Annotated in this window: 42 protein-coding genes (2 of these 42 cut by a window edge); 3 read left to right on the top strand and 39 right to left on the bottom strand. The window is 41.6% G+C overall.

Translation table 11 applies throughout. The features are described 5' to 3' along the window. From B5771_RS05430 to B5771_RS05400, 7 genes are all read right to left on the bottom strand, one after another. Positions 1-428, bottom strand: partial view of an FRG domain-containing protein gene (locus tag B5771_RS05430; protein WP_088186628.1) — the 5' portion only. 499 nt of this gene lie to the left of the window's left edge; 428 of the gene's 927 nt are visible here — the first part of the coding sequence; the start codon lies at positions 426-428; the stop codon falls past the left edge of the window. A gap of 206 nt (positions 429-634) precedes the next feature. Further along, positions 635-2,161, bottom strand: a complete 1,527-nt coding sequence (gene yjeM / locus B5771_RS05425; protein ID WP_088186627.1) for a glutamate/gamma-aminobutyrate family transporter YjeM — start codon at positions 2,159-2,161, stop codon at positions 635-637. Positions 2,162-2,470: 309 nt separating this feature from the next. Then, the gene (locus B5771_RS24700; protein ID WP_348982933.1) at positions 2,471-2,611 is read right to left on the bottom strand and encodes a PEP/pyruvate-binding domain-containing protein; all 141 of its coding nucleotides are present in this window, start codon (positions 2,609-2,611) and stop codon (positions 2,471-2,473) included. Between the two features lie 263 nt (positions 2,612-2,874). After that, positions 2,875-3,885: a type I glyceraldehyde-3-phosphate dehydrogenase gene (gene gap, locus B5771_RS05415; protein ID WP_088186626.1), complete on the bottom strand. Its 1,011-nt coding sequence runs from the start codon at positions 3,883-3,885 to the stop codon at positions 2,875-2,877. 324 nt (positions 3,886-4,209) lie between these two features. After that, positions 4,210-5,247, bottom strand: a complete 1,038-nt coding sequence (locus B5771_RS05410; RefSeq protein WP_088186625.1) for an acyltransferase family protein — start codon at positions 5,245-5,247, stop codon at positions 4,210-4,212. 271 nt (positions 5,248-5,518) lie between these two features. Next, positions 5,519-6,445 carry a class II fructose-1,6-bisphosphate aldolase gene (gene fba / locus B5771_RS05405; RefSeq protein ID WP_088186624.1) on the bottom strand — a complete coding sequence of 309 codons (927 nt, stop codon included), beginning with the start codon at positions 6,443-6,445 and terminating at the stop codon, positions 5,519-5,521. A 206-nt stretch (positions 6,446-6,651) separates the two neighbouring features. Beyond that, the gene (locus B5771_RS05400; protein WP_088186623.1) at positions 6,652-7,308 is read right to left on the bottom strand and encodes a DUF6483 family protein; all 657 of its coding nucleotides are present in this window, start codon (positions 7,306-7,308) and stop codon (positions 6,652-6,654) included. Between the two features lie 215 nt (positions 7,309-7,523). Between B5771_RS05400 and B5771_RS05395 the strand changes: the two genes are divergently transcribed. Then, positions 7,524-7,724 (top strand): hypothetical protein, encoded by a 201-nt coding sequence (locus tag B5771_RS05395; RefSeq protein WP_088186622.1) that lies wholly within the window; start codon positions 7,524-7,526, stop codon positions 7,722-7,724. Between the two features lie 259 nt (positions 7,725-7,983). Here B5771_RS05395 and B5771_RS05390 read toward each other — a convergent pair whose 3' ends face one another. Continuing rightward, positions 7,984-8,952, bottom strand: a complete 969-nt coding sequence (locus tag B5771_RS05390) for an EamA family transporter (RefSeq protein ID WP_088186621.1) — start codon at positions 8,950-8,952, stop codon at positions 7,984-7,986. Between the two features lie 274 nt (positions 8,953-9,226). Between B5771_RS05390 and B5771_RS05385 the strand changes: the two genes are divergently transcribed. Further along, positions 9,227-10,375: a glycosyl hydrolase family 18 protein gene (locus tag B5771_RS05385; RefSeq protein WP_088186620.1), complete on the top strand. Its 1,149-nt coding sequence runs from the start codon at positions 9,227-9,229 to the stop codon at positions 10,373-10,375. A gap of 188 nt (positions 10,376-10,563) precedes the next feature. On the opposite strand, the gene B5771_RS05380 is transcribed toward B5771_RS05385, so the two are convergent. The 15 genes from B5771_RS05380 to B5771_RS05310 all read right to left on the bottom strand — a co-directional run bounded on the left by B5771_RS05380 (position 10,564) and on the right by B5771_RS05310 (position 34,780). Next, positions 10,564-11,376, bottom strand: a complete 813-nt coding sequence (locus B5771_RS05380; protein WP_088186619.1) for an EFR1 family ferrodoxin — start codon at positions 11,374-11,376, stop codon at positions 10,564-10,566. A 116-nt stretch (positions 11,377-11,492) separates the two neighbouring features. Continuing rightward, positions 11,493-13,925 (bottom strand): hypothetical protein, encoded by a 2,433-nt coding sequence (locus B5771_RS05375; protein WP_088186618.1) that lies wholly within the window; start codon positions 13,923-13,925, stop codon positions 11,493-11,495. Next, positions 13,915-15,090 (bottom strand): hypothetical protein, encoded by a 1,176-nt coding sequence (locus tag B5771_RS05370; protein ID WP_088186617.1) that lies wholly within the window; start codon positions 15,088-15,090, stop codon positions 13,915-13,917. Before B5771_RS05370 ends, B5771_RS05375 begins: the two co-directional genes overlap by 11 nt. 362 nt (positions 15,091-15,452) lie before the next feature. Beyond that, positions 15,453-15,656, bottom strand: a complete 204-nt coding sequence (locus tag B5771_RS05365) for a hypothetical protein (protein ID WP_088186616.1) — start codon at positions 15,654-15,656, stop codon at positions 15,453-15,455. A 323-nt stretch (positions 15,657-15,979) separates the two neighbouring features. Then, positions 15,980-16,798, bottom strand: coding sequence for a methyltransferase domain-containing protein (locus B5771_RS05360; protein ID WP_242966747.1), 819 nt, complete (start codon positions 16,796-16,798; stop codon positions 15,980-15,982). A 244-nt stretch (positions 16,799-17,042) separates the two neighbouring features. Then, positions 17,043-18,206, bottom strand: a complete 1,164-nt coding sequence (locus B5771_RS05355; protein ID WP_088186614.1) for an alanine--glyoxylate aminotransferase family protein — start codon at positions 18,204-18,206, stop codon at positions 17,043-17,045. A 247-nt stretch (positions 18,207-18,453) separates the two neighbouring features. Continuing rightward, the gene (locus B5771_RS05350; protein ID WP_047811618.1) at positions 18,454-19,692 is read right to left on the bottom strand and encodes a (Fe-S)-binding protein; all 1,239 of its coding nucleotides are present in this window, start codon (positions 19,690-19,692) and stop codon (positions 18,454-18,456) included. 24 nt (positions 19,693-19,716) lie between these two features. Further along, on the bottom strand, positions 19,717-20,559 hold the full coding sequence (locus B5771_RS05345; protein ID WP_047811619.1) for an FAD/NAD(P)-binding protein: 843 nt from the start codon (positions 20,557-20,559) through the stop codon (positions 19,717-19,719). Next, on the bottom strand, positions 20,559-21,572 hold the full coding sequence (locus B5771_RS05340; RefSeq protein WP_047811620.1) for a 4Fe-4S dicluster domain-containing protein: 1,014 nt from the start codon (positions 21,570-21,572) through the stop codon (positions 20,559-20,561). Before B5771_RS05340 ends, B5771_RS05345 begins: the two co-directional genes overlap by 1 nt. 9 nt (positions 21,573-21,581) lie before the next feature. Continuing rightward, a complete protein-coding gene (locus B5771_RS05335; protein WP_047811621.1) occupies positions 21,582-22,532 on the bottom strand; it encodes a 4Fe-4S ferredoxin in 951 nt (316 codons plus the stop codon). Then, positions 22,525-23,001, bottom strand: coding sequence for a hydrogenase iron-sulfur subunit (locus B5771_RS05330; protein WP_047811675.1), 477 nt, complete (start codon positions 22,999-23,001; stop codon positions 22,525-22,527). The genes B5771_RS05335 and B5771_RS05330 overlap by 8 nt, the downstream gene beginning before the upstream one ends. Positions 23,002-23,042: 41 nt before the next feature. Then, positions 23,043-26,075: an FAD-dependent oxidoreductase gene (locus B5771_RS05325; protein ID WP_088186613.1), complete on the bottom strand. Its 3,033-nt coding sequence runs from the start codon at positions 26,073-26,075 to the stop codon at positions 23,043-23,045. A 154-nt stretch (positions 26,076-26,229) separates the two neighbouring features. Then, positions 26,230-30,231 (bottom strand): helicase-exonuclease AddAB subunit AddA, encoded by a 4,002-nt coding sequence (gene addA / locus B5771_RS05320; protein ID WP_088186612.1) that lies wholly within the window; start codon positions 30,229-30,231, stop codon positions 26,230-26,232. Further along, on the bottom strand, positions 30,224-33,781 hold the full coding sequence (gene addB, locus B5771_RS05315) for a helicase-exonuclease AddAB subunit AddB (RefSeq protein ID WP_088186611.1): 3,558 nt from the start codon (positions 33,779-33,781) through the stop codon (positions 30,224-30,226). Before addB ends, addA begins: the two co-directional genes overlap by 8 nt. Positions 33,782-33,838: 57 nt before the next feature. Continuing rightward, positions 33,839-34,780: a BadF/BadG/BcrA/BcrD ATPase family protein gene (locus tag B5771_RS05310; RefSeq protein WP_172408165.1), complete on the bottom strand. Its 942-nt coding sequence runs from the start codon at positions 34,778-34,780 to the stop codon at positions 33,839-33,841. A 348-nt stretch (positions 34,781-35,128) separates the two neighbouring features. Between B5771_RS05310 and B5771_RS05305 the strand changes: the two genes are divergently transcribed. Continuing rightward, entirely contained in the window at positions 35,129-35,842 is a 714-nt protein-coding gene (locus B5771_RS05305; protein WP_088186643.1) for a polysaccharide deacetylase family protein, read from the top strand. A 4-nt stretch (positions 35,843-35,846) separates the two neighbouring features. Here B5771_RS05305 and B5771_RS05300 read toward each other — a convergent pair whose 3' ends face one another. From B5771_RS05300 to B5771_RS05225, 16 genes are all read right to left on the bottom strand, one after another. After that, entirely contained in the window at positions 35,847-37,220 is a 1,374-nt protein-coding gene (locus B5771_RS05300; protein ID WP_242966744.1) for a sensor domain-containing diguanylate cyclase, read from the bottom strand. Between the two features lie 114 nt (positions 37,221-37,334). Then, positions 37,335-38,183: a YitT family protein gene (locus B5771_RS05295; protein ID WP_047811627.1), complete on the bottom strand. Its 849-nt coding sequence runs from the start codon at positions 38,181-38,183 to the stop codon at positions 37,335-37,337. 108 nt (positions 38,184-38,291) lie between these two features. Then, complete coding sequence (cls, locus tag B5771_RS05290; protein ID WP_088186609.1) at positions 38,292-39,716, bottom strand: cardiolipin synthase; 1,425 nt, start codon at positions 39,714-39,716, stop codon at positions 38,292-38,294. 150 nt (positions 39,717-39,866) lie between these two features. Next, on the bottom strand, positions 39,867-42,518 hold the full coding sequence (locus tag B5771_RS05285) for a TetM/TetW/TetO/TetS family tetracycline resistance ribosomal protection protein (RefSeq protein ID WP_088186608.1): 2,652 nt from the start codon (positions 42,516-42,518) through the stop codon (positions 39,867-39,869). 291 nt (positions 42,519-42,809) lie between these two features. Further along, complete coding sequence (locus B5771_RS05280; RefSeq protein WP_088186607.1) at positions 42,810-43,439, bottom strand: GPR1/FUN34/YaaH family transporter; 630 nt, start codon at positions 43,437-43,439, stop codon at positions 42,810-42,812. A gap of 468 nt (positions 43,440-43,907) precedes the next feature. Continuing rightward, positions 43,908-45,071: an iron-containing alcohol dehydrogenase gene (locus B5771_RS05275; protein ID WP_088186606.1), complete on the bottom strand. Its 1,164-nt coding sequence runs from the start codon at positions 45,069-45,071 to the stop codon at positions 43,908-43,910. Between the two features lie 403 nt (positions 45,072-45,474). After that, positions 45,475-46,104 (bottom strand): alpha-ribazole phosphatase, encoded by a 630-nt coding sequence (gene cobC, locus B5771_RS05270; protein ID WP_088186605.1) that lies wholly within the window; start codon positions 46,102-46,104, stop codon positions 45,475-45,477. A gap of 16 nt (positions 46,105-46,120) precedes the next feature. Further along, a complete protein-coding gene (locus B5771_RS05265; RefSeq protein WP_088186604.1) occupies positions 46,121-47,230 on the bottom strand; it encodes an XdhC/CoxI family protein in 1,110 nt (369 codons plus the stop codon). Between the two features lie 19 nt (positions 47,231-47,249). After that, on the bottom strand, positions 47,250-48,380 hold the full coding sequence (locus B5771_RS05260) for a DVU_1551 family NTP transferase (protein ID WP_282433320.1): 1,131 nt from the start codon (positions 48,378-48,380) through the stop codon (positions 47,250-47,252). After that, entirely contained in the window at positions 48,377-49,720 is a 1,344-nt protein-coding gene (locus B5771_RS05255; RefSeq protein ID WP_088186603.1) for a DVU_1553 family AMP-dependent CoA ligase, read from the bottom strand. The genes B5771_RS05260 and B5771_RS05255 overlap by 4 nt, the downstream gene beginning before the upstream one ends. Before the next feature lie 3 nt (positions 49,721-49,723). Continuing rightward, the gene (trsS, locus tag B5771_RS05250; RefSeq protein ID WP_088186602.1) at positions 49,724-51,067 is read right to left on the bottom strand and encodes a radical SAM (seleno)protein TrsS; all 1,344 of its coding nucleotides are present in this window, start codon (positions 51,065-51,067) and stop codon (positions 49,724-49,726) included. Between the two features lie 17 nt (positions 51,068-51,084). Further along, positions 51,085-51,828 (bottom strand): DVU_1556 family methyltransferase, encoded by a 744-nt coding sequence (gene trsM / locus B5771_RS05245; RefSeq protein ID WP_088186601.1) that lies wholly within the window; start codon positions 51,826-51,828, stop codon positions 51,085-51,087. Between the two features lie 45 nt (positions 51,829-51,873). Next, positions 51,874-52,320, bottom strand: a complete 447-nt coding sequence (locus tag B5771_RS05240; RefSeq protein WP_088186600.1) for a DVU_1555 family C-GCAxxG-C-C protein — start codon at positions 52,318-52,320, stop codon at positions 51,874-51,876. 13 nt (positions 52,321-52,333) lie between these two features. Further along, positions 52,334-52,546, bottom strand: a complete 213-nt coding sequence (locus B5771_RS05235) for a DVU_1557 family redox protein (protein ID WP_047811639.1) — start codon at positions 52,544-52,546, stop codon at positions 52,334-52,336. Next, positions 52,539-54,842 carry a pyridine nucleotide-disulfide oxidoreductase/dicluster-binding protein gene (locus B5771_RS05230; protein ID WP_088186640.1) on the bottom strand — a complete coding sequence of 768 codons (2,304 nt, stop codon included), beginning with the start codon at positions 54,840-54,842 and terminating at the stop codon, positions 52,539-52,541. The genes B5771_RS05235 and B5771_RS05230 overlap by 8 nt, the downstream gene beginning before the upstream one ends. Before the next feature lie 143 nt (positions 54,843-54,985). Continuing rightward, positions 54,986-57,671, bottom strand: the 3' portion of a protein-coding gene (locus tag B5771_RS05225; protein ID WP_088186599.1) for a molybdopterin-dependent aldehyde oxidoreductase. Its footprint extends 41 nt past the window's final position; 2,686 of the gene's 2,727 nt are visible here — the last part of the coding sequence; the start codon falls outside the window, past its right edge; its stop codon occupies positions 54,986-54,988.

The following is a 57,671-nucleotide window of genomic DNA, read 5'->3' as shown; positions in this document are numbered from 1 at the left end:
GAACTCCGCCCATCCAAAGCAAAGAAAAGACCAGTCAGGGCATCGCGACTCCAATCCATAATTCGGGTTGGAACTCCATAATGCTGCATCATAAAGAGCCAGTGCCAATAAGCAGCCTGACCATTCGGAATTGGAAAAGAGGGTAATTCTTGTACAAAAGGAATAGCATAGGATTTAAACTTCGACAGATAGATAATCTCCATAAGGGGATTGCGCGGACTTCGAGCGATGCTGGGAATTAGGTCCCATCGAACTGGTTTTGTTGGTTGATTTAATTCGTTTTGACCACGGTACCATAGTTCACATCTCCCAGTCATGGGACAGATTTTAGCAAATGCCTTATCTACGGCATTTAAATACTCTTCGACACTTGTAACACGTGTAAAGCAACTAGTAACTGGACCTGTTGGCTGTAGTTCAACTGTCATTTATCCCACCTCCCCTATAAAATATGATGGGAAGTGTATGTTCGGAAACAAGGAATCCTTTCATTCAGTTCGCGATTTTTTCAGTTCGCGATTTTTTCGCATTCCCCGAAATATGCTGCCAATTCAAAACTGCCGAAGTGTTTGCGTAACGCTTCGGCAGTTTATATTTGTCTATTTATTCTTATTTTGCATTTAGCAAAATAGATTTACTTAGCGGCATATTTCGTAAGCGGTTGATGAATCTTTTTCTTCTTTTCGTATCTGTGATACATCCAAAATGCTACGACTGTGAAGAATACTGGCCCTGAAATCATCCAAATCGTTGATTGCAGATCCCCTTGAGTAGCCGGTTGAATAATCGTAAAGAAATTAGCAAAACCGACTGTAAAAGTCACAATAATTGTTACTAACAATGCAGATTTGTAGCTTTTAAAAACTACAAAGGGTTTCGCAATATCAGTCTTTTTCTTAAAGGCTGCATAGGCTCCCGAAATGAACATGCAGGGGATTGTCATGGCTACATTTGTCATCAATACCAATTTATTAAAGAAAGCTGATGCTGCCTGTCCGCCAAACGATACAATAAAGATCATGACAATGACAACGAGGCACTGAATCCACATTGCGTTTAAAGGCATACCATTCTTTACTTCACTCATTTTCCCAGGCCATAATTCGGCAGGTGTCCCTTCAATCATTTGCTTTAAGGGAGCATAAATCAATGTGAAAAACGCTCCGGTCAAGGCCAGAAACATGGATAACCCTACAAGACGAGCGACCCAGGCACCAAGTGTTAGAGCAGATACCTCATTTAGGCCTAAACCATGACCGACCTGATAGCCTAGATTTTGCATTACAATATAGGCAACATTGGCCATATTAACATTATTCGAAGCTAGTACATGATTCCAATTAATAAAAATACCTATTAAGAAGATGCCTAATGAATATGCAACGGCAATAATTATGGCAGAGATGGTAACCGCTTTAGGAAATACTACTTCAGCTTTTTCCGTCCGGTCTACTAATCCTCCTACAGCTTCAATTCCTCCATAGGCAAATAATGCAAAAACAATAAAGGAGAGCATTGCTATTGGAGTTCCGTATGAGTGGTTCGGTGATTTTATAAAGGACTGAGCAGAAAGAATAGGTTGTGCAAAATGACCGTGATTTGCTGCAAGAACAAATAACGCACCCACTAAAAGAACAATATTTAGCAAGGCGACAGCTGTACCGCCGATAGATGTTACCTTAGTAATTTTGTCCAACCCTCTGGACGCAATAAAAGTAACAAGAATAATCCAGACCATTCCTAATAAACCTAAAGTTTGTGTAGAACTTAAACCGAATAGAGTCCACGTTGAAGTTGTATCTTTACCGAAGATAGAGTTAGATAAGGGGATCCAGATCGCAGATGCTACATTAACCATCCAAACTACATAAGAAGCGTACCACATAAAAGTGCCTATAAAGGCGTACTTGGGTCCAATTGATTCCTCCATCCACGAATAGATTCCGCCCTTTTTGTTTTTAAATGCGGCGCCATATTCCGCTAACATAAAGGCATACGGAAGAAAGAAAGTAATTCCAGACAGTAGATACCAGGGAATAGCACCGTACCCCATTAAGTAAAAGGATCTCGGCATATTCGTGAAACCAAAGACGGACGTGAAAATCATTAAAACTAATGGTAACAAAGTTAACTTACTTGTGGTTTTTTCTTTTGCTGCCATCCTGATATCCCCCTTTGGAATAAATTAATGTAAACTTAATTATAATTATTTCGACAAATAATACAATACCTTTGCGTTAATTTTAAATAATAATATTATTGTATGTTTATTACAAGGACAGATGTTTTCAATTCAGAGATGCGTAATATGATTAATTTATAAATCAATTAACTGTGTTATAAAACCGCAATATAAATATGCTAAATTCAAACAAAGTAATTTTATTGTTTATACCAAACAGATAATTATAATAAAAATAGTATGTAGATCGGTACTTTTACATGATGATAGTAATACGTATCTATCAAACTAAAAAGCGACCCAATATGGGCCGCTTTCGGATGCAGTCGGAAGATCCTCCGCAGTAGCGCTGGAACGTACGGCATAGGCGTCTTTTTCACCAAGCTTTGTGAGATAATATGTGATCTCCCCTTCTATATCTTGAGAAATGGGAATTCTTTCAATGATCGTGCGGATCTTTGCGCTGATTTCGCTTATTTTTTCCTAGCTTCTCCCTTAAGAAAAGTCAATGTATCCAATAAGGTGTTAAGCTCTCCATTTTGTCTTAAAAAACGGATAAAAAAACGCTGCCTTTTCATAAAGACAACGTCTTCTATATAAAAAATTTATAAATTTGTTGATTATAGGATATATTCACGATTTTTGAAGTTGATAAACAGGATCATGGTTTCATAGGCTATCTAATTTATACGCTAAATTCCTTTTTCGACAAGATGTTTTACTAAGTCAACAACTCGGCATGAATATCCCCATTCATTATCATACCAAGCCAACACTTTAACCATATGATCACCAAGCATCGTCGTTGAAAGTCCGTCTACTATGGCACTGGCCGAATTACCGTTAAAGTCATGAGAAACAAGGGGTAATTCTGTATAGGCTAGATATCCTTTCATGTGGCCCTCTGCGGCTTCCCGCAAGCAAGCATTTACTTCTTTTTTGGTCGTGGGTTTAGTTAGTACAGCAACAAAATCGACCAAGGATACATTCGGTGTAGGTACCCGAACAGCTATTCCACTCATCTTACCAGCTAATTCAGGGATAACAAGAGTTACGGCTTTAGCTGCACCTGTTGTTGTGGGGATCATAGATTGATAAGCGGCGCGAGATCTCCGCCAGTCTTTATGTTTAACATCAACTGTTCGTTGATCGTTAGTAACTGAGTGGGTCGTAGTCATCATTCCTTGTTCAATCCCAAAATTGTCGAGCAAAACTTTCGCAACAGGTGCAAGGCAGTTTGTTGTACAAGAAGCATTAGAAATAATATGATGATTTAATGGATCATAGTTATCTTCGTTAACTCCCATAACAATTGTAATATCTTCGTTTTTTGCTGGAGCAGTAATAACAACCTTTTTAGCCCCGGCAGTTAGGTGTTGGGCAGCTTTGTCACGTTGTTTGAATTTACCTGTACACTCTATAACAATATCTACTCCAAGGTCTCTCCATGGTAAATTTAGAGGGTTTCTATCGGCTACAATTTGAATGCGTTTTCCATCAATAATTAAGGAGTTACCATCTGCTTCAACCGTTTGTGAAAGAGTACCATGAAATGTGTCATACTTAAGTAAATGAGCTAACATATCGGGACTGCCCATATCATTAATGGCTACAATCTCAAAAGGAAGGGCTTGACTAAGGGCAGCACGCAGTGTTAGGCGACCAATTCTACCAAAACCAGTGATTGCTACGCGGAAACTCACTTTTTAACCTCCTCAAATCAGATCGATCTATGTTAATTTCACAGAACATAATTCTGCGTATGTGATCAAAATTCCTTCTTTGAGGATAATTATTTTCTTATTCTTTTGTATTAAAGCCCTAATAATAGGATTTAAAATTTATATTGATCAACATAAATATACTAATGTGATGAATTTTTTCCTAAAAATGTTTTTGGAGTACATATCAAAATCATAAGTTGCTCAGAAGTGGGGCCTTATAATTGGATAAACCTTAAGAATTTACGAGCTCGTGGGCCTGGAGTTATAAAAATGATTTGATCGTTATCGTTGATGAGGATGGAATTATAATTTTATATTTCTGTTTATATTATTAGAACTAGGTTTTATCAAGCCTGGTTTTAACAAGTCATTGACTTGAGTGACGATTTTATCAAGAATCGCCGAAGCTAATATTAATGTTATAATTACTGCAAAGCCCAAAAGAATAAGAATCCCCCCTATTCCCTTTGCTTGATGCAACAACGTTGATTTAAAAACAACATATTTGATAATAAAACCATGTAACAAATAAACTGACATTGTACGTGATCCCATTTTTGTAAAAGGCATTTTGAATTGTGGAATTAAGGCCAATATTCCCAGAGAATTCAGAAACGAAATTAAATAAACGACAAATCGATATGTCCATGTCCATTGATTAACAATCGTTAAGCTTGAATAGGCATAACTCCCGTAAAACCATCCGGGGTTATTCAGGTTGGTCTTATGAATTAACAAGGGAGTTAAACTTAACAATAAAATACTGATAAATTTTATTGCTGGATGATGAAGTTTGTTAAACCATTCTCGTTTTGCATAAAAACCAATCAAAAAGAATGGAAAAAAAGTAATTGTTCTAGATAAACTCATAAAATAGCCAATGTGAAAGGTATATCCACTAACTAATGCTAGAACAATTGTCAGTAAAATCGGATGCTTAAGCCTTATAATATAAGGAGTTAACATTTGCCACAAAATTGAACTCATTAGAAACCACATAAGCCAAATTGGAATTGAAAAGTCGATCCTTAAATCTTGCCTTAATGTTACAACGTAAAAAACCCAGAACAATACGTCAAAAATCAGATAAGGAATTATAAGTTGTTTGAAAACTTTTAGAAGGCGCTGATGAAATGAGAGTTTGACCGTTTTTTTATAGAAATATCCTGAAATAATTATAAAAGATGGCATGTGAAAGCTATAAATTGTTAGATAAATATTCATTAGCATTGAGTTCTGGTTAATAAGGGGCTCTATTAAATGTCCAAAAACCACAAAAACAATTAAGATAAATTTTGCATTATCAAAATAAAAATCTCTTTCCAGCATATGTTTGCACAATGTAATTTCATCCTTTAATAATTTATACCCATTACTATGATCGACATTTCTGAATTAAATCTGTATGCCTGCTGAATTTGAGTTGAAATTAATCCAACTCGAAAAGAAAAAAGTCCAGTAGTACTGAACTTTTATACTGAACTTACTATATATTTAATATGGAATTGTATAAGTTTTCCTTTTATGGAGGAATTTAAAATAAAAATTGACATTTGAGAATGAGTCTAATGAGTCTAATGAGTCTAATGAGTCTTTGGTAATGATATGTTATTTAGAGTTGATTGCTGCAATTTAAGACATCTTTAATTTTATGCTTAACCATGTTTTTAATGGCTTCTCTTGCGGGTTTAAGATATTGACGTGGGTCAAAGTCAGCCGGATTGACCGCTAAATGTTCACGGACAGAAGCAGTCATGGCAAGGCGAAGATCAGTATCAATGTTAATTTTACATACCCCCATTGTTCCTGCCTTGTGGAGTAATTCCTCAGGTACACCTTGAGCTCCTTTGAGTTCTCCCCCATACTCATTACATTTGGCTACGAACTCTGGCAAGACGGTCGATGCTCCATGCAATACCAATGGAAAACCGGGAAGCAGAGCAGTAATCTCTTGGAGGCGTGGAAAATCGAGTTTTGGTTCTCCCTTGAATTTATAGGCTCCGTGACTGGTTCCTATGGCGACAGCCAGGGAATCACAGCCTGTTTGATGGACAAATTCAGCGGCTTGCTGGGGATCGGTGTAACTACTATCCTTAGCACTGACATTTATTGCATCTTCAACTCCGGCAAGTCTTCCCAATTCGGCCTCGACGACAACACCTTTAGCATGGGCATATTCTACAACTTTTTTTGTCAAAGCAATATTTTCGGCAAAAGGCAGCTTGGAGCCATCGATCATGACGGAAGTAAAACCACCATCAACACAAGCCTTGCAAATCTCAAAATCTTCCCCATGGTCTAGGTGCAAGGCGATAGGTAAACCAGTGTCCGCTACAGCGGCTTCTACTAATTTCATTAAGTAAACGTGCTTAGCATATTTTCGAGCTCCTGCCGAAACTTGGAGAATAAGCGGGGCATTTTCTTCCTTAGCTGCATCCACGATTCCTTGAATAATTTCCATATTGTTAACATTAAAAGCTCCGACAGCACATTTTCCATAAACTTTCTTAAACATTTCTGTTGTCGTTACAAGTGGCATTTAATTCCCTCCTAAGACGATAATTTTTGGTCGAGGTAGTATCTTCTCTTTTTTGAGTTCACGGTTGTATACTTTTTTTCCTTAACATCTTCGGCACAAACTAACGATTTCCTGCGTCTCCTTAAGTACAAAACAAAAAACTATGCTCTTTTAGCGGAAAAGTATTTACATAAAATCACTTTCCCCATTTACCAGATCTTCTATTCCTATTTCTTATACTGCTTTAAAGTTTCTAAGCCTTCAAATACTTCATCCATCGGCAAATTTCCTTTTTGAAGTTCAGCTGGATCTTTCTGGGATAATCGTTTATAAAAGGCCATTCCCTGCCTTAAAACAGCATCATTTTGCTCATCCGTTTTTAGCAGATTAAAAAGAACATCCTCTGCCTTCCCATAGTTTTGAATGAGTTCGTAATATTGAAACAACGATACTTTGCTTTCCTTAGGTGAATTATGCCATTCAATTTTTTCGAGGAGTTCATCAACCTTGTTATTGGGTTCTGATATGGGATCGTTTTGCTCCATTAAAACATTTAGCATCATATTTAGACTCTTTATGTATAAGTTTTTTGCTCTCAAAGTCTCTCCTTTAAGTTCATATATATCTGCTTGCTGTTTTAATAATTCACTGAGCATGAGATGTTTTTCGGAATTAATGGTATTTCCGCTTATCTTATGGATCAAGATATCATAAGGAAGCGCTTCGATTACTTTTATATCCAAGTCAGTAAAATACTTTAATGTATCATTAAGAACTTCTTGACTTTCTTCAGTGTTCTTCTCTGCCTTTAATCCGGCAAGCTTACTGATTGCTGCAGTGAACTCTTTAACCATTTTCATTAAATAATCTTTTTCTTCAAACATTTCTTTACTCCAATTCCCAGAATTTATTTATAGCTACAATTAGTATATCCTTATTTCTTTAAAATTTCTTTAAAGATTTCTGCAGTTTTCCAGGTATAACATATACAAATAAATGAACGAATGATGAATAAGAAAGTGTTAAAAATAAGACGATAATCGATACAAATTCATTTCGTTTCATTCAATGTAAAGATTACAAAGGAGGAAATAATTTAATGAACCTCAAGACAGTTGAGCTTACTAGGGGCATACTTGAAGTTGATCCAACGAATATCTCCAGTGAAGAAATCGCAACAATTAACGCCAACTTGCACCGGGGTGCCAGTTTGGTTGACCTAGAATCTAAAGGGGGAAAATTAATATTTACCATTGAAAAAGAACATAAAACTTCAGCAGCCAAAAAGTCTCCTGAATGAACACAAAGAAAAATAAACCAGGTTTTCAGACCCGGTTTATTTTTAGATGGTATAAGAATTTTAAAACAAATCATTTTATAGCTTACCACCAAAAGCCGCCCCAGAAAGGTCGCCAAAATGGTCTAAAGCCAAATCCGAAACCCCATCCCCATGGTCCAAAAAACATTTGTATCACCTCCAACATTATTTCACTCCAATATATGGAAAATGAACATATATGTTCCATATATTGCTGTTCAATTAAATTGGAAGTATACGCTTATAAAGTTAAATCGTTACGCAATTTTTGGGCAGATTGCTCCGGTTTTGCAAGAGATAATATGATCCCGAAAATTACGAGAACAAAACCCGCCCAGTGATAAAAGGATAAGGATTCACCAAGAATAAAGATACTTAAAACAATGGTCAGTACTGGTTGCAGGTTGCTTAAAATTGTAGCCTGCCCACTGCCAATAAGATTAATTCCCACGAGATTTAGGAAAAAAGCAAAGCCTGTCACAAAACATCCCATATAAATGATCATTAGAAAATCGAATAATGTAAGATGCCAAGGCTTTGTGGTAAGCTGCCAAACTCCAGGAGGAATAAGCAAGAAGGTGCCAAAGGCAAGAGCGTAGATGGAGGTTACGACTGAGGAGAGTTTTTCCATGATTTTTTGGCCAAGAACATAGAATATTGCCATTGACGAGACATTGATAAAAAGAATTATATCTCCAAGACCTAATTTTAAGGAGAGCAGATGATGTAAGGAACCTTCAGTAAATACAATTAAAAGACCTAAAAATGAAGTTATAATACCTAAAATCTGTAGTTTATTCAACTTTGCTTTAAATCCAATGACTAAAAGGGTATTGGTTAAGGCGGGAGACGTCGCCGAGATGATTGAAGCATTAGTACCTGATGAGTATTTCATACCGACAATGAACGTTAGATATGCGAGGGTAATGCCGAAAAAACCCAGAACAAAAAGCTGGAACAAATCCTTTCTGCCAGGTCTTGTTGCTGTTTTAACACGTGACCACGTCAGAGGTACGATGATCAGAAGTCCAAGAACTCCCCGCAACGCGGATAAACCTGCGGAAGGGACATGACCGGCAATTAACTTCCCCGCAATGACATTCCCGGCATATAAGATTGAAGAAATAATCAGAACGGAATAAGCCTTAATCCGTATATGGGGAGCATTTCGCTTTGTGCCTTGTATAGTGGATGTAGTAGATGCTTCCATTGTTATTTGCCTCGATTAATTTAATTAAGATAAGTTAGACTCATATATAGTTTTCTCATTACAAGTTGTTTAGATGTTTTGCTTCTGGCATGCTGATCAGTTCATATATTACCATATTTCTTTTCGTTTTCGGAGAGTAAATCATAAAGATTTAAGGTATTTATATTAAAACAATCACTCTCCATAAACTTCAACCATAAATTCCCTCTCGTCGTTCAAGCTTCTAACACATACATTAGATTAAATATTATTGTTTGTGCTGAGGAGAATCAAGATGGGAATTCACGTAATTAAGTCCGGTGAAACCTTAAGTAAAATTGCCAAACACTATCGGGTTTCATTGGATACTATCGTTTCTGCCAATCAAGTTCCGGATAAAGATCGTTTAGTAGTCGGCCAAACTTTAGTTATTCCTACTACTAGTCATCAAATTTTTAGTGCCAAACCTACCATTGATGTCAGCGCGTATTTAGATCCTAGAATCACGGGGAGTCTCTCAGGTCAGACGATAGACCGGGTAGGACGTGATCTGACGTATTTAGCAATCTTTAGCCATGCGGTAAATCTGGACGGAAGTCTTAGTCCTCTCGATGACCAAGGCCCTATTGCAGCAGCCAAAAGAAACCGGGTTGCTCCTTTATTAGTGCTCACTAATTATGTTGGCGGGCAATTTAGCAGGGATTTGGCAACAGCTATCTTTAATGATGTGAATTTACAAGATTATATCTTAGATCAGGCTCTCTATTTAATGGAAGAAAAAGGCTATCAAGGTTTAGATTTTGACTTTGAGTATCTGGGCGGAGACAACAGATTAGGATATCTTCATTTTTTGCAGAGAGCGGCTGCCAAAGTAAAACCCCATGGCTATTTTTTGTCGGCCGCTGTGGCACCTAAAGTGAGTGGAGAACAACGAGGAATCTTGTATGAAGGGCATGATTATACGGGAATCGGCCAGATTGTAGATTTTATGTTCATCATGACTTATGAATGGGGTTGGTCAGGTGGTGAGCCCATGGCTGTTTCTCCAATTAATCTTGTGCGAAACGTCATGAACTACGCCGTGAACGTTATACCAAGGAATAAAATTATGATGGGAATTCCCTTATACGGTTACGATTGGATGCTGCCGCATGTACCGGGAAAATGGGCTCGCTCTATTAGTTCCCAACAAGCTTTGAAGTTGGCAATTCAGTATGGAGTTCAGATTCATTTTAATAAAACAGCACAAGCTCCCTGGTTTAGATATCGTGATCTCCAAGGCAGACAGCATGAAGTTTGGTTTGAAGATGCCCGCAGCATCCAAAGTAAGTTTGATTTAGTTAAACAGTTGGGAATTCGAGGCTTTTATTATTGGGTATTGGGCCATGAGTTTCCACAGAACTGGTTATTACTCGAAGAAAATTTTACGGTTCGGAAATGGTAAATTTGATTGAAGTATAAAAGCATAGTTAACCAGACAAATAGGAAGGTTAACTATGCTTTTTGAAAATTCTCATTTTTAATTTGCTATTCGTACTCTTAGAACTTACGTTGGCTTTTCGTCAATAATTAAGAATACTTGGAAAAAGTATTAATAGAAAAATGCGTAATAAAAGCATTGAACCTTAACCGTTAAAAAAAGATTTCAGGTTCTTTTCGTGAAGAAAACTCTATTTCTAATTCTTCTTTATGTCTTAAATAATTCTCATCGTCATAATACTTAGCATTAGAAGGGCACTTTTTGATACATGCTCCGCACTTAATACAAATGCCGATTAATTTTGCAACGTCTTCAGGATCAATTGAACCCATCGGGCAAACAGAGACACAAAGTTTACATTTAGAACAATCTTCATTTGTTTTGGGGGTAACTTTGCGAATATCTACGGGATTTCCCTCTTTATTTTTCGGCATATAGTATCTTCTGTAAGGCTGATTTCCTTTGACATTGACGATAGTAAGTTCCTCAGACGACGTTATTTTTTTTGCGATTTCATTTGCGAATTCATCAACAATCTTCATATCTTGTTCATCAGGTCGATTTTGGGCAAGAATTCTTGAGAACGAATGCTCACCAATAAAAGCCCCTCCGGCTATTACTTTGAAACCATTATTAGCAAGGATATCTCTTAATTCAATTAAGGCATCATCGTAATTTCTATTTCCATAGAGAACAACTGCAATTGCTATGGCACCATTGCCAATAATACTATTCAAATAGTTTAATAATACATTCGGGACTCTACCTGCATAAACAGGAACTCCAAGAATCACTATATCGTCTGCGTTAAATGCGATGGGCTTTAATCTTACTTCAGGCAAGGTAAAATCAATGGTATGTGTTTGACAATCAATTTTCTTTGAAATACTCCCTGCTATTCCCGTAACGATCTTTTCAGTAGTGCCTGTAGGACTAAAATAGATGGCGTTGATGACTTGACTCATGGAAACCCCTCCCCGTAAATTAAATCGTTCTTAGTATATATATCCTTAGAGACAACTATAGTCTATTTGTACGGCGAAAAATGACGAAACAACAGATTTGGAATAAAAAAAGCTTTCTAACCGGCAATTTGAGTCCACCCCACTCCTTTAAGTTTATCGATAACTTTGAGATTGGTTGTAGTTAATATAATTTGTCTTGAACGTGATAAATCAGTTAAGTATTCAATAATGTTATTCCAGAGGCTCTGGTCATCAGACATTTTTCCAATAGAGAAGATCATAGGAACGTTTGTGTTGTAGTTAAGAGCTAACTGAGCAATCGCCATTCGATATGCAAAATATTCACTCTTTGCTATGTCCAGATCACTTTGATGTTCCTCTCTTTCTCGCTGATTGAAAAATTCTCTTAAAATTTTTGCCGCTTCATACTTTAAGGCATTACCGTAATTTACTTGCCAGGTGTTCATTGAGGTTTCAAATAAGTTTTGGGCGTCATTAAAGGCTTGCAGCAAACTTTCATAACTCATCCATTCCTTTTTAACAGTCTCGATCTCTTCTTCTAAAGCGACTAAAGAAGGACGCTTTTGCAATAATTTTAAATGCTGTTCTGCCAGTAACCGCTTACTGCTCATCTCAGACAGTTCCGTTTGCCAAGAGGTCAGTGATGCAAGACGATTTTCGTCCAAAATCAGTGCTTCTTTTTCTAATTCTGCTAAAGGTTCCAATTTTTTAGAAAGATCATCTAAGCTTCGATTACTGAGCATAGTCTGCAATTTGGCTGAACACTCACTTAATCTTCTTTCTGCTCGGTCTTTTGTTCTTAGTATATGAGCAGCTTTAAAAATTGCAGTTAAGACATCTTCCCGATCGGTTACAGGTATATTCCAGCCGATGAGCTTTTCTTGAAAGCCTATAGTGAAGGAGTGTAATGTTTTAGTTTCTATTTTAGAACGTTCAATTAACGTTTGGCGTTTTTTATGAAGATGGGATAACTGAAGCCTTTTTCGGTTGCAGCTATTCCATCCATCAAGCCATGACGAAAAATCGGCGGCATTAGTGATAAAAAATGCTCGATTTAATAATTCATTGCGTGAATGAACGATCTTAAGCAGGGCTTCTTCATTGTCAATTTTATTTTGTAATTGAGTTATTTGCTCCTGAATTGTCTCAACGATTTTTTTTTGATTACGAAACTTCATGAGCCGATTCTGCAACGCCTCGGAATTTTGAACATGAAACCTCGCATAAAATTGGTTAAGACGAGATTTGAGCTTTTCCTCAATACTTTTTCTGCCTAAATGGTTTTTTAAGGTCCGATCAATTGGCCTGCTGATTTTCGATGTTTGCCACTTTTTCAATTGCTTTTCCCATCGTTCAACTCGATATTGATCGTCTTCAGTTATTGCTGCCATTTCTGCAAATTGCTGAAGGTGCGTAATTTCTTTCGAATATTGTAATCGGGTATTTGTTAAAGCTTCTTGAAGGTTAATGGAATTTTGAAGTTGTTCCTGAGCAGAATTTCTTTCTTCATAAAGTCTGCTCATTCGTTCCTTTTCCTCATTTGAACCTTCATAGCCACAGGTTTCTAAAAAGATTTCATGTTTTGTTATCATATCCGTTAGTTTTTGAATGATATGGTCGTAACGGTTTACTCGTGCTTGAAGATCTGCCCACTCAATACATTCTTCACGCAAACTCTCTAGAAAACCCCAATCAACAATTGAATCGCTGGTCAAGGCTGCTAGATTGCTTTCAGCACAGCCGATTTCCTCTTCTGAATTCATAATTTCAGTTTGGAGTCGGCGCAATTCTCGATAGTCTGGGTTTTGGTTTAACAATGACAATCGCTCTTGTATTTTAAGGGTTGAGTCAATTTTGTTTGCTAGGATTGCTTCGCCTTCTTGGAACTTATTGATCTCAATGACCAGTAACCGTTCTTCCTCTTGTTGACGGCGAGAGTCTTCCCACTCTTGTCTGAGAGTATCGTATTTAGCTTTAACCAGGGCCATTTTTCCCTTTTGTTCATTTAATTTCTGCATTGCACCGCTTAAACAAGCTTTTACTTTAAGGGGTGATAGTTCTTCATCGCCGCTCTGACAAAGGTTATCAATGCGCTGGCGGAGTTGATCGAGATCATCGTTGTCTGACCAGTTAACGATTACCCCCAGTTGAAAGGGTTGCAGTTTTATGTCAAATATGTATTCACCTAATACTGATGAGTCAGTAAACAACACATTCTGTCCTGTAATTTCATCCTTAATCAAAGCTGAAGTAGGAATAAAATCGTTGTTCTCTTTCAGATAATTCTGGCGGATACAACAATGATTATTTTCGTCACTGCTGAAGACTAACTCTAAGAAACTTATGTTGTTAAAGAGTTTCATACTTCCTTGTGGCGTTTGGGGACTAAATAATTTTAGCAATAACTCAATCAGTGATTGTTGCTGGGTTTGTTCTTTGAAAAGCAGATAAGCAGGGCTCGCCGGGAATGTCCAAGTGATATTCCCGAGGCCCTTTAACCGGCTGCCTTTGATATGTTCAATTTTCATAACTTATCCTTCCCTGTTCGAGAGCTGCCAGTCCGATTTTTTTAATTAGCTCCCATTGCTCTTGCTCTGCAGGGGTTGTCGCCGTAGATTGATAGTCGTTGATTTTTTGAAAATAAATTTGGGATAAGGAAAGATAATTGCACTCTTCCAGTGAAGTCTTATGCGATGCTGAGAAACCAGGCGTCATAAAATCCAGCCCGAATTGAGGATCCACCTCAGTTTGAGGGGTTTCAAGTTCGATAAAACGAAATTTCTCAGCGAGCAGCTTTTGTAAGGTGTTTATGTCTGCATCCTTCGGTACCTGATTTGAAAAGGTTATCCTGAATAAATGTTGCTCACGTTCTTCAGAACTTGTTTCGGACAATAATTTTGTAATAATGGCTTTATAGTCATGATGAAACTCAAGATATTTCGTAATATATTGACGTTGGCCTAATTCTCGAAATTCTAGCTCAACATCATCTTGATCAAGTTTGCCGACGATCACACCGTGGGGCCCTTGCTCGTTAAAATTTCTGGCTTCGAGAACGCCGCTATCTGCCCAAATAGTTTTTCCTGCACTTTGAATTCCGCTAAAGAATGCTTGATACCCTATAGCCAGATATACCAACCCGCTGGCTGCAATCTGTTCAGGTCTAAGTGGAAAACTTTGGGGACTATTTGAGTCAGCTGTCTTAGAGTGGAGAAGCATAATTGGTATAGTGCCATCGGTTTTCGCTCGAAACTCCTGATTGAGTATAGTTCCGTCTTGTTGATAAGCAGTCCATCCAGCTCCATATACACTGATCTTATGACTTTTTAGGTTTAAGCAACTGATTCCACCGGAAAATATCTGGACGTTACTAGGCCATACGGCAAGTCGGTACGCTGACGTCGTAACATAAGGGTCTTTTTCGCCTGGAACAATGAAAACACTCGTCGCTTTTAAAGTGCCCAAAGATTTTGCTACCCGTTCAACCGTTGACTTGCGAGTATATTCTTGCTCGAATAAATTTCCGGTTATAAAAAGCAAATCAATCTTTTCAGATTGACAGATTAAAAGCATAGTCTCAAATGTTTTCCACAAATCCTGATTACGTTGTGAAATCCATTCTTCAGGACCTTCCCAACTGGGACTATCAAAGCGACAACCGGAACATTGTAAAAAACGGATTTGCGGAGACATACCTTCACCTCAATCATGTCATTAGAGGAATAATTTAATTGTACTATAGAACGAAACAAATAAACCATAGGCCATTAAGCTCAGATAATATATAGCCTTCTAATTCTATTATTATTATCGAAAAAAATCTTTTAGATATTAAGATCATATCCGAAGATTGAAAACGATGGTTTACCCTCTCCTAACAGAAAAGGGTCCCATCAAATAACTTGACAGGACCCCAAAATCAGGAGGATATAATTAAAGTAACCAATTATGGAATATTCATTCATACCGTCCTTATCTATTGGAAGTCTTCAACAAGGAAAAGAATCCCTATGAGTTCTTATTTTAGAGACTCTGTGGGATTCATAGTTTAAAATTTATTTCATATAGTGAAACCCAGTTTCACAATCGTAACAAAGGTCGTATGCTTCCATTGCACGTGCTTGTCTGGGATGTAATTCATTGCTGCTATGCGAATAGATTCCTCGTGCTCCTTCTTCCCAACTGTTAAACTTTACGTTTATTTCTTGAGACTGTGTCCATTCATAACCCCTTTTTCCTTCCTCTCTCCCATGGGTCATCCTAATCACCTCCTTAAGATATTTTCGGTCTGTATAACAAAATGTTTCATATAATAAAACTATGTTTTATTATATTTGCTATTAGTTATATATCTTAGCATAGTGGGATTTCGACTTCAAGTAGTGATCATCGGATTTAACATAAAATGTATTTTATATCTCAATTTTAAAGGAACAAATCAAAAGAGTCAATATATTTTGTAAAATCAGAAGATAAATATTTTTATAACAATACATTTCATATCTTTATCATGACATTTTAACTCCTATCGAACACCTCAAAAATAGCCAGAAATCTTCTGGCTATTTTTGAGCTTGATTGTTTAGCACCGTTTGTGGAATAATCTCAGGAACCATTGCCTAATGCTGTCTTTGAGAAGAGGTTTTGGTTTCGGCTCTGGTTTGCGACCTGTAATTAGTCCAAAACCAAAGTAGTAAAGGTTTTTTTTCATAAAATTTGCATTGCGTTGAAGTCTTTTATACAAACCGGGTTGATTTTTGATTTTTAGTGGGAGGTCTTTGAGTAAAAGCCAATCCTTTTTAAGTTCACTTAGAATTGTGTTGCTGTTGCTTCTCATAGACTGAGGATTTTCAATGCTAACTTCTTCAAATCCTGCGTCTGCTAAAGTTTTAATCCATTCCTCATATAACAATGGATTTGTGCTGGAACCAAAACACTCCTCCATCTGTCTTCGAATTGGTAAAGGTAATTCCTTTAATAAAATCATTTCTAGATCTGCCACTCTGCCGTGAGGTTTTAGAACTCGGTACAATTCTTGATAAACTTCTGCTTTCTTTAAAAAGACAGTTATTGACTCAGCCATAATTACGTCAAATGAGTTATCTTGATAAGGAAGATGGTAAACATCTGCAATCTCAAAGGTTACTAAATGAGAAACTCCTTCCTTTTCAGCTCGTTTTTTAGCTTTTTCTATCATTATTGGATTAACATCGATCCCTACTATTTTACAACCCACGATTTTAGCTGTATGACAGGCTGTGAGGCCGCTGCCACATCCAGCATCTAGAACATAGTCTTCTGCCTTCAATTGCAGAGAAAGCAAATTCTGTCTCGTAGCGGGAAAGCCGCCTGGATGGGAACTGCCTATTCCCAGCCAGGCGATAAGTTCAAAGTAATTCATTTCTTCAACTCGTTTACTGCTTCCCAATGGCTCACCCCCTTTATCCATACCTATGTGGTATATTATTCCAAGGTAACTTCTCCTGAAAGTTGTTTGCCAAAGATAGCATAAGAAAAAGCAACTCAAGCTAAAAAGCCTGAGCTGCTTCGAATTGAAACACAAGATCAATAAATGTAAATAATAATTGCAAAATTAAAGTGACATTTTACCTTTTTAAAATGCAATATTAATCCCTATTGTTCTTTTAGCGAGCATGATAAATTTTCGTGAATTCAGCAATTGCCTTGTCAATATTTGCTTCATGTCCCATTTCGTTAAGAGTTTCCCCTACGATTTGTAAGGCTTTCACAAACATGTCTTCAGTGGCATTGCCCATATGACCGATGCGAAAGGCTTTCCCTGCTAATGAAGCCAATGCCCCCGCAATGACCATACCTCTCTCAGCCAGTCGTTTACGAAATTCTACATCGTTAACGCCTTCGGGATAAAGGATACAGCTCAACGTCGGTGCAGCAATAGCTTCAGGAGCCAAAGGCTTCATTCCATAAACCATTAAACCGGCTCTTACAGCTTTCCCTAAGGCAGCATGACGACGGTAGCGTTCGTTTAATCCTTCAGCCATAACAAGTTCCATCCCCTTGTTAAAGGCATAAATCATGTTGACAGGCGGGGTAGCATAATATTTGCCTGGGTCTTTCATAATAGGAAGCCAATTTTTGATGTCTGTATAGTATCCATGAACATCAGCTATCGCTTCACGTGCTGCCAGAGCTCTTGGTCCAAAGGCCACGATGGCAAGACCGGGCGGAACGCCAATTGCTTTTTGCGATCCGGTTAAGACAACGTCAATAGTATAAGAGGGATCACCGTAGGTTTTTTGCATATCTTCTTCAATTGCAGCAGCAGCACAGACTCCATCAAGGATAAAAAGTGCGCCGGCCTTCTTAACAGCTGGAACTAATTCATCCAGATTGGCCATAATACCAGTCGAGGTATCAACGTGAGTCACTGTTACAGCTTTAAAGTCTCCTGAGGCTAATTTCTCTTCAACAACCTCTTTACGGACATGCTGCCCCCATTCAGCTTGAATCGTTTCGACTTGGATGCCAAACGCCTTAGCTAAAGGAATGAAGCGGTCGCCAAAATAGCCGTGACTAATTACGAGCAATTTTTCGCCGGGAGCAACGGTATTAATAATGGCCATCTCCATGGCAAGCGTTCCTGAACCAGCAACAACAAAGACTTCGCCATCTGTGTTAAAAAGCTTTTTCGTTTGGTCTAAGCTATTTTTGAATACTTTGACAAAGCGCGGATCCGTATGAGCGTAGGTTTCACTGGACAATGCATCATAAATTTCATCCACAACGGGTGTTGGCCCAGGAATGAGCAACATTTCCTTATTTCGCATAATATAACCCCTTCTTTCTCTTTATTCAATCATTTTTAGTATTTCCTAATACCTTTACTATAAATACTAATTGCTATAATTTCTCCTTAAATCGTATATTTCCTGCAAACCGTTTCATTTTTTGTTCAAAGACAGACAATTATGTAAATATTGTATTATGCAATAGAATTAAAGTCCCGTCGGACTTGGTGTTGTCCGACGGGATCTTTTAAGCATACTTTAACTAAGCAGATGAGTTAATATCCCATTAGTTTGAGGTTTCTTCAGGTGCGTCTTCCGGAATATCTTCAATTAAAGCGTTTTCGACCAAAGCACTAAGGTGTTCCATTTTCATTCCAAGTTTATAAAATTTATTCATATCATTAAATTGGTCAATACAGTTGTGACAAGGGATACACCCGATCTTTGCCCCGGTAGCCACTAATTGATCAACTTTCGGCTTGGCCTTAATCATCCGCATTTGCTTCGTTGCTGCTACAGCTAAGGCTCCTCCGCCGGCTCCGCAACAGATGTTGTATTTGCCTTCGGGATTCATTTCGCGATAATCCATAACAGTATTCTTAATAACATAACGTTGGGGTTCATAGACGCCTTCTTTTCGAACCGTATTACAAGGATCATGCATGGTTACGGGAACCGTGTTTTTCGTTTTATCGAGTTTTAGTTTGCCTTCTTTAATCCAATCGGCATATATTTCAACAATATGCCGTACCGGAATTGGTTTCCCATCCCAGTAGTTGCGCGCAAACTGTCTTGTTGACCGGAAAGCATGGCCGCATTCCGTTACGATAATTTCTTTAGGGTTTAACCTTTGTGCTTCTTCAAAAAGCGGGCGTGATATTTCACAGAATTCATCATCTTTACCGGTAAACAAACAAATGTTGGTAGCATCCCAGCGTTTGGTGCTAATGGTATAGTTCGCCTTAGCTGCATGGAAAACATGCAAAATGGTTTGTAAATCGGCAGGATAGTGTTTAATTTCACGGGCATTAAAGCAAAACATAAAGTCTGCATTGGGTTTATCAAGAGGAATTTTGTAACTCGGATCCTTAAGCTGTGCTTGAAGCAATTCTTCAATCCACTCTAAGGTCTCAATGTAATCGATTTGTTCGACACCCATTTGATTTCCTGTACGAATATGGTCGTCAGCGATAACTTGTAAATGCCCAGGCGGAACCGGTGTCTTGCCGCGAAACGCTCTCGTAATCGCTGCGATGTTGACTCCCATGGGACATTCAACGGTGCACCGTTCACACATAGTGCAATTCCAAACAAATGGATCATTCTCTGCTTCTTCACGCATGCCGAGTGCTACTTTGCGGATAAATTTGCGTGGATCTTGATCTTCATGCAAATCACTGTAAATACAGCCTGCTGTACACATACCACAGGTAAGGCAGTTTGAGAAATCGTATTTTTTCAAGATCCCGGCGATCTCATGACGTAAGGTAGGATCTAAGCTTTTTACTCTAATAGGTTCTCCCACGATTAATTCACCTCCGGCCTATTATTAATATTCACTAGGAAGATCTTTTAATTGAGCCATTGAAAAGACAGGTCCATCTTTACAGACATATTCAGTGCCAATATTGCAGCGGCCGCAAATTCCCAGTCCGCATTTCATGCGCATTTCTAATGATGTGTAGATGCGTTCAGGCGGAAAATTCAGCTTTTCCAGGACAGGCAAGGTGAATTTAATCATTGCCGGTGGTCCGCATACTACTGCATAGGTATTAACTGACGAGGGAGCTACTTGCTCGGTGATAGATGGGATAAAGCCAACATGCTTTGTCCAGCCTTCAGCCGGACGGTCGATGGTGGTGACAAGATTGATGTTGGGATTATTTTCCCAGGCAGCTAATTCTTCCTTATAGAGCAATAAGCCGGGGTTTCTTGCTCCGTAGATAACCGTTATATCCCCGTAGTCGCCGCGATGGGCTGGATCCAACATATATACAGCTAAGGCGCGAAGGGTTGTAAAGGCAAAGCCGCCGCCGATAATCACAAGATTCTTTCCTTTGAACTCTTCGACAGGATAATAGTTTCCCATCGGTCCCCGGACGCCTACCATGGTCCCTTCTTCCATCAAGTGAAGAGCATTAGACACACAACCAACTTTAGCAACAGAAAATTTCAAAATGCCAGGTTCGGTGGGAGAAGTCGCAATTCCAAAGGGTGCTTCCCCATAGCCAAAGGCGCTGAGTTCTGCGAACTGGCCGGGCATATATTTGAAGTTTTCCTCATCTTGTTTATTAAGAAATTCCAGGGTAAAGGTATTAATATTTCTATCTTCGGTCTCAACTAAATTTTTAGTGAGCTTCATAGTTATTGGAAGATAAGGATTCTGTTCCATTATTCCACCACCAATTCTGCTTTGTTTACGCCATCAATGATCTGACGCATATCCATATTTACAGGGCAGCTGCGAATGCAACGGCCGCAGCCGACGCAGGCGATGTCCCCGTTGTTATGCACAAAATAGTTAAATTTGTGCATCATTCGTTGGCGCCAGCGAGCTTTTTGAGTACTTCGAGGATTATGACCAGATCCGTGCAGAGTAAAGAGCGGCGCCATGCAAGCATCCCAAGTTCTTACGCGGCTCCCGGAATTTTGGCACACTTCTTCAGAAATATCAAAGCAGTGGCAAGTCGGGCAGGAGAAGGAACAGGTATTGCATCCTAAGCACTTTTCTTGCAGGTTTTCCCAATAAGGGTTGTCAAACATTTTGTCCAGTTTTTCCGTAATTGTGGAAACATCGACTTGACTCGTGGTTTGAGCGCTTTTAACAGCGTCCACTAATGCTTGTTCCTGAGCCGTTAGTTCGGAAAGGCCTAAATCACCCAATAAAGCTTTACCTTTTTCCGTAATGATTTCGAGGTCATACGAATCTCCTAAATCAATGAGGAAAATGTCTGCACCCTCGCTGCTGGCAGGCGAAAGACCCATCGAAGAACAGAAACAGGTTGGTGCAATAGTTTTACAGGCCATACCAATAACGACGGTGTTATTGCGACGCTCATAGTAGTAAGGATCTTGATATTGATCGTTCTTGAAAACCTTGTCCAGAAGAAGCAGTCCTTTTGCATCACAGGGTCTTACGCCAAAAAGGATCGTTTTCTCGACCTTCAGTTCGTTTTTAACAGTAACATCCTTACCGTTTTTGACATAGGATATAAGTTTTTCATGCTGCGGAAAGAATAACGATTTAGGAGGAAGTTTGGAATTGAGATAGTCTTGTTTAACATCTGAAAAGCTCTTGACCGCTTTGTAGTTCACTCCGCCTGCTTCACTGACCGGAGCAATGAGTCTGTAATCTGAGGACAAAGCATCTACGGATTGACCAAATTTTTCTTTACTTATCTTCATGTCTTCACCTCACTCCTTTACCAAAAACGCTTCAGGGTCATCCCCGCTGTATACATTAAGAGCTGGTTTAACATCTTCGCTGATCCCGGATTCATGTTGGTACATTTCCAGCACATCGCGGCTCATCTTACGATTTAGAGCTCGAATGTCGACTCCCTGGGGACAAGCTCTGCTGCATGTGCCGCAATCAACACAGCGGCCGGCAAGATGGAGTACACGTCCTGCTTGGAAAAACAGATTCTCGGCACGGTTGACTCCGCCTGTTAACCAACGAGGAGTATTGCAATCGACGAAACATTCCTGGCAATAACAGAGTGGGCAGGCATTACGGCAGGAATAGCAGCGAATGCATTTATCCATTTGCTCACCAAAGTAAGCTTCACGTTCACTATCAGATTTCGCTTCCATCTCCAGAACATCGGCAAACAAGACCGCTTGCTCAGGAACTTCTACAGTTCCCCCGAGGTGAATGTCTTCAATGACCGGATTAGGATAACGGCAAGTTTGGCATGTCGCATCCTTTACTTCAGCAAAGGTAAACTCGCCGCTTCCCGACATACCTTTTACTGAAATTTTTCCGTCGGCAATAGTAGCTTCAATAATTTCCCCAAGTTCATTTTCAATCTTTCTCTTATCAACAACCCCTTGACAGGAAACTCCAATAATATATAAATCATCTTTAACTAATTGGTTTTCCTGCAGGAGTACAACTAAAGCTCTGCTGTCACAGCCCTTAGTGATAATGGCTTTCTTTCCCGAAATTTTATAAGAAAAAGCTGCTAAATTGTTTTCACAGGTTTCATCCCAAATGAGTTTGTCGACATCCTGCACTGTCCGTACAAAGCAAGGTGTTGCTTTCAGCGGCAAAGAACCTTTTTCATATCCTATGACTACGTCAACTTTTCCGTCGGCCAGTAATTGGCGGGCCGTTTCTCGGATCTCTTCAGTGACACTACTCATCCGTTCCACCCCCGTCCTTTACTTTAAATACACCGTTATTGGGTCCCAGTGCTGCAACACGCTCCGTTACTCCTTTTACTACTTCAGAGAAGCGAACCCCCTCTGCTGCTGATACCCAGGAGAAACTGACTCGGTCTTCTTCTAAGCCAACATGTTTTAGAAGAGATTTAATTAAAGCGAATTTTCGGCGGGCAACATAATTACCGCTGATATAGTGGCAATCACCAGGGTGACATCCGGAAACGAGGACTCCGTCGGCTCCGTTAGCCATGGCTTTTAAGAGATATAAGGGGTTGATTCTCCCAGAACATGGGACGCGAATAGTTCTGATTGTCGCAGGATATTGAAAGCGGCTGACACCGGCAAGATCGGCGCCGGCGTAGCTGCACCAGTTGCATAAAAAGGCGGCAATCTTAGGCTGGTATGTTTTATTATCCGTATCAGATACGTTTACTTGACGTTCTTCCATAAACATCTACCTTTCCTTAGCCTTATTAACGCAGCTCAATTTTAGAAGAAGTTTAACATTTCTACGATTTGCTCATTGGTACATCCTCTAAGATTGATGGCACCGCAGCGACAGCTGGAGGCACATGCTCCACAGCCTTTACACAGTGCATCGTTTACTACGGCAACACGGTTTTCTAAATCAACAGATACGGCCTTAGCTGAACATACGGCTTCACAAGTTCCACAAGCAGTGCACTTGCGTTTATTAACGTAGGCTGTCAAACCTGCGGACTCAACTTGTTCTTTCGATAAGGCTACACCGGCACGTCCGGCAGCTGCTTTAGCCTGGGAGATGACTTCTTCCATATTTTTGGGGCTGTGAGCAATACCGGCCATAAAGACACCGTCAGTACTGAAGTCAACAGGTCTTAATTTCATATGTGCTTCTAAGAAGAAGCCTTCGTTATTAAGAGGTACTTTGAACCACTTGGAGAGTTTTTTGCCATCTTCGGGCGCTTTAATAGCAGCCGCCAGGCAAATGACATCCGCTTCGATTTCGATGGGACGATCGAGAACATGATCCTTAACCGTTACGACGAGGGTTTCCCCTTCTTTGCTCACAACGGGTTTATCGTTTTCACTATAACGGACGAAGAGTATCCCGCTTCTGCGAGCGAGCTCATAGTCTTCTTCAAAATAGCTGTAAGTTCTCATATCCCGATATAGAACGAAGACATTAGCTGATGGATTTTTGGCTTTAACTTTCAAGGCCAATTTAACAGATTTGGTGCAGCAAGTACGGCTGCAATAAGGGTTTTCCTCGCAGCGAGAGCCAACGCATTGGATGAACACAAAATTTTGAGCTTTAGCTACGAGATCATCATGCCGAACGAGGGCTTCATCCATTTGAATTTGGGTCATAACACGAGAATCCTGACCGTAGAGATATTCCTTCGGCTGGTATTCTTGGCCGCCGATCGCTATGACGGCAACGCCATGACGAAGTTGTTCACCGTCGTTCAGAGTAGTGGTAAAGTTTCCTAAGAAACCTCCAACATCTTTAATTTCTTTGCCAACATGCAGCGTGATTTTCGGATGACTGCTGACACGTTCGACCAACTCCGCCAGGAATGTTTTGATATCTTCCCCGCGGAATCCGGTGGAGAAGCGTTTAGCAATACCGCCAAGTTCGGGAGCTTTCTCAACCAAATGAACAATAAACCCTTGATCAGCTAAGGATAAAGCACTGGTCATTCCGGCAACTCCGCCTCCGACGACTAAAGCATCGTGATTCATTTCCATAAACACCGGTTGAACAGGCTGCTGCATTGAAGCACGGACGATAGCCAGACGGGTCAGGTCTTTCGCCTTTTCGGTAGCCTTTTCAGGTTCATTCATGTGGACCCAGGAACATTGGTCACGGATATTGGCCATATCAAACAAATGGGCGTTTAAGCCGGCTTCTTTGAGCGTTTCTTGGAATAATGGTTCGTGAGTCCGTGGACTGCAGGAAGAAACGACAATTCTATTGAGTTTATATTCCTCAATTAATTCCTTCATAGAAGCTTGAGCATCTTGTGAACAAGCGTAGATTTTCTCAGTTGCCATAACAACGGTTGGCAGAGTTTTAGCATACTCTACAACTTCCGGCACATTAACAACACTGCCAATGTTTACTCCGCAATGGCAGATAAAAACTCCTGTCCGGATAACGTCTCCGGCGACTTCTTTCTCAGCAGGATATTCTTTTTCACTGACGAGAGTTCCGCGCTCTTGCGACAATAAGGCGGAAGCAGCCCCTGCGGCAGCACTAGCCTGCATTACTGTTTCCGGAATATCACGCGGGCCGCTGAAAGCTCCTGCAGCAAAGATACCTTCTCGCGAAGTATTAACACCTGTGAGAGGTTCCAGCTCAGCAAAGCCAAACTTATTGACTTTTAAATCTAAAGTTTCGGCCAAAGCTTTGGAACTTTCTCCCGGTTCCAGGCCAACAGAAAGAACAACGAGATCGAATTGTTCAGTGGAAATTTGACCGTCTTCATTGGAATAGCGAATGACAGAATCACCCGAACCGTCTTCAGCTTCAGTGACTTCATAAATACGAGAACGGATAAAGCGTACACCTTGATTATTCTTAGCATTATTGTAGTATTTTTCAAAATCTTTGCCCGGTGTTCTCATATCCATAAAGAAAATTGTGGTATCAACAGGAATATGACTATGTTCCTTGGCGATGACCGCTTCTTTGATGGCATACATACAGCAAACGCCGGAGCAATAATTTTTATTAATCTTAGCATTTCTGGAACCCACACACTGAATCCAAGCAATCTTTTGCGGTTCTTTCTGATCAAAAGGACGAACCAAATGACCGTCAAAAGGTCCGGAGGCACTTAAGAGACGCTCGAATTCCAAGCTGGTAAGGACACTTTTAATTTTGCCGTATCCATAATATTCTAAAGAAGCAGCATCAAAGACTTTAAAGCCGGGGTTCAGGATCATTGAACCAACTTCAATTTCAATTTCCTTGGCTTCCATATCATGGTTAATAGCACCAGCCTGACAGGCTTTGAGACACTTTTTGCAAATATCTTTCCCTTTGGCTTTTCCCATAGTTTGATAGAGACATTTCTGAGGATCAATAGCATAGGCATTAGGAAAAGCTTGTGAATACTGTTTATAGATGGCCTTGCGTTTTCCAATGCCTTGATTGAATTCATCATCAACTTTTACTGGGCATACTTCTGCGCAGGATCCGCAGCCGGTACATTTGTCAATATCGACAAAACGTGGCTGTTGTTTAATAGTAACTTTAAAGTTTCCTGCTTCTCCCTCGGTTTTAATCACCTGGGAATTGGTGTGAATGCGAATGTTAAGATGACGTCCGCATTCAACTAACTTAGGAGACAAAATACACATAGAGCAATCATTTGTAGGGAATGTCTTATCTAACATTGGCATAGTTCCACCAATGGCCGACGATTCTTCTACCAAATGAACCAGATATCCCGACTCTGCCAAATCAAGTGCAGATTGAATACCGGCGATCCCAGCGCCTACAATCATCACAGCACCGACTTTATTTTGACTCATTATAACACCTCTTTCATGTTTACTCTTTGCAATAGTTACAACAATCACAAGGGACATTATTACTTAAATTCGCCAAATAATTTAAAAATCCTTTCTTGAAATGCCAAAATATTATAGAAGAATTTAATTATTCAATAAGAATATAAGGCTAGTGTCATAAGAATAGTTGATTTTCCAAGGATTGCCGTATTTCTAAGCGCCGAGAATTAGCAATTATGATTTCTTTCCCTAAAGAAAAGGAATAAAGAGAACACTGAGTAACCTCTATGCCCATAAGCCTTTCTATGGCCAAAGCATAAAGTGTCAGTTGAAGGGCATAGCGATCTCTGAGAAGTTGTTCCGGGTCCTTTTCTTCCTCCCTCAGAGAATCTGTTTTGTAGTCTAGAATTTCTGCCCTGATCTCCTGTTCCTTCTTAGTGATCATGACTACATCTATGACTCCTTGAACCAGGATATTCGTTTGAGCTTGTTTCTGAGGTGGAAAAGTTATAGTAAAAGGAAGTTCCTTCAGAACTTGATCAGAACTGAAAAGACGTAACCCGAGGGACGTATGGAGCAGCTGAAGGATTTTCAGAGGCTCAATCGTCTTCTTTTGTTCTGTGGTGATAATTTCCTGCGCTTCGAGTCGATTAAGCAATTCCTTGATCTGGATTGTTTGATCCGCCGCTTCCAGCTTCAACCAGGCTGAACCCCAATTCTTAAAGGGCAAATGCTGCATTACGGTATGCAGAGCAGTTCCTCGTTCTGCGGCTGTAAAGGAGTGAGACGATTGTAGAAATTTGGGCCTGAGAATCTGGCCTTTCCTTGCCTGAAGGCTGTGGTGTTGAGGGGTCTCATCATCGGCATAATACCAGTTATGCTGACGTTTTAACTCCGAAACGCTGGTTTTAGCAACCTGGCTTACGGGATGGGGATAGTTCCAGCTTAAGCGGCGATTGACCTCTGTATACCATTGTTCAACAGCTATAATCTCATCAGATATTTTGCTAGCTTCTTCACAGGTTTGGCCAAGGCAATTTTGCTCCTGCCCTTCTGCTTCTTGAGAAAGCATAAGTACTTCTTGGCGGCTTATTTCTTGTTCCGATTCCAAGCTGTGATGATAGACGATTTCCCACGATGAGTTTGCCTCAGGAATAGTTAAAACCGATTGTTCCTGTTCCTTTCCTAAACCAAGTGAAGGATGACGGACTAGAGCCGGAACAATCCAATCGAGAAAGGATTTTGCATTTCTAAGTTGATTATCAGGCAGAGGGACCTCTGGCCAGTCGGAAATTCGCTGCCACTTCTGTAGACTATTATCTAAGTTTTCTACATTCCCGTATAGAAATAGCCGTTCTTTGGCCCGAGTAAGAGCAACATAGAGAATACGCAGTTCTTCAGCTAAGGACTCCTGAGTCAGCCGCTGCTGAACAGCATATTGGATCAACGAGGGGTAACGTACGTTATTTTCAACGTCAATGATTGGCATGCCCAGGCCTAATTGGGCGTGCAGAAGCAGCTTTCCTTTTAGACTTCGTGAGTTAAAGCTTCGCCCTAAGCCCACGACAAAGACTACTGGGAATTCTAGTCCTTTACTGGCATGGACCGTTATTAAGCGAACAACATTTTCATTCTCTCCTAAGGCACGTGCATTCCCCATGTCATGGCCCTGATCCTGAAAACGCTCTAAAAATCTAAGAAAGCGGAATAAGCCCCGGTAACGTGTAGCCTCAAAGCGTTTAGCCCGGTCGTAGAGTACTCGAAGATTGGCTTGACGCTGAACTCCCCCGGGCAATGTTCCTACATAAGCCAAATACCCGGTTTCTTCATAAAGTGACCACAAAAATTCAGACAGCGACAAACGGCGGGACTGAGTACGCCATTCTTGGAGATTTGTCCAGAAATCAGCTGCTTTCTTCTTTAAGCCCGGAGCTGAGGCCAGTATGTCTCGGGCCTTTTCTTTGCGCAGCACTAGAGTATCGTTATACAAACTCAAAATCTGGGTAAACATGGTCAGGTTGTCCTCAGAAAGAGATTCCTCGGCAAAACTTGACCAGGCAGCGAGTGCCAAAGCTTCATAAAAGTCCCCTTCCGGAAGGATCATCCGCAATTTGCCAAGTTCCAGCCCGTTGAGGTCGACAAGGGGCGAACGCAGAACTGCTGCCAAAGGGATATCCAGGTGAGGGTTGTCGATGACTTTAAGCAGAGACATAATAATTTCCACTTCATGTGCTGCGAAGTAACCTGTCGACGTCTCAGCATAAACCGGAATGTCTGCTTTTTGAAATTCTTCCACGAATATGGGAGCTACTGCTGAGTAGGAACGCATTAAGACAACGATGTCGGAATATTGAACAGAGCGAAAATTTCCTAGATGTTTATCAAAAATTTGGAACTCAGAATTTTGCACCATTTGTTGAATTCTCTCGCCGACAAAATGTGCTTCAAATCTAGCTTTATCAAATTCCTCCTGGGAAGATTCTTGATTTGTCAATTCCTCGGGGCTTGAACTCAGCTCCAGAGAGGAAGTTTCTCTTGACCAAGAGTCCTTAAGGCTCTTTATATCGATAAGATGAACTTCAATTGGCCCTTCGGCAGTGGGGATTGAATCTTGTCCTTTAACAAAAGAGGCACCAAACCGTAAGGCTGCTTGATCGTCATAAGTGATTTCACCGGAACCATTTGTCATAATTTGACGAAATAGAAAGTTCACGCCGTCGACAATTTCTTGACGGCTTCTAAAATTGCGGTTTAAATCAATCACCATTTTGACAGACGATGCTGTATCAACGTCTAATTCCGGCTTCCAATGGGGTAAGTTTGCATACTTGGTCAGAAATAAACCGGGGTCGGCCATGCGAAAACGATAAATACTCTGTTTTACATCCCCAACCATAAAAAGGTTTGGAGAACGATCTTGGCGCGAGACACGTTTTAAAATTTGTTCCTGAACAGGGTTAATGTCTTGGTATTCATCCACTAAAACTTCATGGAAATAATCCTGAATTTCCAAGGCAATAACAGTTCCTTTTTCTTCTTCTTCAAGTAAGCTAAGTGCAAAATGCTCAAGGTCTGAGAAATCTACAATGTTGCGCAGCCTTTTAGCCTCCGCATAGTTGCGGGAAAATTCCAAGACTAAACAGCCTATAGTCTGAGCCATTTTTGCCATAGGCTTTAAAACTTCTAATTGACGCTCATGGGGATATGAAAAAAGTTCGCTCCGAAGTGTTGTTAATTTTTTTTTGGCCTCATCCCGGAGTTTTTTGCATTCTTCTTGCAATTGTTTATCCCCTTTTGAACGAGCAGTCGTTAATTTAGGGAATTTCAGGGATTCTTGTACTTGAATTTCGATCTTTGTCCATGAATTGGAGCTTACAAGTTTTTTTAAAATCTCCACGCGTTTGATATCATCTTGTAATGTTTCCGCATATTGGACCGGGCCTTCAGGCTTTTGAGCGATTTGCTCAGCGCTTTTCAGATTGCTTAAGGCTTCCTGAAGAGTGTCAAGAAGTCCTTGACGAATAATTTGTCCCCATTCGCTCTCCATCAGAGTTTCTAGGTTATCCCAGAGATAGGCTTGATCAAGAGCATTAAGCCATTGCAAGGGGCTTGGCTGACTTTGGGCAAAATCGAAGATATGCAGTATTTGTTCCATAACTGCCAGATCATCTCGGTCAGAACCGAAAGCATCAATAAGTGAGATAAAGTCGGGGTCTTCTTTGTCATACCAAGCCTCAAAGAGATCTTCAATGACATCTTGGCGGAGGAGGGTTATTTCTGCTTCGTCGGCAACTCGAAATGCTGGATCCAGATCCAATTGGTAAAAATATTTTCTGATTAACTCTAAACAAAAAGAATGCAGTGTTGTAATATTGGCTTTTTGCAGCAGCGCACGCTGCTGAAGCAGATGTTCAACTTGACGGATGTCATCCTCCTGGAACAAGGCCTCGTCGATAGCTTTGCCGATTCTCTCCCGCATTTCATTAGCGGCCGCTTTGGTAAAGGTAACGACTAGAAAGCGATCTACATCGACAGGATTGTCTAAGTCTGTGATTTGTTTAATGATTCGTTCTACTAACACAGCGGTTTTACCAGAACCGGCAGCGGCAGCTACCAAAAGTTGACCGCGTAAATTAATCGCCGTACGTTGCTCTGCAGTCCATGAAGGCTTACTCATCATGATCTCCTCCTTCCAACCAATGTAATTCACCTTTTGTTGATAGGTCATTATTCTCCGCTGAAGAGTCGATACGTTTCAGACGATTCCATAGATCTTCTTGGTCTAAGGGACGCAGCTCCCGATATTGATTTTCCGGAAGGAAGGGATCGAAGTGACATACGGGTCGATAGGAGCAATATTGACAGGCGGTGCTTTTGCCTCGGCGATAAGGATTTAAGGAAATTTCGCCTGCAAGAATTTCCTCTCCCCTTTGCCTAAGGGCTTGATAAAGATACCGTTGAAGTATGGCAAATTGGTTTTCGGTGAGAACATTGGCTCCTTTCCTAAAGGAACCGTCTTTATTTAATCTAAGGCCCAGCAATTCGGATTGCCCTGAGGCAAATGAAGAGTCCATCGCTTCTAAAACCTGGGGGTCAGCTAATAAATAGCCGCTGACTTTGACGGCTTTTAGCTTTTTCTCTTCAGCTTCCTCCGGACTGAGGGGAGACTTTTCGTCAAGCTGCGGTTCAAGCACAGGAAAATAGAGAAAACCCGCAGGCAATGGTGACGGGTTGACCGTATTCAATAAAACCTCTGCTCCCTGCAGAGCAACGCTTAGATACGTGAGCAATTGAAGATTAAGGCCGTAGTAAATGGTATCCAGAGCCAAGGTCTGTTCACGGGATTTATAATCAAGGATTCTTAAATAGACTTGTCCCTGCAAGAAGGCAGCGTCAACCCGATCAATTTGTCCCGCTAAAACTAAGGAATCTCCTTCGGATAAAGGAACCTCAACTCCGGGAAGTGTTTCATTGGGACCGAATTTGACTTCCAATTGGATGGGAAGGAATACGCCTCGCCGTGCATGCTCTCCCAGTACTCGAACGGCATGATGAACTGTGCGTTTGAGTTTGTGAGTGATATAGCGATAACGAGCATTGCTTAAGAGAATTTCGTGTTGTAATTGAGGTGCCAGTTGATCAGCTAACTCCGTGACAAGCGCCCAGGACTCTTCTTTTGTCAACTTTCCCCAATCCAAATTTCTTTCCTGGAGTTGTTGAGCAAAATCATGTAAAAGAGTGTGAAAAAATTCTCCCATATCCGGTCGGGAAAGTTGATACGTTGATCGTTCACGCAGCTTCAGTCCATAGTGGGCAAAATGTCCAAAGGGACACTTGGAAAATTGTTCTAAGCGGGAAACACTTGCCTTTAAATGCTTGCCATAGAGGCGGCGTGCAAGTGAACGGGGAATTCGTTGTTCTTGGTTTTTGGCGGTTAGGCTGGACCGAATATAGTTCAGCTTCCGCTGATGATTAGGATCTTGACTCAGCCATCTCTCAGCAGCTTGCCAGAGGGTTGACAGAGGCTCTCCTTGCTGCTGCAGAAGTCGTAACTGATCGGCATAATATTGAAGGGCTGAGTTCCCTTGAGTAATCAATTCTAATGCTTCCTGATTGCCTAAAAAGTCCTCGGAAATTGAAAAAAGATGTTTGAGGCGCAGGATAACAGAGGAAACTGTCAGTGCTTTCCCCTCCTCATCGGTTAGAGGATACGAGACTACTAATTTTTCCCTCGCTCTCGTAAAAGCAGTATAAATAAAAAATTGTTCCTCGTAGATTTGAGCTTTCCCTTTAGGCGCGAGAGAAATTCCCTCTTTTTGTAATTGTTCTCGTTCTTCCGCATCGAGAACTCCTTCGGAAGCAGGTCTGGCCGGAAGAACTCCTTCATTGGCTCCTAAGATGAATTGAATTCGCATCTCAGGATTGCGCGAACGGTCTAAGGAACCAACGAGGACTTGATCAATTCCTGGAGGAATTTGCCCGAGTTCAAGAGCTTCGATTCCTGAGGTAAGAATTAAGAGATATTCCTCAAGGTCCAAGGTTTCGTCACCTAAACCAGATACAATTTCATCGAAGACTTGGATAACAGCGTTCCAGAGCTGCTCCTGAAGCTTGGCTTCACTCAGCTTTCCTTCGCTTAGAGATTTTTCCGCCCACCTCTTTAAGGTTAAGGGGACGTTGAGGTTCTCTAAAAATGAAAACAGTGCTTCTGTAATCTCCCGAACCGTTAAATCTTCTTTTTTCTTTATTGAACCAAGCGTATTGAATAGAGGAATAATTTGCTCATAGATAATTGATCTGCAGGTATTTAACTGAGCTTCGAATTGTTGTTCACGATCAAGTTGTTCTTCATTCTGACCCAGCGACCATTGGCGATGATAACGCCAGGGGATATTGTTTCTCCAACGTTCTCCGTGTATTCCATGCTCGAGAATATAGTTTTCCAAACGATCGATATCGTCTCTTTGCAGCGGGAAAAAGTCAGTCTTCAAGCAGCGAAAGAGCGGTTCGTACGCCCAATTACTAGAAACAACTTCAAGGATCGAAAGAACTAATTCGATGAAAGGATGATGAAGGATAGTGTGTTTATGATCAATATAAAAGGGAATCTCGTAAGATGTAAAGGCTTGAGAGATTAACTCCTGATACCCTGGAAGATCACGTGTCATAACGGACATGTCTTTCCAAAACATTCCTTCATCTCGAGCGTGGCGTCGTAATTCTCTGGCAATCCCTTCGACTTCTGCCCGTCGATTGACTGCGGAAATTATTTGAATTCCGGGTGAATCTATAGCGGGAGCAGGTGCTTGCTTATAGGGAATCATAGGATAGGTAGAATAATGCTTCTCTAAATAATCGAGCCAAGGATGGTTAAAGCGTTTTGCTGTTTTAAGTATTGTCGGAGGCAGAACTTGAACTCCAGTTTCCAGGGCCAATCGCTGCAAGGCTTGATAAGTTTGCCAGGGGCCTGTAAAAAACTCTTCCCCTATTTTTAACGCGCTTTCTTCCAGATCCCTTTCTTTCGCGATAATGTCCGGGTCAAGCGGAATTGTAATCACAACATCAGCGGCCGTCATAAGCAGGCGTTTTAAAACCTCAAGCTCCTGAGGAGTATAGCCAATGAAACCGTCGATCCAAACTTGGGCTCCCTGAGCAAGAGGCGCAATGGGAATCTTGGCGGCTAAAAGGGAAAGCTCATCATCAGGATCCCTAACATCTTGTCCAAGAGATGCCTGAAATTCTTCGTAGATTAAGGCTAAATCATGGAGTTTATTTTCCAATATCTCCTGATTGCTTTTAACATAACGCAAATCATAAGGGGTAATTCGATAGGTTTTAAATTCCCCGATCGTTTGTGCCAGAAGGTCAGCCATTCCGGGTCGAGTTGCCGAACGGGCAAAGGCTTTAAGTTCCAGACGATGCTTTAAAAGAATTCGCCGCAAAAGCATTCGTTTGCCGGTAGCCCCAATTAGAATCTTCTGTCCTCCGCCAGTTTCTGCAAAAACTCGCCAGCCCATGCGCCGAAAACTTAAGACCAGAGCCCGCAGGCTTCCACCCAAATCCGGTGTATTGGCCAGGGCCACTTCCATCTGATAGCTCGCCTGTTCGGGCACAAGCAGGATTATTGGATTTCCCCAGGGTTGGTTCCGAAGTTCTCGGCGGATTTCCTCTAAGCAAAGAGTACTTTTGCCACTGCCTGCTCGGCCAATTACCAATCGGAGGCTCAAATTAATTGCTCCTTTCCAATGAAAAACATGTCTGAAATTTGGATTGCCAAATCCTTTTTAAATCTCTATATGCCGTACTTGTGAAATCTCACTTAACAGTGCTGCGCCAACAGATGGCTGATAAGAAGGTTGAAGCAATTGCAGGTTAGAAAACTCTTCATAAACAGTCAATAAAAATGCTGGTTCAATAAATTCCCAAATATGGGTGATTCCTCCAACAAGTCCTAGATCAATACCCTGAGTTTTCCGGAGCAGTGCTCTGGCAACGAGCCCTAAATCTCTTCCTGCTTGGGCAAATATTGCTTCTGCGACAGCATCCTGGTTCCGAGCCGCCTCTACAACTATGGGAACTAAAGCTGCAATATCTTTATTTGTGCGTTCTACTTGATTCAGCCAGTCAACAATTTCACGCACTTGTTTTAGCTGCAAATGATTTGACACTATTGATTCTAAAATACTTTTAGGCCCGTAGCCATCACAGGATGCAACCATAGCTGCAAGCGCCTTACGGCCAATATCATAGCCGCTGCCCTGGTCACCTATTAAATGCCCCCAGCCCCCAATGCGAAAGACCTTTCCCTCGTCATTAACTCCGAGGGCCACAGTTCCGGTTCCAACAGCCAAAACATTTCCGGAAAATCTCCCTCTTACAGACATTAAGGCGCCAAAAGCATCATTCTCCATAACAATAGGAATATCACGAAAAGATAATCCTCCTACTTCCTCTAATTTTAGTAATTCATCTCTCAAACCATTCGCCATAATATTCCAGTCCTCAGCGGTGTCAATACCCGCAAGGCTAATTCCAATACCTTCTAAAGAACCCTCTTTCAGAGCATCGCGAATCCCGTTCACGATATTGTTTACAGCTTGAGTTCTGCCAACGACGTGATAGTTACTTGAAGGATTAAGGTGAGAACAGAGTATCTTTCCGGTTGAATCAAGGGCTACAACTTCTGTCTTACTGGCTCCGCCGTCCACTCCGATTCTTATTCCCATGTTAGCACTTCCTATTCTATGGTAAATCAAGCATCTATTTCGGTAATCCAATTCTTTGTACTGTCCTAGAAGCATACTACAATAATAGGTTACCTAAATTATAGCACGCGTCAACGACATCAGAATGTTCTCATACTAAATTTCGCAGCAAAGGCAGCAGAACAACGGATAACCGGTCTTCTCCTGCCTTTGCTGCGAAATCGAATATGATCACGTGCTTGGAGTGAGTAGGTATGAAATAAGATTTTGAAAGAGTAGGCATGGTTCAAGATATTTACCCATAGGATAATAAAGCAATTGGGGGTGTAAACGGTGCTTTTTTTGTTATTAACTCGAAGAAGACTAATTATGCTTTGCTTATTTATCACTATTATAGGAGTTATCATCTTCACCACAGCGACTTCACTAACGGCCCCTTCTTTGGTACGTATTCCAGGAACCTATTACATGGCTCATACACAGGAAAAAGTAGTTGCCTTAACTTTTGACGATGGTCCTGATCCCATTGACACGCCACAAGTCTTGGAAATACTTAAGGAAAAAGAAGTCAGAGCAACATTTTTTGTTTTAGGGCAAGCTGTTAAGGATAATCCAAGGTTATTAAAGCGTTTAGCCAATGAAGGTCATGAAATCGGAAATCACAGTTATGACCATGATTATAAACAACAACGCCTTCTGAAAGAGATTAGTCAAACGGACGACGAAGTTTATGCGGCAACGGGTATCCATACTTATTTTTATCGCCCGCCTGGAGGTTTTCTGTCAAAGGCGCAGTTGGAAAGTATTAAAAAGAATGGTCATGTCGTTGCTCTCTGGAGTGTCGATAGTAAAGACTGGCGCAATCCCGGAGTTCATCAAATTGTTAAAAATGTTATGAATAATGTTTTCCCGGGAGCAATTATCCTTATGCACGATGGCGGTTATCATCGAACTCAAACTGTTAAAGCCCTGGGATTAATTATTGATTCTCTTAAAAGAGACGGTTATCGAATCGTTACCTTAAGTGAACTAAAAAAATTCGATACAGAACGTAATTCTGAACTTAATTCGGAACTAAAGTAAACAATTAGGAACCTAAGTTAGAGATACTTTTGGACTTTGGATTATAGATGGACAATTGGTTTTTGCCATTGCGTTTTGAACAATAGAGGGCATCGTCGGCATGTTTGATGAGTTCTTCCGCTGTCAAGGCATGCAGCGGATAAACAGCTAGTCCCACCGATATTGTTGTTTGCAGCAAAGGATTATCTTCCATAATTTTGATGCGGGTAGTTTCAAGCAACCTTTCAGCAATACTGATTGCTGCTTCGAGAGGTGTCTTAGGCAAGAGAATGACAAATTCATCTCCTGCATACCGCACCACAGCATCCCCTTCCCTTACGGTTTCTAGTAAGAGTTTAGCCAGGAAACGCAAAAATTGATCCCCGACAGGATGCCCAAACTGGTCATTAATTCTCTTGAAATTGTCGCAATCAATAAAAAGAAGGGAAACCTTTCCCTTAGCAGTCTGGGCATGATTGATAGCGCGTTCTGTTAAATCGGTAAGAGAGCGAGAATTTAAAAGACCTGTTAAGCTGTCCGTTTCAGACAGGCAACGAACATGTTCGTATAAGCGGGCGTTCGCTAAAGCAACACTCACTTGGTTGGCAAAAATCTGGGCCAATTGAAGATCATCTTTGCTAAAGGTATTTAAACTCAGAGTATAGATCCACAGAACTCCAAAAGTTTTTTCTTCTAATTTAAGGGGAATTCCCATGACAGATTCGTCATCATAGGGAGTACCTGGAATGTGTATAGACCTTGGATCATGTTCAGCATCTCCGGAAAGGACTGCTTCACCTGTAGCTGCTACCCAGCCGACCAAGCCAAAACCTACTCGGGGATGGTTATTGAGAATACTGGTTAGTACATCAGGATCACTTTGACTTTCACGAGCACTAATTACCCGCAGCGATTTTTCTTCATCTTCCATTAAGTAAATTGTACAGCCGTCTGCCTTAAACAAGGAAAAGGTTTGATCAACTACTTGATTCGTTAGTTCACACAAATCAAGTGTTTTCGTTAAAGAGGTCGATATATCGGATAATGCTGACATCTCTGTTTCGTGCCGCTGAATTTGACGAATTGCATCGATCTCTCGATTAACAGCAATACCAATAAAGAGATAAACCAATGTATAGAGAAGCCATTGCAGGAGTGTTAGACGATGTGTATGTTCATATAAAATAAGGAACGTTAATCCGGAGGCGAGAACGATTTGAATCAACAAAAATTCCCAAGGGAAATACAGGGCAACAAGAGCTGTGATGAGGAAAAAAAAGGATACTAAAGAGATGCTTTGATCACCTAGGAGCATAATTATCAGTGTAAGACCAAACATGAAACAAATCATGGCCAAAGCCCAAATTTTATTCGGTCTCCATTTCTTCTCGCTTATCACCGTTAGCCACCTCTGTTCTATAACTGATCAAGAGACATCTTATTTTGTTTTATAGGCTATTCTACTTCTCTTTACATTACCATAAATCCTGCAACAAAAAGATTTATATCATTTTTATTCATTTTTTAAAAATCCCCTGCCGAGAACTTCCCCGGCGTTGGATACAATCATAAATGCTTCTGGGTCAACATCACGCACTGCTTGTTTTAAGCGGCCTAGTTCCGGAAGACTGACTACACAGATAATAACATTTTTAGGCTCGTTGGAATAAGCACCGCGGCCGCTTAAAAAAGTTGCTCCTCTGCCTAAGTCCACCATAATTCGATCGACCAAAGCTTCCGGTTGATCGGAAATAATCGTTATTGATTTCGAAGGAACGCCGCTTTGGATTATGTCGAGGACACGCCCGTAGACAAAAAGATTAACTAAGGTATAGAGAGCTCTGTTTGAGCCTAAGATTGCCCAGGAAACCAAAATTATCAGGCTATTGATCGCTAAAGCAGACGTTCCCATGGGCACTCCATATCTTCGATGGATAACCTTAGAAACAATATCCGTGCCCCCCAGACTTCCACCAAAACGAAACACAATACTTGAGGAAATTCCTGAAAACACACCGCCGTAGACTGCCCCAAGAAAGATATCGTTTATCGGCACTGGATGGATACCTTTAAAGAGATCAAGGAAAATAGAAAAAATGACTAATCCCCAAATGGTTTTGAAAATAAAGTCTTTATTTATTTCCCTCCATCCTAAAATGAACAGCGGAACATTTAATAGGAAGGTCATTAAACCAATAGGGAGTTTTAATGTATAAAGCAGCAACAGTGCTATGCCGCCGACCCCTCCACCGCCAAGCCCAGAAGGGACGACAAAGGCTTGAATTCCATATGCGGCAATAATTGCCCCGGCAGCTATTGCCAAAATGCCGCCAATAGATTTCGTACGTTTCGTTAACTTCATGCCTTACCTCCATGAATCCAACCTTCCCTGTTTCGCGAAGCGCCCGGGGAGGTTGGAAATTAGTAATATTATACAGACATTTGAAGATAAGGTAAAGCTGAAGGAACGTTATAGCAATGGTGAAAATAAACGAGCAAAGGACTCTTTAAGACGTTCGGAATATGGACGAGTTTGGAACGCTTCGAGATTAATACTTCGAGATTCCCTCAAATCATTTTCGAAGTCTTTAACTAAGAGCATCGTTAATTTCTGATCATACATAAACGCTGAGATTTCAAAGTCAAGGGAAAAACTTCGTACATCCATATTAGCAGACCCAACAGATGCTAAAGATTCATCAATGAGAAGAACTTTGGCGTGAAGAATTCCTTTCATATACTTATAGATTTTAACGCCTGCTTCGAGCAGTTCTTCAAGATAGGAGTTCATAGCCCAGTAAGTCACTTTGTGTTCCGGAACTCCTTGGATAATGATTTGAACGTCTATTCCTGAGAGGGCTGCAGTCTTGAGACCCATGATTAGACTTTCATCAGGGATAAAATAGGGCGTCTCGATTTTTATGCTCTGCTTAGCCATCGTTATCGCGATGAAAAAACCTTGCAGAATGGATGCCCAATTAGAATCCGGACCGCTGGCACCAATCTGAATAGGAAGTATATCAGGGATTTCAACCTTAGGAAAGTAGTTTTCACCTCTTATCTCCTGATGAGTTACAGTATACCAGTCGTTTAAAAAGATACTTTGCAGGGTATGGACGGATTCTCCAGATAATTTGAGATGAGTATCTCTCCAAAATCCAAGTTTCGGGTCACGTGAAAGATATTCGTCTCCGATATTGAGTCCCCCCATGTACCCCACATACCCGTCAATGATAACAATTTTTCGGTGGTAACGTAAATTAAGCCTTGGAGTTAAAAAGGGAAAGCGTAATGGAAAATACCATTGAGCTTGGATTCCGGCTTGTTTCATGGTAGTCATGAAGTTTCCAGCCAGGAAGAGGCTCCCCACTCCGTCAAGGAGAACGCGTACTTCCACTCCTTCAGAAACTTTATGGGAGAGGATTTTTAAGACGTCGGCACCTATTTCATCATCTTTGAAAATATAATAGCTCAGATGGATGTGATGGGCAGCATTTTCTAACGAGTGAAGCAAAGCAGCAAATTTCTCTCGGCCATTGACGAGTACGTCAACTTTGTTATGCATCTTTAAGCGGGCATAACCACTATTCATAAGGAGGTTAGCTAATTTAAGGTCTAAATTGTTATCTGGAGAAAAAGTTGAGTATTCATTCTTTGGAATGGGATCGTATTCATTGATTCTTTGCTTTAACCTATTTGTCCGTTGTGCCTTATTCCGAAAGAGTTTATTGCGCTGCTTTTGAGAAAATAGAATATAAAGAAGAAAACCCAGGATCGGCAGGAGACTTAGAATAAACAACCAAGTTACAGTTTTTCCTGGATCTTTATTTTCAAGAATAATCACTGTTCCCAAGAGCACTACTTGAACACCTACTAATAATGCGACCCATAACATGTTTCCACCGCCCAGTTATAGTTTTCAGCGAGTGCCTTATTTGTTTACTACATTTCGTATTATGTGCACTCGATGGACTTTTTAACTAGGAAATGAAAATCTATCACGATGAGCATAACTCTCTTCGGGAATTGCCCCTATTGATATAGTTTACGTCTCATTTTTATCTTTAATCAGTTTATCAAGCCGCTGTTTTGCTTCCGGAGACAAAGTGTCCATAAGATAATTACGTGGTCTTCTCTGTATTTCCCGATATTCCAGCTTTGTTCTTTCATAAGTCTCTTCGATCTCGGCCTTTAGTTCCCTGGCAGATAATAAGGCACATCCTTCTCCTCTGATAATAATCTGCTGTAAACCGTCTGATGTTGCAACAGTTATATTATATTTTTTCTGATTATCATGAGCGAATTTTTCAATATACTGGTCTGCAGTTTGTGCCTCCCTTGTATAAACCAGATGAATATTATGATAGTCGATAATTTCTTCAAGATGCCCCTGAACGAGGTAAGCGTCGAACACAACAATAATTTGGCATTTTCGAATGCCTTGATAATTGCTTAGGCTCTCCAGTAATTTCATTCTGGCACCGTCCATATTGCTATCCGCAAGTTCTTTGAGCTCAGGCCAGGCATGGATTACATTATATCCATCAACAAGAAGATACTCTTCTTTGTTTACCTTCTCACTGCTTACAGAGACAAAGTCTTCGTAATAACTTTCGCGGGCTGTTTTGCGTTTTTTCCAGGCAGACTTCTTTCCTTGGTTCGCATAGAAAGTATTATTGATAATTTGATCAATCTCATCCAAACTAATCCACTTTTCTTCTGAGTATGAGACACGGTTTGGGGCTATCTCTCCCGCCAAATCCTCTTTTTTCTGAAAATAGCTTTCAACATGCATGTGATCCTTTACGCTATCCCAATCCACCAAAAAGCCCGAGCCATGTGTACAAAATACAGAACCTGTAGGATTATTAACATCTCTTTCGGAATCATAGCCGATACTTGCAATGATCTCATCTGCATTGTGGCATCGTTCATACCCTTTTAGGCTGCAAAAGAGCCTGCCAAGACCTTTAGTATAGGCGATAACTTCTTTCTGATAATTTCTCATGGTAAGAACAGGAGCACTCCCCACAAGAACCGACATCTCCCCATTTGTCTGTGATAATTCGCATGTACCATGCATTTTCTCGATGTCCGTCATAGCTCTTCCTACCATTTTCACAGGGAGTTCCAGCTCAAAGGCATAATAAGGCTCCAATAATATAGATTCTGCTTCCTTTAAACCTTGACGCACTGCACGGTAGGTAGCCTCTCTGAAATCACCGCCTTCTGTATGCTTAGTGTGTGCTCTGCCTGAGACTAAAGTGATTTTCATATCTGTGATCGCAGATCCTGTTAAAATTCCTTTGTGCGCTTTTTCTTCCAGATGGGTTAATATAAGCCTTTGCCAGTTTTTACTTAAGGTATCCTCACTGCATTTTGCTCCAAACTTAAGACCACTTCCCGGTTCACCAGGCTCCAATAAAAGGTGAACCTCCGCATAATGGCGCAATGGTTCAAAATGTCCTACCCCTTCAACGACATTGGCAATCGTTTCTTTATAGACAATCCTTCCGGCATCAAAGGTCACTGAGATACCAAAACGGCTTTGGATAAGGTTCTGAAAAATTTCAATTTGCACTTCTCCCATGATCTGGGCCTGAATTTCTTGTAATTGCTCATTCCAGACAATATGAAGTTCAGGCTCTTCTTCTTCAATCTGACGCAGTTTGGGTATCATTACTCTCGGGTCACAGCCCTCTGGAAGTATAATCTGATAAAACAACACGGGTTCCAAAACCGGTGTATTTGAAGCTTCTTCTATCCCTAAACCTTCTCCTGGTTTCGTTTGGCTGAGCCCCGTAACCGCTAAAACGGAACCTGCTTCTATTTCATTCACTGCCTCAAATTTTTGTCCAGAATAGACACGAATTTGATTTACTTTCTCTTCCCAAAGCCCATTCTTCAAGATATCTTTTACCTTAAGTCTTCCGCCAGTTAGTTTCATGTGCGTGAGACGGTTTCCCTGTTCGTCTCTGGTTATTTTGAATATTTTAGCTCCGAACTGACTGGGATAGAAAGGTACTATGGCATTGTCAGCAATGCCCTGCATAAATTGCTCAACACCTTCTAATTTTAAGGCTGAGCCGAAAAAGCAGGGAAAGACGTTTCGCTCCTTTATTGCATTTTTGATCTGTGCCGTTTCAATGTGTTCTGTTTCCAGATATTCTTCCATCATTGTTTCATTACACATGGCCAGTTGATCATAAAAGCGGTTTGTCTTAACATGTTCAAATTCAATGCATCCATCATTCAATTGCTTTTTTATCTCTAGCATCAATTTGTCCTTATCCGTCCCATTCTGGTCCATCTTATTGACGAATAAAAAGACAGGTATCTGGTACATGTCGAGAAGCCGCCACAACGTTTTCGTATGCCCCTGTACCCCGTCGGCGCCACTTATCACTAAAATGGCATAATCCAACACCTGAAGCGTTCTCTCCATTTCAGCTGAAAAATCCACATGCCCTGGGGTATCCAGTAACGTAATCTGAGTTTCTTCTATCTCAAATATGGCCTGCTTCGAAAAAATAGTGATTCCCCTTGCTCGTTCAAGCTCAAAGGTATCTAAATAAGCATTTTTATGATCTACTCGTCCTAATTTGCCAATTTTACCGCTCAGATAAAGGATGGCTTCTGATAATGTCGTCTTGCCCGCATCCACATGTGCTAATATCCCAATGACTAATTTTTTCATTATCTATGTTCAAATCCTTTATTCATCTGATTCAATCTCCAAGCATCGGATATAAATTTTTAAGTCGATTCTTTAGATATTATGATACCAGTAAGTTTTGATTTTAACAATTTCCTATATTATTATTTACATTAAAAGTAAAAGCTTTAAGATTTCTCTTTAATATTGTCAAATTTAAAATGATAGTTATACTTCATCATATTTTGAACATATATTAAAAAAACTCGACTATAATGTCGAGTTTAAAATAATCCACGCGAAATCCAACAAATGATAAATTTCAAGTGTCAATTAAGCCTGTTTCCCTGAAGAAAAATTTTTCTTAACAGTGACAGCACGAGAGCCAACTGGGAGAACCGCACGACCATAAAGTGGATTTAGAACTCCGGCCGCTGAGGCATACCAGGCACAAGCTGCAGTAATTAATCCAAAAATACCTCCAGGTACGCTTGAGATAATACCAAATTCGGCTAAATCAAGTAAAACAAAAGCAATTTCCACGAAGGTAAATACTGCCAGTAACGCATTATTGATTCTGAAAGTCCCTATCCACATGTAGAACGTAAAAATGGTGAACCCTGTTAAATATACTCCAAGAGCCACATGACCAGAAGCACCAAAATTAAGGATCTTAAGCGTCTCTAATATGACAGTGGCTGCTAAACCCATCCAAAATGCTCCATAAGTTGTGAAAGCTACTGCCCCAAACGTATTGTTCTTTTTAAACTCCCACATTCCGGCAAGTATTTGGGCTAAACCACCGTAAAATAGTGCCAGAGGGACAAATAATGTACCGAGTTCTGCTGGCACTAGCTTCGCATTTGACAGACTAAGAATGAATGTTGTAAGTGCAAAACCGGCTAAACCAAGTGGTCCTGGGTCGGCTATTGAACTTTCTCGGATCTCCATGATCTCTGCCATTAATCATCGACTCCCCTTTACTCATGTTTATAAGTTCAGTGACGTTGGAAATGCTAAATTGTTATAAGTCCAACAAATAACTCTCCAGTTGTTTCACCTCCTATCATCCGCTAGTTTCTTAGATCATATATTAAGGCCTTACACCTAATTATATGAACATTCTAAATTTTCATGATATTAGTATACCAATTACTAACATTTTCGTCAAGGTGATCCTCAAGCTTGTAGTATTTGTTCTTTTTAACATTTTTTGGGTTTAGATTACTGGACAGATTCTAGAACAAAATATCAACCGGCCAGTGACCTCATACCATGTTTCACTGTTTCAGGAGTTTATTGTTTGGGTCATAAGAAGGAATTTTAAAATCTTCATGTCCATAAAAAACGAGATGCGCTGGCGAGATGAGTAAAATCTTCTTCTCTGCCAGCGCATTTGTTATTTGCGAAATCTTAAAATTAGTTCCTGCTTTACATTGCGTTTTTATAGATTTGAATGACTTGATCGAGGGTTGCAGTTCGTGGATTCGTTAATTGACAAGCATCCTGCTTGGCATTACCTGCCATAAGGGCAAAGTCTTCTTCTTTAACTCCCAGTTCTGCTAATCCTGTAGGAATACCAACATCCCGCGAAAGCGTTGCTATAGTGCTGAAACATTTCTCGGCAGCCTCTCTGGCTGAAAGCCCGGTAATATTTTCTCCCATAGCTTCAGCAATCTCTGCATAACGCTCGACATTGCCAATCATGTTAAAACGTGAAACGTGTGGCAAAAGGATGGCATTGCAAACACCATGCGGCAAATTATAGAATCCTCCTAATTGGTGGGCCATAGCGTGAACATAACCTAAACTGGCATTATTAAAAGCCATTCCAGCTAATAATTGAGCGTAAGCCATTTGTTCACGTGCTTCAAAATCATCCCCATTAGCCACGGCACGGCGCAAATACTTGCTTATTAATCTAAAGGCCATTAAAGCCGCCGAATCCGTTACAGGTGTAGCTATTGTGGAAACATAAGCCTCCACTGCATGGGTAAGCGCATCCATTCCGGTTGCAGCGGTTAAACTGGGTGGTTGTTTCATCATCAATAAAGGATCGTTAATGGAAACATTAGGTGTTACATGCCAATCAACGATAGCCATTTTAATGTGTCTGGCTATATCGGTAATAATGCAAAATCTAGTCATTTCTGCCGCCGTTCCTGCGGTGGTGTTAATGGCAATCATTGGGGCCATCGGTAAAGGAGATTTATCCACTCCTTCATAATCATTAATTCTGCCGCCATTTCCGGCAACCAATCCAATACCCTTAGCACAGTCATGGGAAGAGCCTCCACCCACCGAAACAATAAGGTTGCAGCCTTCTTTAGTGTAAATATCAAATCCATCATGAACATTTTTGTCGGTTGGATTTGGTTCAGCCCCCCCGTAAATAACAACTTCGAGGCCTTCTTTACTGATAATATCAGCAATTTCTTGAGCCATACCGATCTTTTCCAGGAATGCATCGGTTACTAAGAAGACTTTTTTTCCGCCCAATAATTTTGCTTGTTTTCCGGTTTCTTGTACTGCCCCTGCTCCCATAAGGTTTACTGTTGGCATGAAATACCCATAGACTTGATGAATGATTCCCATGTTTTAACCCCCATTTTCTTATTAGTTTTAGCATTTGCTTTTCTACGCTGAATTTGAGCTAGAATTTAATTTCCGGATTCTTGACGAATAATATAGCAATATCCGTGCCAGAACTGTCTGAAAATTTAGTTATTTGTTTCACATGTCCTATTTCATTGAATTTCTTCAGCTAAAGTCGAAAATCAAGCTGCGCAGAAGGACGGAGGTTATTCTTAAAAAGATAGATAAAACCAGTAAAACGATAATCTTTACGTTTAAATTTATTTTAAAACATATGTTAACTCACTATAATGGGCTATTTTGGAACAGTTTGCTTTGAACAAACGCTTTAAATTGGAACACTTTTAAATAATAGCGTTAATAGTTTTGAATAATTTAGGGTTAATTTAGTGATTTTCGTAAATCAATAAATTAACCCTTCGCCGGTTTCCTTAACAACCAAATTGTTCATATAGTTTAATCTGTACCCTGAACTATCTTGAGAAAGTAAATTAACGCAGCCATAACTCTGGTGGAGTTGAAAAACATTCTCCAGTGGCATCCCAAGGACATGGCAGATAATTATTCTGTTTACACCGGCATGAGCAACAATTAAAATTGTGTTTCCTGCAGATTCCGCCAGCCGCTCAAACGCCGGAAGGACTCGTTTGGAACAGTCACTAAAGCTTTCACCCCGGGGCGGGACAAAATTTGCAATAGTTTGACCACGTTCTGTGAATTTCTTAGGGAACCTTGTTTTAATTTCCGAGAAAGTTTTCCCCTCCCAATCACCCATGTTCACTTCCCGGAACTCCGGACAAAGGATAGGAACCGCTGTGCTAAGAATTGCGATGATTTCCGCTGTTTGCTGCGCCCTCTTTAAATCGCTGCAAAAAATATTATCGAATGACAAGTGGCTAAACATATCCTTTAGTAATGAAGCCTGCTTTAAACCAAGAGAACTTAAGGGCAGATCAGTTTGACCAATATAACGTTTTTCACTCCCTAGGCCGATATCACCGTGTCTGACCAAGTAAATTAATTTTTGCTTCATGTCTCTCCAGGATCATCTACTTTAAGGTCTGATCCATCTCCCTTTGAACTTTAATCAACTCGCCGAGAATACTAACGGCAATTTCTTCCGGAGTTTCTGCTCCTATCTTCAGACCAATCGGAGAATGAAGATTTTGCAGTAAATCGGCCGGAACTCCTTCTTCCTCTAATTCAGTTTTCAAAGCTTTAACTCTTTTGCGGCTGCCAATCATGCCCAAATATGCTGCCGGCCGGCGAATCACTTTTTCCAGACATACTTTATCATAGCGATGTCCTCTTGTGACAATTACCACAAAAGTTTGGGGAGTGATTGTGATTCTGTCTAAGGCTTGTGCAAAATCAGCGCAAATCACATTGTCTGCCTCTTTAAAGCGAATAGAATTGGCAAAGGCCGGACGATCATCGATGACTGTGATCTCATACCCTACTATTTTAGCCATAATGACCAGGGGGAGCGCAATATGACCACCACCTAAAATCAACAATTGCACAATTGTTCTTTGCGGTTCAATGAGCAACCGAAAGGATGGTTTGCTCATGGACGTTTCGCAAGGCTCAAACTCAGAATTCAAACTAATTAATAACGGCCGGCACCGTTTAGCGCAGATTTTGCCGCTTTCTTGGGCCACTCGATTTAAGCCATCTAAATGAAGATCACCGCTGACTTCGCCGTTTGCCTTAATAACTAGTTTGCTTCCTATCAAATGTTCAGGAGCTGATTCGATTACTGTAACAAGGATCGGATTCTGATTTCCTTCCTCGAGTGCCGCTAAATAGTCTTTGTAAAGTTTAAATTGTCCGGCGAAGTTATGAGAACCTAAATAATCAATGAATAATCCCATGATTCCCCCGCAAACCATTCCTTCATCCTGGGCAATATCAGCAGTCATATTTAAATAATGCACCTTAGAAGTGCGTGCTGCTATGACATTGAGAGCCTCCCTCCTGGCTTCAGCCTCACCGCATCCGCCGCCAATGGTACCGACGATTGTTCCGTCAGGAAAAACTAACATTTTAGCTCCGGGCTTACGAGGAGTTGAGCCAAGGACACTGATGATTGTAACCATAGCAACTTCAGTATTTTCCTCTAGGGCAATTTTAAGTCTGTAGATTATTTCATTTTCCATTGTTTCCTACCCCTCTAGATTAACTTAATAGTTCAGATAAAGGCATGTTAATAATTTTCTCAATCTTTGTCTTAATCCACTCGGCATCCAAATAGCGTCGTTGTATTTTCTTAAGTGCATCGGGGTCGTTTTGGTGTTGCTTCAAGGGGGCGGCAAATCTGTCTTTAAGAGAAACAATCTGCTCGTCTTTAACAAACTTATCAGCCAAATAGACAACTTCTTTTTCCGATATGGTCTGTTCAATGTTTGTACAAATGTCGGTGTGTTCGGCCACTATTTTTGCGACCATTGGGTAATTCATGAGCATGCTCGATCCAACTTGTGCGTGGTGCGGTTGACCCTTGGCCAGGTCATGCAATAAGGCTGCAGCCTTAATTAAGTCAAGGTTTAGGCGGCATCCTGAACTTCTTAAACAACTTCCGATAGCGCAGCAAAGAGCGGCTACTTGCTTACTGTGTTTAATGACGTTCAAGGGAGTTTCAGCCTTCTTGATAATCTCATAACATTCCTCTTCGGATGGCAGCAGGGTATCACCAATGTAATCAAGCAGTTTACAATAGTCCTCCGGTGTATCCATGTCAAGCAAAACACCCAAGTCTTCAACCTGAACTTCGACGGCATCATCATCATACTGCTCTAACATCGCTCTCAGTCCGCCCGGTTTATTCCATTTTAGAATGTCGTTAACATAGCAGCTGGGAATTAGAGGAGGATGACCCCTCTCGCCTTGAAACGACGGGTAAACTATACTTTCCTGCTTTGAAAAGAAAGTGTCTTCCATCATTTCAAGAGTGTGACGTTTAATTAGGGGATTATCTGCAGGTAAAAGAAAAAAACCAGCCGTCTCAGAAGTGAGACTTTTAACTCCGGCCTGGACCGAAGAAAACATCCCTTCGGAATAATTGGTGTTCACAATAATTCGAACCCCTAAATTTTCCAAAAGGGGAAACAGTTCATTCCCGCGATGCCCAACGACAACTCGAATATCCTTGAAGCCATTGTCCAAAAAACTATGAACAGCTTGTTCTATGACAGTAATCCCTCCCAAAGGCAACAATGGTTTAAATTGTTTCATGCGAAACGAGTATCCGGCAGCAACAATAATTGCTGTCAGTATCCCCCTCTCTGGCCTGGATTCTGTTCCAGTCAAGGCTGGTCACTCCTTCTTCGGTCTTGAATCTGTCGCTTAGCTCTGCTTTTAGGGGCTCTTACCCCGGGAGTTTCGCTAAAATTGAGGTTAACCTGCAAACTGTTGGTTTGCAGTCCGGTCTTTAGGTTGGGGATTTTGGCAAGGGATTGTAGAAGCGACTGTTCTACGTCCTCTGCGACAGACTTCCTCAAGAGAATATTAATGTTTAAGCGATTTTGCTTAGCCACTTCAGTAAGCGTAACCTCGAAGTCAATAATATCCCCAAATTCAAAGAGAACCTCGTCAAAATCGGAAATCGTCAAGTAGTCCCTCTCATTCAGATAAACCCGATCTCTGGATTTTAACCGTTCCAATCGTTTCAGGACTGTGTTACAGGAGCAAGGGCCAGGTATAAATCTGGAAATGTCGCCGGTTCGGTAACGAACTAGGGGCATAGCTGATCTGGTCAGTGTCGTAAAGACGATTTCCCCTGGCCGCCCGTCTATCACAGGGGTTCCTGTCAGGGGATCGATAATTTCAAAATATAGGTCTGCTTCCCTCAGATGATAACCACAGAAGCCCTCACATTCAATCCCGCCGCCTAAACCCATCTCAGTCATACCATAATGATTAAACACCTGACACCCCCAATATTTTTGCAGTTCTTTGACAACAGTTAAGGGTACATAATCGGTACTCAGCAAGACGCTTTTGATGTTTAGAGAAGATGATTCGTCCCTTGAAGCAATAAATCTTGCTAAATTCAGGACTTGAGCAGGTATCCCGACCAGAACATTGATTTCTTCCCGTTTTATTTGTTCAAAGGTTACTTCCGGATCAATAACCATTCCATGAATGTTCCCTATTACGCCTGCTCTTGCTAAACCCAAATGCAGTAAGTTACCGACACTTCCAGTCGTTTCACCCGGAAGCAAAATCAAGACTCTGTCCCCTGGTTCAACCAAGGTGAACATGCCATGATGAAAAAAGTCGATGGTCAATTCTTGATCAGGTTCGCTAAAGAAGAGACGTTTGGGTTTTCCTGTTGTACCGGAAGTCTGGAGGGTAACGATTCTGCTGATGTCATCTTGGGAAACACATAAGAAATCCAGGGGATAATTTTTGAGGTCTTCAGACGTGGTAAAAGGCAGTTTATTTATGTCTGCTAAACAGGAGATCTTACTATCCAAGCCCTTATAGAGACGGCGGTAAAATCTGCTGCCAGCGCTTACCCAAGCAATAGTTTCCTGCAGTTTGTTCAACTGATAATTCTCGATCAGCTTTCGCGTCAGTCTTCCCGAACGATTACCGGTAATTTTCTCCTGTACCCATGGTTCAAGCGGGGTAACATTTATGGCCAAGATTTATCTCCCCTTGCGGTAAAGTGAGCGCCCATTTTTAGCGGTGAGATTATAAGCACAAAAGGGAATTAACTTGCCTTCAGGGCTTACAACATGGATACAGCAATTCTTTAAGCGTTCAAGATCCAGATTCCAAACATCTTGAAAAGCCATACCGCTGAGGGAAAAAGCATACGTTTTAAGTTGTTGAATTAAATTGTCCCAGGAGTCGCCTGGATTATCCTTTACGGTTTGAACTTTAAACAACTCAGGACCTGACCACTGGCGGGCTACGAAGGTCCTGGTTTTTCTGGCCAGCTCATCCGCTCGTTCTGGTCCCTCACAGCAGGAATTGTTCAAGATCGGCTTCAAACTACCGTCAGCTCTGCGCGTAAAGCTGCCGCTGAAAGAACAGCGTCCATTGTGGGGCTTCAGATTTTCAGCTTTAATCAGTCCTTCTGTCTGCTTCTCAATGGCTTGAATAACTTCCGGCAGTGTAATCCGATCTTCGTCCAGCGGTTCTTGGGGAACTCTGCCGAAATAGCTTACAGGTTGGAAATGAACCCCTCGGACGGCAGGATGATTTTTTAGGGCGAACTTTATGATTCCGCCGATATTATCAGTGTTTATTCCCGGTATGAGAGTCGGTACTAAGACAACTCCGATTCCGTGTTCAGCACAGTTTTCAATGGCTTTCACTTTCAGATCGTAAAGCTGCCGTCCTCTGATTGCCTGATATATTTGATCCTCTGTACCATCAAATTGCAAAAAAACCGAGCTAAGGCCGGCTATCTTTAAGCGGCTTAAATATGGGGAATCCTCGGCCAGCCGTAAGCCATTCGTGTTAATCTGGATAAAGTTAAAACCCAATCTCCTGCCTATTTCTATGATTTCCGGCAAATCATCCCGGAGAGTCGGTTCACCGCCGGATAACTGGATATTCACCGGGCCACTGGCGGCAAGGACGTTTTTATACCACCCTTCAATCACTTTCAGCAAAGGTTCGTCAAGCTCCGTTCCGGCATTGGCAAAACAAAAGCGGCAGTTTAGATTGCAGCGCTGGGTAACTTCTAGCAAGGCCGTACAAGTTGTCTTATAATGGTCTGCGCACAAACCGCAGTCAAAGGGGCATCCCTTATCAACTTGTGTAAAACATTCCTTGGGCGGAGTAGGAATTGTAGGCCTGACCCAGGAGGCCCATTGAGGACTTCCATGCCAAATCAAGGTTCGATACTCACCATGTTCGGGGCAGCGTTTTACGAGATAAACATTCTCACCCTGAACCTCTCTTTGTGCCGGAATCTTGCGCAAACATTCCGGACATAAACTTTCAGTAGTGGAAGTTAAACTTCCCTCCCTAACCTTCATACGCTCTAATCCCTCTCTTACTGGAACTGGTATCCCTTATGGGCAATCAGTTGGAAATAGCCCATCTTTGCTTTTTTGACCGCTTCCTGGATAGAGTTAGGATCAACGAAACTTAAACACGAAGCAGATTTAAGCCAAAAATTTGTCATCGATCCATGAGTCATTATTAGATCAACCGTCAGTTGGATCAATAAATTTGTATGGTCACTCCAGTCAACAATCTGAAAGTCAAATTTATTAAGCATATTCAACAGTTCGTCCCTGGTCAACGCTCTTCTGATGCAGGACTCGATGCCGAGTTCGCGAAGGTCCTTTAGTCCATCAGGATTCCGGGCATAAACATCATTAATAATCAGCCGACCACCCTGCTTGAGTACCCGGAAAATTTCTTTCAGAACCTGATTCGGCTCTTCCATTACGGATAAGGTACACTCGGCGAATACCCCGTCCAGGTCGTCTGGCGGAAAGGGCAGCTCCTCTCCCCAACCCCGAATCAGGTTTAAGTCAGGATTTCTCCTTTTTCCGATTTCCAATAATACCTCCGAGGGGTCAATCCCAAGGGCTTGGAGCTGATATTCGGAGATCAAACGTTCAACCGTTGCACCACTGCCGGACCCCACGTCTAAGACTTTGGCACCGGGAAGAAAGTTACAGCGTTTTACTCCCAGATCGGTTAGGAAAAAGCCGCCCGGACGTAAAGTATCTCCTGTAGCCTGCCGAAGTGCGTCACCTTCATAGACTTTAAAAACATTGTTATTCATACAGTTTTGAGTCCTCCGTCTGAGTCGCCAACTTCCGGCTTTTTACTAATACTCTTCGTCTGGCTCTGGGTCTTCAGAATTAGCCGCTATTATCTCTTGAACCTTATTAAAAGTTGCTGCAACAATATTGCCGCAGCGTACCGGATACTCATTCCCCTCGTCCAAGGACTGGTCTAAAATCCCTTCACATTCGATACTGCCATGGACGTCTTCAAACCAGTTCATTAATTCCTTGAGCATAGCGTTGATTTTAAGGTGCCCTGATTCGCCGGGACTGCCCTTGCCGGCAGATAAGCCAATCAAGCACGCTCCACCGGTAAGCGCTCCGCAGGTTTTTCCCGACCTTCCAATTCCTCCGCACAAACCATGCATCGCTTTGATAAGATCGGGGTTTTCCTTTCCGAGATCATCTAACCCCAAAATCAAAATAATTTGACTGCAGCAAAACCCTTGAGCTGCCAGTTGAAACATCCGAAAGGCGTCGGCCGGCATCATCCATCCCCCTTTACTTATCTTCCAGGCTTTGCTCGACTTCAAACATCTTGCCTAAGGCCAGTTCCTCGGTAATCAGGACCAGACCACAGTTAAGACATTTAAGTTCTTGAACCTCGAAATCATTGCCTAAATAAGATGCCTTAACCAAACCCCGTTCCAGTTCGCCGCCGCATTTTCCGCACTTCCAAGGCAGTTTTTCCGTTTGTTTTGGTGTATTACTCATGAGCTCCCTCCACGATTTCCATGCGATGGCTGTAAGCATTGTAGACAATAAAACCTTGTTCCTGAGGTTCGTATTCAACCCAATAAGTTACCCTGAGGGGACGGTAATGGGCCAAACTGCGGCCATTATCGGGATTCATAAACTTTCTTCCTGTCCGCTCCGCATACTCAATAACCTGTTGGATATCCTCAATAAGAATATGACGGTCTTCCATTATCCCCCAAACTCTGTCATTGATTTGAAGGTTTATACTCATATAGGCTTCCTCCTGATCCGACGGAGTTTCTTGCCACAGCGTATGCAGCAGTTTACGTTTCAATTTGGCCCGATTTTCATGGCGGTAGGAAAAACCAACACTTGGCTTGACGGCAGCCTGCTCAAGATCGTCTGCAAAAATCAGATCTAATAAATGCCATGTTCGTTTGCCTTTAGAGGCAAACCGATCTCTGCACATAGCGCAGTAGGCAACATAATCCACATCGGACTCACTGATACGATCCTCGACAATTTTCTGCGCTAATTCCCGGTTGGCAAAGGACATCAGTCCACCATAACCGCAGCACTTGGTCCGCTCTTTGCTGTATGGCAATTCCTCAATGTCATACTTTAGTTTCTGTAGAATTTTTCGGACAGCATTATGGATGGACGGTTCATGTCTTGTTGTACAAGCATCTTGGACTGCCACTCTTCCTCCGCTGAGCATGTCTTCTTGTCCGGGCAGTTCCATGTCAGCCATCAACTCCCACAAAGAGACGATGTTCGGAAACTTTGTTTGGAACATACTGTGACAGGTGGAACAGGCTGTGATGATCTGGGGCTTGCCCAGCCGTTCCCATTCAGCAGCTAAGACTTCCCAATTTCTTCGGAGCAGGTCTTGCTCACCCGCCCAGTCAGCCGGCGCACCGCAGCAGCCAAGCATTAAACCTACGCCTCCGGTAAGCTTTTCCATCAACAATTTATAAACATTTTCTACGTGCTCAGGAGAGGAGGCGCTCAATTGGCACCCGGGAAAAAAGACGTAGCTGCTGGAATTACAGCCTGGCTGATGCCTGGCTAAGGCAAACTTATCACTGTTGCTGAAAGCCATGTCCCGCAAAGCAAAATCATGAGCTGAAGGCGGCATTTTTCCTTTGCCGACCATGGTTACCCGGCTTGCTTTGCAAACTTCTCCCAGATCTAATCCCTGCGGACAAACCTCAGCACATAACCCGCACAAACTGCAGGAGTTGATCATTTTATTGGCATGCCGCATCCCCATGACGATGGAATTATTATTATAAATTTGGCGCAGATACTTTTTAGGATAACTTCCGTAGCTTTCAATATATTTGCAGGCCTTGATACATTCCAGACACTGACAATTCAAACATCTGGAAGCCTCCTGAACAGCTTCTTCAACAGTGTACCCTGCCTGTTCATTACTCATAGACACTGCCGGCAACGGTTCAATTCCTTGAGTGTTAACAAACAGTTTACTCTCATAAGAACCTTCGCCTTCACGGGAAGCCGTTAAGGAAACCCCTTGTAAATAGCGGTCTATAGAAATTGCTGCTTTACGTCCGTCAGCGACAGACCTTATCGGTGAGTCATTATCCGCTAGGGTTCCCCCAAAAATACCTTTAATCGCTGTTGCACCGGTAACTGGGTCAAGCTCATAATGATTTCCGAGAAGTTCAACCGCGTCAGCTGATTGTTTCGCCAGGCCAAGATACAGGGCAGCAAAGTTCTCCTGAAGATTGGTTAAATCTAAGCGGGTAATTTCCCTGTTTCGTTCGATCTGAACCTTAAGTCGGGATAAAACGGAAAGTTCCTCGACAATAACTTCCGGGGACAATTGGTTTTCAGGAAAATCCCAGAGGCTGCCGCCAATTCGATCTGCTTTATCGAACAAGGTAACTTTATATCCTTTTTTAGCCAAATCATAAGCCACCGTCAGGCCTCTCAGTCCAGAACCTACTACCGCTACAGTTTGACTTTTTTCCGGAATCATCCCAGCTTTCGGCGAGTTACTGGATTGATTTTGTACACAAAACCTTTCTAATGCTGCTATTGAAATAGGTGATCCAACATCTCTGCGTTTACAGACGTCCTCACAGGGGTGATCACAAATCCGACCTATAATTCCGGGAAAGGGCTGTTTTTTTTGCAATGTTGTCAGAGCGCTTTTTAAATCCTTTTTTTGGATGTCGGACATTAGCTTGCGGGCATCGACATGGATTGGGCAACCCGCCGTACAGGCCGGAGGGTTTTCTTGGGTACACTTATCTTCCAGCAGTTTTAATTCCTCTTGTTCCATAAGCAACACCCGATTTCCTTAGTTATGGATGCAAACATAAACGGGTATACTGGGGCTTCTTAGCCCGGATAAAGCAGGGAACCTGCCATCACTAAGCATGTTCAGGTTCCCATACCTTGCTTCGGTGGGGGTAGAGTACACTCTTAACCTTTAGCCTGAAGGCCGGCAAGTACTTTTTCCGGACGGGCGGGTAAATGCGTTACCCGAACACCACAGGCATTATAGATAGCATTAATAATAGAAGCATGGGGTGAGGTTAAAGGCAGTTCTCCTGAACCTGCGGCGCCAAAGGGGCCATTGGGGCGATACGTTTCAACATAGAGAAGTTCAATATCATCAGGAACATCCTTGATAAAAGGCAGACCCGCGCCAATGAGATCAGAGTGTTTCTTCAGATCTTCAAAATCTTCGCTTAGAGCCAGGCCAAGGCCTTGAACTAACCCGCCGTAAAGCTGCCCATCCACAACCAGCTTATTGGCAATCTTGCCGACATCGGCAACCATTGTCATCTTGACAACGTTTGTTTTGCCGGTTGTAATATCGACTTCAACTTGTGACAAGAAGGCTCCGTACATATAGACAGCAAAGGGATTGCCTTGTCCTGTCTCCACATTACACTCTGAGGCAGGAGCAGTCCAGGCGCCTTGGAAGAACACCGGCAGATTTTCGGCAATCATTTCTTCATAAGTTCGAAAGGTTCCGTCCTCTTTCTTTATCCCTTGCAGCAGCGCTTCACATGCAACCCGAGTGGCATTTCCGACTAAGACTTGTGAACGGCTTCCTCCAGCAGGCCCACTGTTGGGGGTTCTCTCCATATCATTCATCACAAGCTTAATGTTTTCCGGTTTAATTCCCAAGGGACGCAGAGCTTCATGGGCTGTGGCCAGTGATCCCATATCAGCTCCCTGACCGTGATCTTCCCAGGACGTGTAAACCGTTACACCGGTTGCCGTTAGTTCCACATTCACTGCAGCACTGTCTGCCCCGTCTAAGCCTGACCCATAGACTCCAATCGAGATACCGATTCCGCGTTTTTTATTGGGTGCTGATGGCGGCTGTTTAGCCCATTCTTTTGCTTGATCGTATTTAGGTTTAAGTTTATCCATAATCTCAACTAAACAATACACATCAGGTTCACAGCCGGTAGGGGTTGTATCACCGGGCCGATAGACATTTTTATAGCGCAGTTCAAAAGGATCCATACCCAGCTTTTCGGCAAGTTCATCCAGCAAAACTTCAGACGAGAAAAGGCTTTGCGGTGAGCCATACCCTCTGAAGGCTGAACCCCAGGCATGGTTGGTGCAAACCGTTCGGCCAAAGCCGCGGATGTTGGGAATATTGTAACCACTGCCAATGAATTGGGAGCCTCTTATGGTAAGCAGATCGCCAAATTCGGAATATGGGCCGTGATCTACGGACCAATCAGATTCCATGGCAATTAATTTGCCCTCTTTAGTTGCTCCATATTTAAGATTAATAAAGAAGGGGGAACGTTTTCCTGTGTAGGTCATCTGCTGATAATAATCAAACTCCAGGTATACGGGCTTGCCTGTGGCAACTGCCGCAACTCCTAACAAAGCTTCGATGGTTGGGCTGAACTTATAGCCGAAAGTTCCGCCGGCGTTGTTTTGAACTAATATCAGTTTTTCAGACTCAATTCCTATGCCCGCACAAATCATAGCCTGATGGAGATGGATTCCGATACTTTTCGAATGGATGATTAGTTTACCATCTTCATCGAAAAAGGCGTAGCCGACATCGGGCTCAATGGGCATATGGGGCTGACGTCCAACATAAAAGTCGTCTTCCACAACGACATCTGCTTTTTCCAGCAGAGGTGCGGTATCTTCACCCTTAACAACCTTCGTTTCAAAATAGATATTTGGGGTTCCAGGATGAATCTCGATGGCATCGTCAGCCATGGCCGCCGGAGCACTCATATATTCCGGCAGCAATTCCAGGTCCACTTTAACCTTTTCCACTGCGGCTTGAGCATGTTCCGCAGTATCGGCTGCAACGATAGCTATCGCATCACCAAATTGGAACACTTTTTTATCGCAAAGGATCGGGCGGTCCCAGCCGTCACCTTTATTCGTCGGAAAAGTAATTAAACCTGTAATTTTGTTTTTGCCCACGACATCTTTGGCTGTAATAACTCTGTAGACACCAGGCATTTTTTCTGCTTCCGAAGTATCTATAGAAAGAATATTGGCATGAGAAACTTTGGCCTGAACCAGTTTCAGCTGCAAGGTTCCGCACGGCAATTTGTGTCCGGAGTCAGCGCCAAAATCCCAAGTCCCGGTAACCTTAGCCAATGCAGACGGACGAATATAGTTACTGCCCCAAATTCGGCCGTCTTCAGGTAATTTGCACCATAACTCTTCGGTGGTAACTTCTCCCCTCATTAAACGAGCGGCATCCATAACTGCGTCTACTAAAGGCTTATACCCTGTGCAGCGGCAGGCATTTCGATGCTTTTGAAACCAATCCCGAACATCCTCTCTTGAAGGGTTTATATTTTCTTCCAAGAGCTGCTTAGCCGATACAATAAATCCGGGACTGCAGAAGCCACATTGAGCAGCACCGTGAATCATCCAGGACAGTTGTAAAGGATGCAAATGATCTTTAGTCCCTACGCCTTCAATAGTTGTGATTTCCGCATGATCGGGAATTCGTTTCATTTTTGTAACACAGGAGCGAATAACCTTTCCATCCACGATCACGGAACAGGCGCCGCATTGTGCTTTGCCGCATCCTATTTTAGTTCCAGTCATATGCAGTTGTCCACGCAATACATTTGCCAGGGTAGCTTCCCCATCGACAATTAAA

The sequence above is a fragment of the Desulfosporosinus sp. FKA genome (genome assembly GCF_002196785.1).
Classification (GTDB): domain Bacteria; phylum Bacillota; class Desulfitobacteriia; order Desulfitobacteriales; family Desulfitobacteriaceae; genus Desulfosporosinus; species Desulfosporosinus acididurans.
Note: the sequence above shows the minus strand (reverse complement) of the source record. Positions and strands in the feature narration are given on the sequence as shown.

Bases quoted from the DNA above. Each gene is read 5' to 3' on its own strand.
- yjeM (WP_088186627.1), bottom strand. From the start codon at position 2,161: ATGGCAGCAAAAGAAAAAACCACAAGTAAGTTAACTTTGTTACCATTA.
- fba (WP_088186624.1), bottom strand. From the start codon at position 6,445: ATGCCACTTGTAACGACAACAGAAATGTTTAAGAAAGTTTATGGAAAA.
- B5771_RS05400 (WP_088186623.1), bottom strand. From the start codon at position 7,308: ATGTTTGAAGAAAAAGATTATTTAATGAAAATGGTTAAAGAGTTCACT.
- B5771_RS05395 (WP_088186622.1), top strand. From the start codon at position 7,524: ATGAACCTCAAGACAGTTGAGCTTACTAGGGGCATACTTGAAGTTGAT.
- B5771_RS05390 (WP_088186621.1), bottom strand. From the start codon at position 8,952: ATGGAAGCATCTACTACATCCACTATACAAGGCACAAAGCGAAATGCT.
- B5771_RS05385 (WP_088186620.1), top strand. From the start codon at position 9,227: ATGGGAATTCACGTAATTAAGTCCGGTGAAACCTTAAGTAAAATTGCC.
- B5771_RS05380 (WP_088186619.1), bottom strand. From the start codon at position 11,376: ATGAGTCAAGTCATCAACGCCATCTATTTTAGTCCTACAGGCACTACT.
- B5771_RS05375 (WP_088186618.1), bottom strand. From the start codon at position 13,925: ATGAAAATTGAACATATCAAAGGCAGCCGGTTAAAGGGCCTCGGGAAT.
- B5771_RS05370 (WP_088186617.1), bottom strand. From the start codon at position 15,090: ATGTCTCCGCAAATCCGTTTTTTACAATGTTCCGGTTGTCGCTTTGAT.
- B5771_RS05365 (WP_088186616.1), bottom strand. From the start codon at position 15,656: ATGACCCATGGGAGAGAGGAAGGAAAAAGGGGTTATGAATGGACACAG.
- B5771_RS05360 (WP_242966747.1), bottom strand. From the start codon at position 16,798: ATGAATTACTTTGAACTTATCGCCTGGCTGGGAATAGGCAGTTCCCAT.
- B5771_RS05355 (WP_088186614.1), bottom strand. From the start codon at position 18,206: ATGCGAAATAAGGAAATGTTGCTCATTCCTGGGCCAACACCCGTTGTG.
- B5771_RS05345 (WP_047811619.1), bottom strand. From the start codon at position 20,559: ATGGAACAGAATCCTTATCTTCCAATAACTATGAAGCTCACTAAAAAT.
- B5771_RS05340 (WP_047811620.1), bottom strand. From the start codon at position 21,572: ATGAAGATAAGTAAAGAAAAATTTGGTCAATCCGTAGATGCTTTGTCC.
- B5771_RS05335 (WP_047811621.1), bottom strand. From the start codon at position 22,532: ATGAGTAGTGTCACTGAAGAGATCCGAGAAACGGCCCGCCAATTACTG.
- B5771_RS05330 (WP_047811675.1), bottom strand. From the start codon at position 23,001: ATGGAAGAACGTCAAGTAAACGTATCTGATACGGATAATAAAACATAC.
- B5771_RS05325 (WP_088186613.1), bottom strand. From the start codon at position 26,075: ATGAGTCAAAATAAAGTCGGTGCTGTGATGATTGTAGGCGCTGGGATC.
- addA (WP_088186612.1), bottom strand. From the start codon at position 30,231: ATGAGTAAGCCTTCATGGACTGCAGAGCAACGTACGGCGATTAATTTA.
- B5771_RS05310 (WP_172408165.1), bottom strand. From the start codon at position 34,780: ATGGGAATAAGAATCGGAGTGGACGGCGGAGCCAGTAAGACAGAAGTT.
- B5771_RS05305 (WP_088186643.1), top strand. From the start codon at position 35,129: ATGCTTTGCTTATTTATCACTATTATAGGAGTTATCATCTTCACCACA.
- B5771_RS05295 (WP_047811627.1), bottom strand. From the start codon at position 38,183: ATGAAGTTAACGAAACGTACGAAATCTATTGGCGGCATTTTGGCAATA.
- cls (WP_088186609.1), bottom strand. From the start codon at position 39,716: ATGTTATGGGTCGCATTATTAGTAGGTGTTCAAGTAGTGCTCTTGGGA.
- B5771_RS05285 (WP_088186608.1), bottom strand. From the start codon at position 42,518: ATGAAAAAATTAGTCATTGGGATATTAGCACATGTGGATGCGGGCAAG.
- B5771_RS05280 (WP_088186607.1), bottom strand. From the start codon at position 43,439: ATGGCAGAGATCATGGAGATCCGAGAAAGTTCAATAGCCGACCCAGGA.
- B5771_RS05275 (WP_088186606.1), bottom strand. From the start codon at position 45,071: ATGGGAATCATTCATCAAGTCTATGGGTATTTCATGCCAACAGTAAAC.
- cobC (WP_088186605.1), bottom strand. From the start codon at position 46,104: ATGAAGCAAAAATTAATTTACTTGGTCAGACACGGTGATATCGGCCTA.
- B5771_RS05265 (WP_088186604.1), bottom strand. From the start codon at position 47,230: ATGGAAAATGAAATAATCTACAGACTTAAAATTGCCCTAGAGGAAAAT.
- trsS (WP_088186602.1), bottom strand. From the start codon at position 51,067: ATGAAGGTTAGGGAGGGAAGTTTAACTTCCACTACTGAAAGTTTATGT.
- trsM (WP_088186601.1), bottom strand. From the start codon at position 51,828: ATGAATAACAATGTTTTTAAAGTCTATGAAGGTGACGCACTTCGGCAG.
- B5771_RS05240 (WP_088186600.1), bottom strand. From the start codon at position 52,320: ATGCCGGCCGACGCCTTTCGGATGTTTCAACTGGCAGCTCAAGGGTTT.
- B5771_RS05235 (WP_047811639.1), bottom strand. From the start codon at position 52,546: ATGAGTAATACACCAAAACAAACGGAAAAACTGCCTTGGAAGTGCGGA.
- B5771_RS05230 (WP_088186640.1), bottom strand. From the start codon at position 54,842: ATGGAACAAGAGGAATTAAAACTGCTGGAAGATAAGTGTACCCAAGAA.